The organism is Alcaligenes endophyticus (genome assembly GCF_026344035.1).
GTDB lineage: Bacteria > Pseudomonadota > Gammaproteobacteria > Burkholderiales > Burkholderiaceae_B > Alcaligenes > Alcaligenes endophyticus.
This window is the reverse complement of sequence record NZ_JAPKND010000006.1, coordinates 1-57,671: the sequence shown is the minus strand read 5'-3', so window position 1 is coordinate 57,671 and position 57,671 is coordinate 1. Positions and strand designations below refer to the sequence as shown.

Below are 57,671 nucleotides of genomic sequence, written 5' to 3'. Positions count from 1 at the left end.
AAAGAGGGGTCGTGTTTCCAGTAAGCGGCTGTTTGGGTGGGGCGCTGATGGAACTCGTCGCGGTTGGCGGCAACGATAAGAGGCCAGTCAGGATGATTATTAAGGGAGAAATAGGCGATGCACATGTGCCTATTTTAATGGGCGTAACGAAATAGAGCTAGCCTTGTCGATACGCCCAGAGGGAACTAAAACGTGTAGGAAACCCCGATGAATAAAGCCGGAAAGACGCGCAGTTTGTGGGCATCGTCTTCAAAGTCGTTTTTCTGACGCTGAACTTCTTCGTCGGCGTTAAAACCAGCGGCGGTAATTTTATTACGTAAGTCTTGGTTGACGTTTAGGGATACTTTAGGTTTGCCAAAATACACCCCTGCATCGGCGATAAAGCCCCAGCCTGCGCGACGATTAGGGCCAATGTTGTGTCCCCAGCCCAAGCCTAGGTACGGGGCCACTGAGGGAAATTTAGCTTCAGCATTGGCGCTATCATTGCCATCGAAGGGGATGTCTTTGGCATTACCAATGTTGATGGTGCCGGTGCTGCTGGGACGGGCATGGGCTTTAATTTTGGTGTTTCTGACCCCTAGACCGGCGGTGAGGCGGAAACCATTATCAAAGGGGAAGTAATCGAGGTAGGCAGTACCTACGTCGTTGTGTAGCTTGCCACGGTAGTCAAAATCAGTAGAGCTGCCATTGCGAGAGTAAGAGCCTATGGTGGTGAAGTCGCCACGTAAGGTGAGGTTAGGGCTTAGGCTGTGAGCATAACCCACGCCTACTCCTAGAAAACCAGCCTTGCCGTAAATGGATTGTGCCTGAGCGCCAGCGGCAGCACATGATAGGGCGGCTCCTAAAGCCAAAATACGTAGAGATAGCTTCATTCGTGATACACCTGTGAGAAAGGAAGTAACGACTATTTGCTCCAGCCGCGAAAGCAGGAATGGAACGGAATAAGAATGAATTGTTTTGACGTAATTGGCGATATTTTGTTTCTTTTGGGTTTAAAAAAATGCCGCTTAAAGCGGCATGAGGTAGCTAGTCAGGCTAGACAGCGTTAAAGCATGGCTAGACTATTCGTTTTCTCGACCAAATCGCGGATACGTACGGCATCACCGATGCGGGAGTAGCGGCCGCTAGAGTTGAGTAAAACGATGGCCACGTCTCTATCTTCGATTTTGGTCAACATCACTAGGCACTCACCCGCCTCGTTAGTAAATCCCGTTTTAGACACAAGAATGTCCCAATTACTATTCTTAACAAGACGGTTTGTATTATTGAACATGAGTTCACGGCCATTGCCTACCTGAACAGAGTATTGATCATGGGTAGTGTATTGGTGTATAAGCGGCTGCTTTTTTGTTGCCACTAATAGTTTGACTAGGTCGCGGGGGTTAGAAACGTTGTCGCTGGATAGGCCAGTAGGCTCGACAAAAGTAGTTTGGCGCATTCCTAGAGCGCGTGCTTTATCGTTCATGGCGCGTACAAACGCGGCTAGGCCACCTGGGTAATGGCGCCCTAACGCGTTGGCGGCACGATTTTCTGAGGACATTAAGGCCAAGTGGAGCATATCGGCGCGGCTAAGGCGTGAACCCACGCGTAGACGCGAGCTAGAAAACTTGAGGCGATCTACATCGGCATCTGTAATTTCTAGCATTTCGTTCATGTCTTGCCCTGCCTCGGTAACGATTAAGGCAGTCATGAGTTTGGTGATAGAGGCGATAGGTCGTGCTTCTTGGCTTTTTTTCTCGTACAGCACGGTAGCGCTTTCTAAGTCTTGCACGTAAGCAATTTCAGAGCGTAGGGCGGCGTGCTGAATAATCGCGTTTTGCTTGATGGGGTTGGTGAGATCGGCGGTGATGTTGCTGGGGTAACTGATAGGTTGTAGGTTTTTTTTATAAACCAGATGGGGCGCATTAAAACTGGTTTCAGGCGATAATGCTTGCAGGTTCAGTAAGGCCAGATCTTGCGCCTGAATGCTGCCCGCCCAAGGTAGAGCGAAAAGCATGCAAAAGGCGCGTGCCATGAGAGTATTTTTTTTCACTTTGCGCATGGTTTTAGTGCATTACAGAGTAGGTTTAGAGATCTGTTTGAGTACTAGATACTACCAGAAAAAATCTATTTATATTAGTGGCTTACAGCTTTAACTTGAAAAAAAGTTTAAGTTTTACCAGCGACATTTTAATTGTCTGTGTATATACACAGTGGTTTTGCTGTTTTAAGCTTAAAGGAAGTAAAAAAAGGAGAAAAACGTGCATCAGAGAGGATTCTTATGGGCGCTAGTCCTAACCGCGCTGATGACGGTTTTTTCACCCGCACAGGCACAAGAAAAGATCTGGGTACAAGCAGTTGCCGGGCCTGCTTTATATGAGCAAGGGCAAGCGCGTACATTGGTTTTTCAGGCTACGCGCGAGCAAGCGGTAAAAGGAGTGATTAGCCGGGTGCAGCTTAGCCTGCACTACGCTGGCGCCGCGATTGTAAAAAGTCGTCTTTGTCACTTGCTTAGTGGCACTTGTGTGGGGTTACAAGGCGGGACACTGAATAGCGCTGCCTTTGCGGGGTTAGCGGCAGATTCGGCCTTTTCATTAGACTACCAGTTATGGTCTTGGGCCGGCCCCAAGTATCCATTGCATGTGCAAACGCGCCTACAGGTTCAGTACCAATAACCCGTGTGCGTTGTAGGGCTACATGGATAAAGCCCTAAAGAAATTGTGGTTAAAGCCGATATATAGGGTTACGCCTACTTTTATCGGACTTGCTATGAACCCCTCGACGCTGATTGGTATTGTTGCCAGCGTGTTGCTATTTGCCGTTATTTTATTTTTCACTGCTGAAAATCCAGCGCTTTTTCTAGATTGGCCTAGTTTGGCGATCGTGCTTTTTGGTACGTTGGCGGCTACCTTTATTAGTTATCCCTTAAGTGAAGTGGTGCGAATTTTTGGCTTAATCGGCACGGTACTGCGTAATGAGCGCATGTACACGCAGCAAGATATGGATGAGCTGATTAATATTTCCCGTTTATGGATGATGGGCGATATACGCGCGGTAGAAAATGCCCTAGAAAAAGTGGCGAATCCGTTTCTGCGCACGGGGGTGCAGTTAGTGATTGATATGACGCCCGAAGAGGACATACAAGAACTGTTGCAGTGGCGTATTTCGCGTATGCGGGCGCGCGAGCATGCAGAAGCACAACTGTTTCGCTTAATGGCCAGCTTTGCGCCTGCCTTTGGTATGGTGGGCACGCTGATTGGCTTGGTTAACTTGATGTTTTTATTGGGCGATGGCGATATTACGGCTATTGGTCAACAGATGGCTTTAGCGCTGATGACAACGTTCTATGGGGTGTTGTTAGCCAACCTGGTGTTCAAGCCGGTGGCGGTGAAATTGGAGCGTCGTACTGAGCAACGCGTCGTGCTGATGAATATGGTGTTGCAAGGGGTGTCGATGATGAGCCAGCGTCGTGGCCCCGCTTTAATGCGTGAAACTCTGAACTCTTTCATGGCCCAGTATCAAGACGAAATTAATGCGCGCAATCAGCCCAGTCATGGCAATGCCGATGCTGTCCATAAATAGTTACGGGGGCTACCATGAGTGAAGAAACATTGGGCGATTTGGCCGAGCGTCAAAAGAAGGTGCAAGCTGAGTTGGAGCAAATACGCCAAGGTAAATTGCTGCAGCAGCGTCGGCCTTATCGTATGCGTCCCTGGGAGGTGTCCGAACCAGCGCCAGCCCAAGAGGAGGAGTCGTGGCTGACGACCTACCTAGATATGATGACCTTGCTGTTAGTGCTAATGATTGTGATGCTAGCTTTTGCTGGTAAGCGTGCAGCAGAAAGTGGGGCAGCGCAAGGCGGGGGGGCGGCACATATTGCGGTACAAGGTGGCAGCGGCGTGTTTCCGGCGGGGGCGGGGCTGTTTCCTTTAGACGGCAACGGAAAACCAGACAATAACGGCTTGGACGATGGTTTAGCCTTTGGGGATTTGGGTGACGATATTGATGTTTTGGTGAATGACCAAAGTATTAGTTTTCGCATCAATAGTGAGATTCTTTTTGGCTCCGGGCAAGCCGACTTAAGCCGCGAGGGGCTGCAATTGATGAGCAAGCTTGCTACGGTGATGACTCAGCTTGGGTATCAGGTGGCCGTGGAAGGGCACACCGATTCGGTGCCGATACGAAGCCATCGGTTTCCGTCTAACTGGGAGCTATCAGGCGCTAGGGCTGGCAGTGTGGTGCGCTATTTGCAAGCAAATGGGGTAGGTGCCGACAAACTGCGGGCGGTGGGCTATGCTGATACCCGCCCTTTAGCCTCTAATGATAGCGCCGAGGGGCGGGCAAGTAATCGCCGCGTAGAATTAGTGATGGAAAGACCGGTAGCGCAGGATGCCTCTAGTGCTCCTGTTGCTATTGATGAGGTGCCTTAAGCAAACTACCCCCATGTGAATCGACACATGGGGAGGCTGTGCTTAGTCTAACTTGCGTATGGTGGCGGGTAGGCCGGCAAAGTTAAAGAGCGCACCACGACGGCGAAAGGGGCTGATTAGCAGGGTAGCAATAACAGGTACTATGGCTGCTAGCAGAAAGGACTCAAGCAGGTAGCTCATGCTAGGGTCGTTAGGGCTAGGGAAGATCATCAGGCCTGCTACCAGCCCTAATACTGTGCTGACGGTGGCCGTGAAGCCGTCAAAGCGGCGGCTGTATAAGCCATAGAAAACCGGGAAGGCGGCGGCCGAACATAATAGGTCGGCGAGCAAGAATAAGTATAAAACGCTATAGCCTTGAGACGAGACGAGTAATACGGGAATCGCACACAGCCAAAGTAGTATGCGTGACAAACGTATCATGGCCTGGGGGCCGGTATTGGGGAGCAAGCGGCCTAAGTCAACCGCAATAAGGCTGGCTACCGCACTAATAACGGTGTCGGCGCTGCTCATGACCAAGGCTAAGCCAAAGGGAATCATGAGCACGACAAACCATACGGGTACGTGCGGCAAAATGACATTAAACAAGGCTACAGAGCTGTCGCCTGTGTCTCCTTGGGCGACAAAAGCCAAGCCAAATAAGCCCATTAGAAAGATAAATGGCGCTACAAATAAGCCCCCTAACAAGAAGCCATTACGCATGGCTTTATTGTTTTGGGCCGAGTAAATTCGCTGCCAGTTTCCTTGGTGAAATAGGCCCGTTAGGAGTATGGCGACAAAGAAAGTAAGGCCAGCTTTAATGCCTGTGGGGTCATCCAGTTTGAGGAGTTGAGGCGCTTTGATCTCTACCGCCGCTAGCATGGAGGCTGGGCCGCCTACGGCTTTCCAGCCAAATAGGCAGAGCAATACGATCATGGGGAAGATGATCAGCATTTGCACTTTATCGGTGAAAATCGAGGCCCGTAAACCACCGTAGCCGGTGTATATCAAGGTAGCAACAAGCACTACAGCGGCGGTCACCCACAGAGGGATAGGAGCTATTAAGGTGATGAGCTTGGCCATGGCGGTGATTTCAGCCGTCATGGAAATGAACATGTAGAACAGGATGATGACCAGGGTTAGCAGGTACATGGGGCGACCATAGCGTGCGATGACGAATTCGGTCAGGGTGTGGCCCTGGGGCATCAATTCGCGCAGGCGTTTGCCTAGGGGAATCATGGCTAAACGAGGCGACATAGACCCTAAGGAGTAACCTATGATGGCCGATAAACCGCCCCACGTGGCTGCTTGTGCGGGGGAGAATAAAATCCAGGCGCCTAGCGATGATGCCAGCAAGGTCATGATGGTGGCCCAAGCCCCTTGGCTGTTACGGGCGGTAATGAAATCTTCGAGTGAAGACTGAGTTTTGCGGCGCGCATGGGCAATGCCCGCGAGGGCAAAAACAACAGAAAAAGCAATAAGCCAAATAAGCGTGGCGGACGTGCTAAGCATGGTTTTCCCTTGCCTGCATACGCAGGCATATCGCCTAGCAGCTTACGCTAGGCAAATTAATAAAACAGGAAGATGGGCCCAAAATAGAGGTATGGATTTCCTTCCCTTCGCCAGTATGAACTGGAGCAGGTTCAAAGGGTTACTGCAGCAGATGCAGTGTCTCAGCCCGTGTAGGACACCCCTAGGAACTATATAAAGCTTATTGGGCAGCAGCCGGCTTGTCAAATGGTGTGTGCTGCTGGGGGGCAGAAAATATGCTATTGTTCATGTTTGGCACGGGGTGCCCCTTAGGGGCTGAGATAACACCCGTAGAACCTGATCCAGTTCATACTGGCGTAGGGATGTCCGCGGCCGCATCAGGCCCTTTGGCTGTCGACTTTCCTGCGCTTACATTCAAGGGAAAGTCATGTCTGTTCAAATATCAAAAGAAATTACCGAGCAAGTCGTGCTTATCACGGGCGGTGCGCGTGGGTTGGGTGCTTGCCTGGTACGTGCTTTTGCCGGCCAAGGAGCCAAGGTTGTTATCAACTATTTGAATAGTGAGGCAGCAGCGTTTGCCTTAGCGGCCGAGTTCCCCGAGCAGGCGATTGCTATTCGTGCCGACGTCTGCGACGCTCAAGCCGTTGCCGCTATGTTTGCCCAGGCCGCTAAGCATTTTGAAGCGCCTATTAGCACGGTCGTCAACAATGCTTTGCCTAATTTTCAATTTAATGGCGATGCGCGTCCGCATGCCGATACCCTAACGTGGGAGCACTTACAGCACCAAATGGAGGGTATTGTGCGGGGTGCTTTGAACACCACGCAGGCGGCCTTGCCCGGTATGGAGCAAAGCGGTTTTGGGCGCATTATCAATATTGGCACCAATCTTTTTCAAAACCCCGTGGTGCCTTATCACGATTACACCGCTGCAAAGGCGGCGCTACTGTCCTTTACGCGTACTCTTTCGCATGATTTAGGCCCTAAAGGGGTGACAGTGAATATGATTTCCGGTGGCTTGTTGCGTACCACGGATGCCTCGGCCGCTACCCCTGAGGCGGTGTTTGATTTAATTGCTCAAAGCACTCCTTTGCGGCGTGTCACTAGCCCGGCCGAGTTTGCCGATGCGGCTTTGTTTTTTGCCTCGCCTTGGTCGCGCGCGGTAACGGGTCAAAACTTAGTTGTAGACGGTGGATTGGTGAAAAACTAATGCGACAACTACATTTTAATTTGTTTATTATGGGCTGCGGCCATCATAGGGCCGCTTGGCGCCAGGCGAATTCGCCAGTGGAGCAACTGGGTGATGTGCGCTATTACGAAAAGCTGGCGCAGATTGCTGAGCGTGGCAAATTAGATGCCATTTTCTTTGCTGATGGGCAAACCAATGACAAAGTGAGCGATGGGCCGCGCTGGTTTCTAGAGCCTTTAAGCATGATGTCCGCTTTAGCACGTGCTACTGAGCGCATAGGCTTAATTAGTACGGTTTCCAGTACTTTTTTTAATCCTTTTCATGCTGCGCGTGTGCTCAGTTCGCTAGACCATATTTCGGGTGGCCGTATGGGCTGGAATGTGGTGACGTCTATGTTTGATGCCGAGGCGCGTAATTATAGTTATCCGGCAATGCCCGATCATGCTTGGCGTTATGGCCGTGCTGAGGAGTTTGTGGATACGGCCTTGCGTTTATACGATTCCTGGACGGATGAGGCTCTGTTACTAGACAGAGCGGGTGCGTATGCCGACCCCGATCAGGTGCGAGCGATTATGCACCACGGAGAGCATTTTCTGGTTGATGGCCCACTGACCTTACCGCGTTCCCCGCAGGGGCATCCGGTGTTGTTTCAGGCGGGTGCTTCCGACCAAGGACGCGATTTAGCCGCACGCAAAGCGGAGGCTATTTATGCGGTGGCCTTTGATTTGCCGGCGGCCCAAGCTTATTATCGCGACATTAAGCGTCGTGTGCGTGAAGCGGGGCGTACCGACCCGGTGCCGATTATGCCTGGTTTAGTGACGTATGTTGCGTCCACCGAAGCCGAGGCCAGACGTAAAAAAGCCGATTTAGATGGCTTATTGCCCACCGATTCTTCCTTGCGCCAACTTAGTACGTTTATTGGTCAGGATTGTTCTGATTGGGAGCTAGACGCACCGGTGCCTGCTTTGCCTGCGTTGGAAGCCTTTACGGGGCCCAAAGGGCGGTACGGCACAATCTTACGCATTATCGAGACTCAACAGCCCACCTTACGTTCCTTATTGGGTTCGTTAGCGGCGGGCGGTGGGCACTGCACCATGATTGGCACGCCAGTGGCGATTGCCGACGAAATTGAACGTTGGTGGCGCAACGAGGGGGCCGATGGGTTTAACTTAATGCCGCCTTCTTTACCCGATGGGGTGGAAGATTTTATTGAGCAGGTGATTCCTATTTTGCAAGAGCGAGGCATTTTTAGGCGTGAGTACACAGGTACCACCTTGCGCGAGCATTTAGGTTTAAAACGTCCGGCTAGTGTTTTAGGCTAGTTCTTTGCTATCCTTATTGTTTTAACTACGGCCTATTTTTAGGCCGTTTTTATGAGCGTACAGCATGAAAACAATAGTGATTACCGGGGCTTCATCGGGTTTTGGCGCTGCGCTAGCACGGCAGTTGGTCGAGCAGGGCGATACGGTGTTGGGGTTGGCGCGCCGCCAAGACAAGCTGGCTGAGTTGGCGCAAGAGCTAGGCGCGCGCTTTGTGCCGTATGCGGTAGATTTAACTGATAAAGCAGCCCTTGAGACAACCTTAACCACCATTAAGCAGGCGCACCCACAGATTGACGTGTTGGTGAATAATGCCGGCTTGGCCTTGGGTGTAGCCCCTGCACAGCAGGCTAGCCTAGAGCAGTGGGAAACCATGATTAACACGAATGTTACGGCTTTGGTACGCATTACGCATGCCTTATTGCCTGACATGGTGGCACGTAATCAAGGGCAAGTGATTAATATTGGCTCTACAGCAGGGGAGTACCCGTACCCAGGTGGGAACGTGTACGGAGGCACCAAGGCGTTTGTGCATCAGTTTGGGCTTAATTTACGAGCCGATTTAACGGGTACGGCAGTGCGTGTGTCGACCGTGGCACCAGGCTTATGCGGGGGTACAGATTTTTCTAAAGTACGTTTAGGGGATGCTGACAAAGCGGCAGCGGTGTATGCCAATGTGCAGGCTCTTAGCCCTGAGGATGTGGCGGGCACAATTTGCTGGATTATTAACGCCCCCGCGCACATGAATGTGAACTATGTTGAGTTGATGCCAGTGGCGCAAAGCTTTGCAGGGTTAAGCGTGCATCGTAACGCCGTATAAGCAAGTCTGGTGTCCGCCAGCAGCGCACCAGAATTGCTAGATCACTACAATAACGGCAGTACAAGATGGGTGATACCCATCTTAGCTATCTATAAAAATGCAATTAACGGAAAAGATATGATAATTGCGTTAAGCTAGGTTTAGCAGGTTGGTGGGGTAGTCCTGAGGATACTTCATGTGTAAAAGGTAAACTTGGGGGCGAAAAAAAGGGGCTTATGAGTAGCCCCTTTAGTTTTGTGGCTGTCTTTTAGACTTTTTCAATCCGAGCGGGTAGCCCTTGACGCACGACAGCGCCTGATACCCAGTCTATCCAGACGTTTTCATGGCCTGTTTGTAAACTAGGATCGCGCAAACCTAAGTCATTCAGGTTCACCCCAGCAGATAAGGCGTTTTTATGCGCGGTAGCGACACCATCGATGATATGCGCATTGGCGCCTAATTCAGTGTGTCCAAAGCCATACTCGATAGCAATCGCCCCTTCTTTGATACCAGGGCGCACCAGTGCCATGCCGACCACACTACCGCCCGGAGTACTGATCCGTATTTCATCGCCGTTCACAATGCCTAAACGTGCGGCATCATTTTTGTTAATGGAAATAGGATTGTGCGGATGCACTTGACGTAACCTGTCCATGGCAATAGACATAGAGCTCATCAAGTTGGACTTATAGGAGCAGGCTAAGAATGGCCATTCTTGTTCGGGGTATTGGGCACGCATGGCTGTGCCATCCGCTAAGCGAGTAGGGTACCAAGTTGGGCAACCACTGGCGCGCTCCCCGGTCATGGAGTGGCGAACTTTGGCCAGATCTTCGTTCCACACTTGCAAGGCGGGAACATACTTGTGTTTTAAGCGCTCGCCTTCCCAGGCATCTTGAACCCTATCAAAACGTCCACCGCGGGTGAGTACCATGGCGACTTTTGCTACTTCCTCGGGTTTTAAGCGGGCATGTAGTGTCGCTTGTAACTTGTCTACCCCGGTAATGACCAAGTCGTCTGGGATGGCGTCGGCGACAGGTCTGCCTAAACCATAAGCAATATTGGCAATACCACGTAAATAAAAATCCTCGGCATTCATGAGGTCGTATGTTTGCCCCTGCTTGTCTTTTAAAGCGTCTTTGCCAAATCCGGGTAAGTTAAGGGCTAGGGCCACCGCAAACAAAAAGCTTTCTAGGTTGATATCTTGTCCGTCAGCGGTTTTTGCTACCTTGGACTTCACGACAGGCCAACGCACGGTGGATGATTTAGCAATCACATCGGCCCAAGGCGCAGAGATACCCCAGCTTTCGTAGGTGACGGTGTCGGGCACGATGTAGTCGGCGTAGACGTTGGTTTCGTTGAAGAAGGGATTAATCGAAATAGATAATGGGATCTTGGTGGGATCTTTGATTTTATCTACTACGGTGTGACGGTATCCTGCTATGGCGTAGACAGGATTACTCATGTGGTTAATCCAAACTTTGCACGAGTAAGGATAGCCATTCGCACCCGAGGTGACCATTTCGCTACTGAGGTTACCCACCATAGGGTACCAAGGTGCCGGGGCGGGATATGGGGACTGTCCTTGCTCTACGCGGCGTTTGTATTCGCTGGTTTTTTCATAGGCAAAACGATTGCGTGATAGGGGGATACCTTTGGGCGTTACCTTGCCCTCAAATTGCGCAAAGTTATACCGTGGGCCAGATCCAAAGGGGCCGAACGGGCCGGCGTCAAGGACCAGGCCGCCTTGTACATTCAAGTTGCCCACCAAGGTGTTGAGCATGGCAATGGCATAGGCGGTGTAGAAACCTGCGCCGCTCATGGTGCCACCATGCGCATCGGCTACAGCGCGAGTGCCATGACTAGTAAATTCGCGGGCTAGCTCTATGATGGTGTCCGCGCTGACACCGCAGTGCTGAGCGTACTCTTCTATGGTTTGTGCTTGGGCTTGTTCACGCAGCTTATGTAAAGCGCTGACGACAGGCAACGAACCATTGATGGTATCGACGTTGGTTTGTACAAAAATCTCTGCACTATCGATCGCAGTATGCGGGTGTAGTTGCCCCTGTGCATCGGCTACCACAAATGCTTCCGCTTGTTCTTCGCTTTCCCAGCCTAGGTCTTTGCCGCGCAAGAACTGACCGTAACGGGGGTGTTCGGGGTCGTTGATGAGTAGGTGAGTGGCGTTACACCAAGAGGCTTGTTCATCATTGACATCGGCATGCGGTTTACTTAAGTATTCAGCGTTGTAGGCTTGATTTTCGAGCATCCAGCGCAGCATGCCCATGACTAGAGCTAAATCGGTGCCCGGCAAGACGCTTTGCCAGCGGTTACCACTTCCTGAGGCAATGCTGGAGGAGGTGGGCAACACGGGAGACACAACAACATAGCGGAAGGTATTTTCGGGCCGTGCGCGGGCTTCGGCTAGTTCGCGCCCCTGACGTTGAAAGGGGTTGCCGGATTGCGCGGGAGCGGCACCAATAAATAGGCCGAATGACGCATTGGTCCAGTCTGGTTTGCCGTGAGGCATGGTTTTCGTGTCGTTTAAGGCGGCGCCGGTGCCTACGCGGAAACTTTGACCACAATAAGAACCATGGTTGCTGAAGTTAATGGTGCCGAAGGACTGTTCAGCAAAGCGACGGATGAGCCCGGTACGACCTTCGTTGGAGGCGTCGGTAAACACTAATTGGTTGGACAGGGGGCCGTATTCGGGATTGGCTTCATCGATCAGGGTTTGGTTGTCGTAAATGGCACGCAAGCCATCGACATGGCCTTCGCCAAATAGATCCCCACCTTCGGTGACTTCGCTGATTAGTTGTTCGAAGCTGATGCTTTCCCATTGCCCCGAACCACGTGGCCCGACGCGTTTTAAGGGATGGACGATGCGGAAGGGGTTTTGATGCTGAGCCAGCATGGATGCACCCCGGGCACAGGCACTGGCGCGTCCTTCGAGGCCGTTTTCACCACCCAGCATGGCGTAGACTTCGCGCACGCTGGTGTTCATATCGGCCGGCTGTGTGGTTGCTAATGGATGATACGGGTTGCCGGCCACGCGTAAAATAGTGTTGTTTTCGGTATCGACGCGCACACGCACGCCGCATTGTGTCCAGCAGCCCAAGCAACTGGAGGGGCTAACAATTTGCCCTACTTGGGTATCCAGTGCTTTGGTGATGGGGTTGATACGGAACTCGGGCTGCAAGGAATTACCACGGGTAGCGTGCTCGGTACTTACGCCGGCGCTGCCTTGGGTTAAGCCTTTGGCTGCCTTCACTAAGGTGTCGCTATAACCCGCGGCAAATAGGGCTGCACCACCGGCAGCAACACCGCCACGAGTGAGCAGCTGACGTCGGGAAAGTTTGATGTTGTCGTCTTTACTCATGACTATGCCTATACAAGAGATGCGTTACTGAAAGAGCGGCGGGTTTGCCAATACCCAGCGGGGAAAAAAGTAAGTAGGCTGGTTACGACGGCGATGAAGGCGATAACTAAACCTAACACGCCTAGCATACCCATTAAGCCGTCGCCACCAAGGGGCATGCTATATAGGTACAGCCCAGCACCATACTTAGGAACCCCTTGCACGGCCATGAAAATAATCCAACGGAAGACCCACGCTGCGCTTAATAAGACTACGGCGGCGATAAAGCTGTAAAGTTTGTTGTGGAGCAAACGTGCGGGGCTTAGCAACATCAACATAATAAGGATGCCACCCGCTACTGAGGCTAAGAAACTGAGCTGCCACGCAGGGTAAGTGCTGAACAGTTCAACTGCTGCGGTGAATGAACGGTTGGCGTTAACCATGCCGTTGACGACCCACAGGCATGCACTAAGACACAATGCCCAACCCATGCTTAAGCCCCACTTACGCACCACAGACATGGGTAGAGCATCGAGCCCACCGGGTAAGAAACGTGCAATGAGCAGTAGTGCGCCAATGCTGGCAAGACCTGCGCTAAGGGCAAAGTTAATGGGCAGGAATACGGTATTCCATAAGGGGCGTGAACGTAGCACCATGACTTCTGCACCGGTATACACCAAGATAGAGATGGCAGAAAGCACTAAGGCAAGGCTGAGCAAACGCCATAATTGACGCTTCTGTAGCCACCATGCCAGTGCGTTAGCGACTGATAGCAAGGTGAATAGTGGTAGAAGTACAGCACCCAATGACATCCACGACCATGGAGTAAAGTGCGCGTAAAAATGCCAGAAACGGGCCGGTTGATGGAGGTCGGCCAGTAGCGATACGGGGGCCGCTAAGCTACTACAAAGCAATACTGCCATTAAGGCAGTTTCTAGTGCACGCCATTGTGGTTTGTTGGCCAGCGCGCAATGGGCAATCCAGAAACTGCTGGCGGCGGCGATACCCACTAAAAAGAAATACTGCACGGCCCAAGGAAGCCAAGCTACTTCGTAAGCGGGGGTTAATAGTTCAACTATCATGGTTTAGGCCTCCACTAAATGAGCGTTCATGCGTAGCCCGGGCTGACCTTCTACGCCATCGACGAATTCGTCGGGTAAACCTAAGTAGTACACGTGCGGGACGGTGTTCATGTCTGGTTTCAAGACTTTTATGTCGCCGGCATGTTCTTTCATCAGTTGTGAAATAGTGCTGTTGGGGTCATTCAGGTCGCCAATAATGCGTGCGCCGCCGACACAGCTTTCTACACAGGCAGGAAGCAGGCCAACTTCTAAGCGGTGCTCGCAGAAGGTGCATTTATCGGCCGTTTGGGTTTCGTGATTAATAAAGCGAGCGTCGTAGGGACAGGCTTGTACGCAGTAGGCACAACCTACGCAGCGCTCGTTATCGACCAATACGACGCCATCTTCACGCTGGAAAGTAGCTTGTACGGGGCATACGGGTACGCAGGGGGGATTGTCGCAATGGTTGCATAAGCGAGGTAGGCTTAGCATGGCGGGTTGGTCTTGGGCGTCAAGCACTTCATATTGCAGTACTGTGGTGCGAAATTGACCTATAGGCGGCGCATTTTCAATGGAGCAACTGACGGTACAGGCCTGGCAACCAATGCATTTACGCAAATCGACAAACATGCCATACCGTTTGCCGGCTTCGCCTGGGCGCCGACGAGGCTGTTCGTTGAGTGCAGCCTGCACAGGCTGAATGGGGATGATGGTGGCGGTGGCGCTTAAGCCCAGCAATTCTTTAAGAAAGCGCCGTTTACCTTGCCGGGGAGCCTCTTTTTCCATACGTTAAACCTCGTGTTGACCAGCGTGTGTTTCGCTAAATAATTATTTGTTATAAGAATATGCTGATTAGCCGAAAGATGCCTTGATGCAGGTCAAGCTGTTTCCATTGAAAGTGAAAATTATAGGTTTAAAGTATTTTTGTGACTCAAGCGTAACGGGCAGCTGTGTATAGGTAAAAAGAAAGTTGGGTGAGCGTTTAGAAAATACGTGCCATTAGCAATGGTAAAATTGAACGGTTTGGAAGCCAGTCCTGTGTAGGGAGCTAGGTTTTCTGCTGTGATGTGTGGGGTGCAAGGTACTATGCTGGTTAAAAGCCAAAACCGTGATGATTATCAAGATGTGCCACGCCAGATTGGCGCAATGGCGCGCACTTTTCCTGCTTCGTATTTAAACGACTGGCATGCTCATCCTCGTGTGCAGTTAGCGTATGCCAATTCTGGATCGATGGAGATACGAACGCATAGGGGAGTATGGATTATTTCCCCACAGCGTGCGTTTTGGATTCCACCTGGTGTTGAACATCAAATGCGCACGCACGGTGTGGTGCAGTTGCACACACTTTATATTCATCCCCAGCACCTATGCCCGTCGTTGCCGCAGCAGGAGGCTGTCATTGGCGTGTCGCCTTTATTGCGGGAGCTATTGCTACGAGCCACCGAGCTGCCGATTGAGTACGATGAAAGCGGGGTAGAGGGGAAGGTCATGGATTTAATCATGGCCGAATTGCAGTGGCAGGATGTTATGCCGCTTTCGCTGCCGGTGGTGCAAGACGCACGCCTGCAACGTTTACAGCAGGAAATCTGCGCCGAGTTCGGCGATCAACGCAGCATGCAAGAGTGGGCGGCAGCCTTGCATATGTCGCCTAAAACCTTGTACCGGTTGGTGATGAAAGAGACTGGAACGCGTTTTAATGACTGGCGCCAGTCGTTACTTATTTATCAGGCTTTGCCGCGCTTGCTGAGGGGTGAAAAGATCACTACCGTGGCGTTAGATTTAGGCTATTCGTCGGCGGCAGGATTTACGCGTATGTTTAAGCGGGTCATGGGAGTGACCCCCAGTGACTATGTCAATCCCAAAGTGTAGGTCGTTAGCCAAGGATTAAGTGATGGGGTAGTAGCGGAACTTGTGTTACATAATTTTGTTGTTTAGAAGGTTCAAGTTTTGTTTATCGATGTGTTATTGCCCTGCTGTTTACGTCAATTTGTTGCATTGGTTTTTTTCTGATTGTCTCATATTACACACTTTAGACTGCCTTAATCTCTAGATTCCGTGCTGGAAAACAAGTTTTCTATAGATGTAATATTTGGTTGTCGATGTGTTGTGGTGATGGTTTATTTAAGTCATATATCGAAATGTTGCTAATGCCCTTGTTTTTAAAGGGTATTTTTTCGACAAAAATAAAATAATTTCGTTTATATTGTTATCAATTAATAAAAATTAGCAGTATGTAAAAAGCGATAACAGGCTTGTGGTTTGGCTAGTAATAAGCAGTGTATGTAGTGCAGAAATCTTTTTGGTTCCATGTGCGTAACACGAGTTTTACCTCCAACTATGAGTAAAAAAACGATCGATAGTGCCGCCTCAGAACAGATTGGTTTGATCGCCTTAATTGCGATTGTCGTCAGTTCAATGATAGGTAGCGGAGTGGATAGCTTGCCACAAAATATGGCCCTTACCTCTTCGGTAGGGCCGGTTGCTTTGGCATGGATAATTTGTGGCTTTGGCATGTTTTTTATTGCCCGTATTTTTATTAGCCTGTCAGATTTACGTCCCGATTTACAAGCCGGAATTTACATGTATGCACGAGAGGGGTTTGGTCCCTTAATGGCATTTATTGTGGCTTGGGGTTATTGGCTCATGACTATTTTCAGCAATGTGGCGTTCGCTGTCATGGTGATGGACACCTTGAACTACTTCATGCCAGGGCATTTTCAAGGCGGCAATAACTTGGCCTCGATTGTGGGGGCCTCTATTCTGATTTGGGGCTTCCACACTTTGGTGTTGTCGGGCGCCAAGCTAGCAGGGGTGATCAACCTAATTGGCACCGTGGCCAAGATGATTCCTCTGGTTTTTTTTGTTGCTGTCGTGACCTATATGTTGGACTACGCCAATATCACTAGCGATGTATGGGGGCGCCAAGAGAGCGTTGTGGAAAAACCGTTAGGGTCGGTGTTTGCGCAAACTCTTGCGCCTTTATTTGTAGCACTATGGTGTTTTATTGGTATTGAGGGCGCAGTGGCCTTATCGGGTCGAGCGAAGAATAAGGCCGACGTAGGGCGCGCTACCTTAATCGGTTTCATCATTTCTTTAGTGATTTGCATTGCAGTGTCTGTGTTGCCGTTTGGCGTGCTGTCACAAGCTGAACTAAGCGAGCTGAATAATCCCTCAACGGCCGGTGTCATGGCCCATGTTGCCGGTAAAAAAGGGGAGTTGCTGATCACAGTGGGCGTGTTGGTGTCCATATTGAGTAGCTGGCTTGCCTGGACCATGATTTGTGCAGAGATTCCTATGATCGCGGCTGAAAATGGCACTTTCCCTAAATTGTTCGCTACGAAAAACAGTAAAGGAGCCGCGTCGTCAGCATTGTGGGTAAGCAGCGGCATGATGCAATTAGTCATTTTGCTGGTGTATTTTTCTCATGACGCATGGCTTACTTTGCTGGCCATTTCTGCCATTACGGTATTACCTGCTTATTTCTTGTCGTCTTTGTATTTAAGCAAAATTTGTTTGAACGGCGAATATGAGCAGCGGCAAGCGAAGGGCAAAACAATCGCTTTGGTCAGTAGTTTGATTGGCGCCTTGTTTTGTATCTTTATGGCTTATGCCAGTGAAATTCAGTATCTGGCGATGACGCCTTTACTGATTACTGCCGGTTTGCCGCTGTATTTTCGCGCGAAAGAACAGGGTGGATTAGCCTGGGCTCATTTTACTAAGCATGAGTACTTGGTTTTAGGCTGTCTCTTGCTTATCGATATCGCTGTGATTGTTCTTTATGTCAAGGGAGTGATTACGTTTTAACGCGCAAGATTATAGGACGTGATTGCTAAGAGTTAGCAACTAGGGCCCGAATTTTCGGGCGTATATAGATCTTCCAAAAGGGCTGTAGCAATGAAATTTAATCATAACGCTTTGTTTGTGTTGTCGGATGCGGTTATCGACAATGCGCCAGCGCTGGAAAGCATTCATGCTATTGAAGACGCTGTTATGGATAGAGGTTTTGATGTGCATGTTGCGCAAGACATCCATGCTGCTTTGATATATGTGAAGAAAAGTCCTAGTTTCAGCTCAGTGGCTCTAGCCTGGGATGCGGAACATCCGGAGGCCTGCCAACAGTTAGTGAGTCTGATACGCGAACGTAATGCCAGTGTGCCTATTTTCTTGTTGTCTGAAGGGGACGTTTCGGCACGAATACCGATTACTGTGCTGCAAGCGGTGAGTGAGTACGTGCACTTGTATTCTGAAACGCCCGAGTTCACGGCGAATAGACTGTATACCGCGGCCTATCGTTATGCTGACAAGCTTTTGCCGCCTTATTTCAAAACCTTGAAAGATTTTACGGAAGACGGAGATTATTACTGGGATTGTCCGGGGCATATGGGGGGTATGGCCTATATGAAACATCCAGTCGGCATTGAGTTCATCAATTTTTTTGGTGAAAACATCATGCGGGCCGATATTGGTGTTGCTACTGCTGAGATGGGGGACTATCTTGTTCATGCTGGACCACCGAAAAAGTCTGAGGATTTGGCAGCCAAACTATTTGGCGCTGATTGGACTTTTTATGGCGTAGCGGGTTCCTCAGGCTCTAATCGCATTGTCGCTCAAGGAGCAGCTGCGGCGGATGAGATTGCTATTGTGGATAGGAACTGTCATAAATCCTTGAATCATGGTTTGACCTTGTCGCAAGCTAGGCCGGTGTACCTTACCCCTAGCCGTAATGGGTATGGGCTGATTGGTCCTATTCCGGCCCATCGTTTACAGAAACACAGCATTCAACAGCTTATTCATAGCAGTGCCCTGACGGCTGGCGCCGTTAGTCCTGAGCCTACGTACGCCGTGGTCACCAACTGCACTTATGATGGGTTTTGTTATAACGTGCAAGATGTGGTGAAAAGCTTAGGGCAAAGTGTGCCACGTATTCACTTTGATGAGGCATGGTATGCCTATGCTAAGTTTCATCCTTTGTATAAAGACCGCTTTGCGATGGATGTGGATGAGTCTATACCTAACCGACCGACCATATTCGCGGTGCAATCTACGCATAAAATGTTGCCTGCCTTATCGATGGCTTCGATGATACATGTCAAAAAAAGTGAACGTGCCCCGTTAGACTATGACGATTTTAACGATGCCTTCATGATGCATGGCACCACTTCACCCTTTTATCCCATTATTGCCTCGATAGATGTGGCCGTTGCCATGATGCAAGGGGAGGCGGGGCGCTCTTTGGTGCAAGAGTCTGTTGAGGAAGCGGTTGCTTTTCGCCAAGCCGTGGTGAATGTGAAGCATGCGTTGGCTGAAGAAGAGGGTGCTGGCTCGTGGTTTTTTGATGTGCTTCAGCCTACTGAGGTCAGCGATAGCCAAGGAAAAAGCTATCCTTTCCACCAAGCACCTATGTCTTTGCTCAGTCAGAACCCTGATGTCTGGCGTTTAGGAGAGGATGAGGCATGGCACGGTTTTGCCAAGGAAGACTTAGCGGGCACCGACTGTATGCTGGATCCCGTGAAGGTGTCGATTACTTGTCCAGGTATTACAGCCGCTGGGCAATACGAAAAAATGGGTATTCCTGGTTATGTGGTGACCAAGTTTCTGGACGATAGAAGAATTGAAATTGCGCGTACCGGCGATTACACCTTATTGATCCTGTTTTCCGTGGGTATCACTAAGGGTAAGTGGGGCACCTTAATTGAAAGCTTGTTGGAATTTAAGCGCTTATACGATACCGATGCTTTAGTGTCGGAGGCAATCCCTTCATTAACAGTGGCGACTTCGGCCTACGAGAATATGACGTTAAAGGAGCTGTGCACACGGATGCATAGTTCTATGCAAGAGCTAGATCTCATGACGCATATCCACGAGGCGGTCAGTACTACGCCCGAGGCTGTGTTGACTCCTGCCCAAGCTTATCAAAAGGTCGTGCGTTATAAAACAGAGAAGGTCAAAGTGAATGACTTTGCGGGGCGGGTTTCAGCGGCGATGTTAGTGCCTTATCCACCCGGTATTCCTGTCTTGATGCCGGGTGAGCGTTTGCCTAGTGATGACACGGGGATTATTGGTTATCTGAATGCCTTGCAGGAGTTCGATAAACGTTTTCCGGGCTTTGAGCACGAGATACAAGGGGTGAAAATCGACCAGAATGGCGATTATTGGGTACGTGCCATTGTCGAGGAGGAGCGGGATCCACAAGCACATCCACAGCATATCACTTTCAAAAAGCCTGAAGTATCCGTTATTAAAAAGGGACGTCAGTAATCTAGGGGAATTGACTGGGCAGGCCAAGGCTTGGGGGGGTGTGCTGTGAAGCATGCTATGTCGCTTGGCCTGCTGATGGGTTGTATTGACTAATAAGGCACTCAAAATGACTGATCAAGCTCAAGTAACGCCAGATACACAGAATGCAGCGGGTGGGGATAACTCAGGTGGTGCAAAGCTTGGGTTATTAGCTTTGGTGGCAATTGTGGTGGGCTCCATGTTGGGGGGTGGGGTCTACAGTTTGCCGCAAAACACGGCGGCCTCTTCAGGCCTAGGCCCTGTATTGATTGCTTGGTGTATCGCCGGGGTAGGGGTGTTTTTCATCGCCACGGTATTTCGTCTTTTATCTGATATGCGCCCTGACTTACAAGCGGGTGTCTATATGTACGCACAACAGGGGTTCGGTTCTTTTATTGGTTTTAATGTGGCTTGGGGTTATTGGCTCATGACGTGCTTTGGCAATGTGGCTTTTGCCGTCATTGTCATGGACGCTTTAAATGAGTTTTTTCCAGGTACGTTTACTGATGGGAATAATCTGACGTCGATTATTTGTGGCTCGGTGTTGATATGGGGCTATAACTATTTGGTTTTGTCCGGCACGAAAGTGGCGGGGTTTGTTAATACCGTCGGAACTATTGCTAAGCTGGTTCCCCTAGCGGCCTTTGTGTTGATACTGGGAGTGATGATTAATTATTCGCAGTTGTTAACGAACGTGTGGGGGAATGCCCCAGCAATTACGACTGTAGTGGGTGGGCATACCGAGCCTATGTCGATCATGGCGCAAGTGATGGCCCCGTTAACGGTCACTCTATGGGCGTTTATTGGGGTAGAGGGAGCGGTGGTGTTGTCTGGGCGCGCACGACAACGCAGTGATGTCAGTAAAGCGACATTGATAGGTTTTCTATTGGCTCTGGTTTTTTATGTGCTGCTGTCTGTGTTGCCGTTCGGGGCAATGACTCAAGCAGAGCTGTCCGTGGTTGCTAATCCTTCCACTGCAGGTGTATTGCAGCATGTGGTAGGCGCTCCGTGGGGAAGCTGGCTGATGAATGTAGGCCTAATTGTATCGGTATTAGCGGGCTGGTTGGCATGGACGATGTTGTGCGCTGAAATTCCTATGGCGGCCGGCCAGAATGGCGCTTTTCCTAAAGCGTTCGCGCGCACAAATAGTAATCATGCTGCCAGTGTTTCGTTATGGGTAAGTAGTGCCGTTATGCAGGCTGCCATGGCCTTGGTGTATTTTTCTAGCAATGCTTGGAACACTATGTACAACATTAGTGCCTTAATGGTGGTTCCAGCGTATATTGCTACCGCTTTATATATGGTAAAGCTTTGTTTGACGCATGAGTATGATAGGTATGCGCATAAGGGGCGAGGTTTTGCCTTATTGAGCGGCATTTTAGGGGCATTGTTTTGCATCCTAATTTTCTATGCCAGTAATATTAACTACGTTGTGCTAGTGCCTATTTTATTAACGATTGGTCTACCCGTTTTTATTTGGACACGTAAGGAAAGTGGTGATAACAAGGCTATTTTTGAGCCTAAGGAAATCATTTATTTAGCGGTTTTGCTGATTGCGGATGCCTTGGTGGTGTGGATGTTCATGGCGGGTAAGATAAGCGTGTAAAAGTAGGAAAAGGCCCGTAGCCTTGAGGGGTAAAATGCCCTGGATGATATTCGTTACCCGGGGCATTTTTTGTTTGCTTACGCTTGTGGTTTAGAAGGACGAGGTGACACTGAGGAAGTAAACACGTCCTGGTTGGTTATAGGTATAGGCGCCCGCGCCGGTGATAAAGTTTGGGGTACCCATGTTGACGCCGATAGCGTTACCCCGACGGAAAATACGCTTATCAAATACGTTATCAATCCCTACATTAAAACGTAGGTGCTTACTATATTGGTACTGGGTGCTTAGATCCAAAATGGCGTAGGGAGACATTTTGTCGGTGGCTTGGCCTTCTAGGGGTTTGCCGTTGTAGTCGTACTTAGGGGGCTTTTGCTCACCGTACAGCGTGGCTTTAACGCGTGCCGACCATTGTGGGTTGATGGTCCAGTCAAGGATGCTGTTAATGGTGTATTTGGGAATGGTAGATAAGGCTTCACCTGTGGTTTTGTTTTTTGACTCTATCATGTAGGTCAGGTTAGTTTGCCAATTCCATGCGGCAGAAATAGGTAGGGTGAAGCTGCCTTCCAAACCTTGAATCACGGCTTTAGGCACATTTTCCCATTGGAAAATATTTTGTGTTTCGCCCGCAGCAATAAAAGAGCCAATAATATCGTGGCCTGCTTCTACTTTATCGCGGTAATCGTTATGAAAGTAGGTCAGGCTGCCTGCTAAACCGTCATCGTTCAGATATTCAATGCCGAGTTCTTTATTAATACTGGTTTCGGCTTTAAGGTTGCTATTGCCTTGTAAGAAGCAGGCTGTGCCTTGGCCACCCCAGCAGCCAATACCACGGCTATATAGGGTGTAGCCGTCGTTGCCTTGGTATAAATTAGGCGCTTTGTAAGCGCGCGCAATGCCGCCTTTTACTGTCCAGTTATCCCCTAAAAAATGAGAGATATTTAACGATGGGCTCCAGTTATTACCATATTGGTTGTGGTGGTCAAACCGCAGGCCCGGAGTGATGGTAGTGGCGTCACCTGCATAAATATTGCTTTCAGCAAAAAGGGAATAAATATCCGCTTTGAGCTTGGAGGTATACGCTCGCGGAGCTCCAGGTAATCGTGGGCCTGGAGGGTTGCGTTCGCCCAAGTTAGAGGCTGGGTCATTGAGTTTTTGCTGACTCCATTCTATGCCGAACGTGGCGGCTTGTTCGAGAGAGCCTAAGGTGAAGGTGCGGGTTACTTCAGTATGAGCGGTGAGGCTTTTTAAGTCGATATCGTTAAAGCCACCACTAAAGCGTCCTTCGGTGCCACCTGCCATGCCTTCGTCTAGGCGCGTGTTGCGTGTGCTTTCATATTGCAGGTAGCTAAGGGAGTTGGTTTTGTCATTCCAGTCGCCGTGGTGTGTGAGCGAATAACTTTGTCTATAGGTAATGTTGGTTTCGTTACCTAATTGGTCTTTAACGGGGTCCCAATTGTTATTGGTATTCTGTGTATCGCCGGCGTAAATATTGCCTTGACGACTATAGGCGGCTTCCAGGTCTAGAGCGTGCCCTGGGGTGAGTTGCCAGCGTAGTAAGGCATTGATATCTTTGTTTTTTACGCCTTCACGACCAGCAGGAAAGGTGCCTAGGTTGCTGCCCCCTCGCGGGGTGGCATGATTTTTATTGATGTCGTAGTCATCAGGTTGAGTGTGGTTATAGTTACCGTATACCCGAAAGCTGAGGTTTTCAGCCAAGGGGCCGCTAAGATTGATGTTGGCCCGACGGCTGGCGCCATCCACACTGTGCTCAGGTAAATTGCCGTATAAATGTAAGGATCCGCTGAGCTTTTCTGAGGTAGGGCGAGTAATAATATTTACGACACCGCCGGCTGCCCCATTACCATAACGTGCAGCGGCAGGGCCGCGTAATACCTCGATGCGCTCAATTTGCTCGGCAGGCACCCAGTTGGTATCACCGCGAGTGTCACGCTCACCACGCCAACCAAAACGCACGGCAGACCTAGAGTTAACGGGCTTGCCATCCACCAGGATGAGGGTGTTTTCAGGGCCCATGCCACGGATATCAATTTGACGATTGTTGCCTCGCTGGCCGCTGGTTGAGTTACCCGTTAAGTTAACTCCGGGCATGGTGCGAATGATCTCCGAGGCGTCGTTCGCCGGTGAGGACTTTTGTATGTCTTCGGCGGTAATAGTGGAAGCGCCTAAGGTCTGTTTCAACTCTTGTTCGGCGGTGATGACGATTCTGTCGAGTTCTTGAACGGCGTCAGCATGGCTTACTGTGCTTACTGTAGCCAAATAAATGGACGTCAAGGTAGCGACGGTAAAGGAAGGGTAGGGACGGGCTGTACTTGCAGGGGGAACCGCCTTTGAGCTAAGAAAAGACATGGTCGTGGACTCGCATTAAATAAAACTTGTTATCGATTGTATATTGAGAATCAATCTCAGTTGATTTTTGTTGTGTGTAAAACACAGGTCATTTCATTTGAGACGGTGTGGCGAGTGACGAGGCAAGTAGGTGAGGCTGCGTATGGACGTAAAAAAAGCCCCGAAGGGCTTTTCAGTACAGAACTGTTGAACAGCTTAGTTGTGGTGGAAGCCTTTGCCGTCTAGATCATCTAGGGGCTTAGCTACAGGGTACTTGTCAAAGTAATCTAGGCAACGTTGCATATCTTCGATAAGCAAGCTGGCTAGGTCCATGCTGACGCCGTGGCGTACCAAAATGCGCTGTACAACAAGGTCTTGGCGGTTAGCAGGCATGGAGTACGCGGGTACTTGCCAGCCGCGGCTACGCAGGCGGTCGGCCAAGTCGTAGAGGGTGAAATTGTGCTCTTGGCCTTCTTTAAGTTTCCAGCTTAGAGCTGGGATACCGGTTTCTGGATTGCCGTCAAACAGCAATTCAAAGGGGCCTAAATTAGCAATTTCTTTGGAAAGATACTGTGCTGTGTGATAGCAGGCGTTTTGAACTTTGGTGTAACCTTCGCGGCCCAGACGCAGTAGGTTGTAGTACTGAGCCACAATTTGGCCACCCGGACGAGAGAAGTTCAACGCGAAGGTGGGCATGTTGCCACCCAAGTAGTTGACGTTGAAAATCAGCTCTTCAGGTAGGGCGCTCGCGTCACGCCAGATGACCCAACCCACCCCTAGCGGAGCTAAACCAAACTTATGACCAGAGGTGTTGATGGACTTCACTCGTGGTAGGCGGAAATCCCACTCTAGGTCAGGTGCGCAAAAGGGGGCCAAAAAGCCACCGCTAGCGCCGTCTACGTGAATCGGGATATCTAACCCTTTTTCTGCTTGCAGACGATCTAGCGCGTCGCTAATTTCTTTCACCGGCTCGTAGTTACACGTAAAGGTGACGCCCAATGTGGGCACCACGCCAATGGTGTTTTCATCCACGTACTTGAGCACTTCTTCTGGCGTTAAGGTTAAACGATCGCCTTCCATAGGTACTTCACGCAACTCGACGTCAAAGTAGCGCGCAAATTTATGCCAACAAATTTGTACAGGTCCGCAGACTAAGTTGGGTTTGTCGGTGGATTTTCCTTCGGCTTGGCGACGTTTGCGCCAGCTCCATTTCAGTGCTAAGCCGCCCAGCATAGCGGCTTCGGAAGAGCCAGTAGTGGAACATCCCATGGTGTTAGCAGCGTCGGGAGAATTCCACAAGTCAGCGATAATGTGAACACAACGGTTCTCCATTTCAGCCGTTTGAGGATACTCATCCTTATCGATCATGTTTTTATCGATACACTCATCCATCAACTGACGGATTTCCGGCTCTACCCAGGTTTGGCAAAAGGTGGCCAAGTTTTGCCGCGAGTTGCCATCCAGCATGAGCTCATCATGTACAGCTTGATAAATATGCCGAGGATCTTGCTCTGTTTCGGGCATTTTGTACTTTGGCATGACTACTGACAGGTCAGCTGAAGCATAAACGTCGTCAAGTAGACGCTCACGTATTGTGTCTTTCTGATGTAAAGGCATGGTCTTCCTTCTAGCATTTTCAGTGAATATACGGGACGTACCTATCCAGCTGTGTAAGGCTTGCTGGGGTATGGCGAATCCGAATAAAAGCCAATTCGTCCATACGCAAAAACCATTTTACGAGAGTTTTTATGTTTTCACTAATGTTTACTTTTTTTGTGTGTAAGAAGGTTTTTGATTGGCTTGTTTTGTGAGCTAAGTGGTTGGTAATAAACGGATAATATTCAGTCTCGGGTTATTTTTTATTTTCGACATAAAGAAATAAATTGTAATGTTTGATAAGGTGATGGCACGTTTTTCATAGGGTATGGGAAAAAATGACTTTTATAGCCGAATGCCATTTGTGCGGGTTTGCTCTAGGGTAGAAAAAGTGTCGTCAAGTTGTTGGTACAACCAATCTTGGAAAGCAGCCATTTTGGGTAAATTAGCCTTAGATTGTAGAAATAATAATTGGTGAAAGACCGTGGTGGGCTCATAGGTGCCTAAGGGCATAATTAGGCGTCCGCTGTTGATTTCTTGTTCCACTAATAAGCGACTTTCTAGTGTCACGCCTAAACCGTCTGCGGCAGCGCTAATTGACATAAATGAACGGTCGAAACGTGGGCCACGCTTCAAATCGATGGGAACGTTGGGGTGTGCGTGTTGCCAATCACGCCAGAGAATTAAATTCACCTCAGAGTGTATCAGTGTTTGGTGGACGAGATCCTCTGGGTTATGGATGGGGTGTGGGCCACTTTGTAAACTGGGTGCACATAGGACGGCTAAAGGTTCTTTAGGAAAGGGCTTAAGTACTACTCCCGACTCGGGAAAAACGGTGCCATAACGAATGGCAAAGTCAGCCTCCTCCGCCACTAGGCTGACGTTGGTGACAGAAGCATTAAGCCGTACATCAATATCTGGGTATTGCGCGCTAAAGCGTGCCAGTCGGGGCATGAGCCATTGAGTGGCCAAGCTTGGTACACAATGAATAGTCAGTATGTCGCTTTTTCCATGGCGCACGATGTTACGCGTGGCTGAGTCTATTTGCCCTAAGGCTTGGGTAATTGCTTCGGCATAACGCCGTCCTGCATCGGTCAAGATGACGCCACGATGTACGCGGTGAAATAAGGTGATTTGCAGTCGCTCTTCGAGATCTCGAATTTGATGGCTAATGGCTGAAGGCGTCAAATAAAGCTCTGCAGCCGCCTCGGCAAAGGAGCCCAACCGTGAGGCGGACTCAAAGGCTTGGATGGCTTTTAAAGGAGGAAGTTGTCGCATATGAGGTGAATAGAATTCATCTAAAGGCTGGTTTTATTCGCTTGAGCTAACTATACCGAATTTCTAGAATAAATTACCAATAACAAGGCAACACCGCTTACGAAACAGTGGTTTTATTCTGGAGGAACTATGCAGGCATTGTTGGACGGGAAGGTGGCACTGATTACTGGGGCCGCTTCGTTGAACGGGATAGGCCGCAAGACAGCGCAGCTTTTTGCAGCGCATGGCGCGACGGTAATTATTTGCGATTTAGATGAAGCTGCGTCAATTGCTGCCGCGGCGTCGCTGGGTGATGGTCACCTAGGTTTGGCTGCTGATGTCACGAATAAGCAAGATTGCGAACGGGTTGTGAAGGCTATTCTAGATCGTTACGGACGCCTTGATGTTTTGGTGAACAATGCGGGTATTACGCAGCCTGTGAAATTTTTGGGCATTACCGAAGAAGACTATACACGGATCACCGATGTGTCTTTAAAAGGTACCTTGTTGATGAGTCAAGCCGCTATTCCTGCGATGCAGCAACAAGGGGCGGGCTCGATTATTTGTATGTCTTCGGTATCGGCACAACGGGGTGGCGGCATTTTTGGCGGACCACATTACTCAGCCGCTAAGGCGGGTGTGTTGGGGTTAGCTAAAGCGATGGCGCGAGAGTTCGGTGTCGATGGGATACGAGTCAATAGCATTACGCCTGGATTGATACAAACGGATATTACAGCAGGCCGTTTGAGCGACGAAATGCGTGCCGAAATCTTAAAAGGTATTCCTCTAAATCGCTTAGGTGATGCAAAAGACGTGGGCAATGCGTGTGTGTTTTTGGCCAGCGATCTTTCGGCTTATCTAACGGGCATTACGTTAGATGTGAACGGCGGCATGCTAATACATTAAGGAGTATTGAAATGAATACCGAGCAATTACAAAAGCTTGCGCACCGCGCTTATAAAATTCGCCGTTATGCTTTGCAAATGGGTGAGGTGCAAGGGCAGGGCTATGTGGGGCAAGCACTGGGCTGGGCCGATGTCTTGGCGACGGCATATTGCCATGCCATGAATGTGACCCCCGAGAATCCAAAGTGTGAAACACGCGATCGCTTCTTATTGTCTCATGGACATTACGCCATTGCTTTATATGCCGCGTTAATTGAAGTGGGTGTACTGCGCGAAGAAGATATAGAGACATATGGTTCAGACGATAGTCAATTACCTATGTCGGGCATGTCCATGTATACCCCTGGGATGGAGATCTCGGGTGGCTCCCTAGGGCAGGGCTTGGCTATTGGCGTAGGGATGGCGCTAGCATTACGTCAGAAGGGGGGAGGACAGTATGTCTATAACTCTATGTCAGACGGAGAGTTGGACGAAGGCGCTACTTGGGAAGCAGCCTTATCCGCCGCGCACTATGGTCTAGATAATTTGATTTGTCTGATTGATGTGAATAATCAGCAGGCCGATGACAACTCTAACCGTGTGTTGGCGTTTGAACCTTTATCTGATAAGTGGGAATCCTTCGGCTGGCATGTACAACGTGTAGACGGTAATGATTTAGCTGCCGTTGTGCAGGCGTTTGATGTGGCTCGTGCGGCGACTTGCGGCAGACCTAAAGTGATTATTTTCGATACCTTGATGGGTAAAGGCGTGCCATTTCTAGAGCAGCGCGATAAAACGCACTTTATTCGTGTTGAGCCCGAAGAGTGGGAGCAAGCGATTGCTATTTTGGATGCCGCTAATATAAAGGAGAATTAAGGTGAATACTGCCGCAGAAAAAAAAGTACGTTTACGCACATCAGCGATGATTGCTTCTATCGCTGCAGAGGGGCAGCGTGTTGAGTCGGCTCCTTTTGGTCATGCTCTAGTCGAATTGGCTCAGCAGCGAGCAGACGTGGTGGGAATGACTGCTGACCTAGCAAAATACACAGATTTGCATATTTTTGCGCGTGCTTACCCAGAAAGGTTTTATCAAATGGGTATGGCAGAGCAGTTGTTGATGGGCGCGGCGGGCGGGATGGCCAAAGAGGGCTTAATGCCTTTTGTGACCACCTATGCTGTGTTTGGTACGCGACGAGCTTATGACTTTGTGCATCAAGTCATTGCTGAAGATAATTTAAACGTAAAATTATGTTGTGCGCTACCTGGGCTGACAACGGGTTACGGCCCTAGCCACCAAGCTACCGATGATATTGCGATGATGCGCGCTATTCCCAATTTAACGATTGTGGACCCTTGCGATGCTTTAGATATACGTCAGGCAGTGCCTGCTATCGCAGCCCATAATGGCCCGGTATATATGCGCCTGTTACGAGGCCAAGTGCCGTTGGTGCTTGAGGAATATGATTACCAGTTTGAGCTAGGTAAAGCAAAACTGCTACGTGATGGCACCGAGGTCGTCATTATTTCTAGTGGAATTTTGACCATGCGTGCTTTAGAGAGTGCAAAAGCACTGGCTAAAGATGGTATAAGCGTGGCTGTTTTGCATGTGCCCACTATTAAGCCTCTGGATGAGGAAGCCATTTTGCAGGCAGCGTCACGTTCGGGACGTTTGGTTGTAGTGGCGGAAAACCACTCCACTATTGGTGGTTTGAGTGATGCAGTATGCGCTTTATTGATGGAAAAACGTGTTTTCCCGACGTTAAAGCGGATTGCTTTGCCTGACGCCTTTTTGGATGCGGGGGCACTGCCTACTTTACATGATCGTTACGGTATTTCAACAGAGTCTATTTGTGAAAATATAAAATCTTGGCTATAGCCAACTTAAATGGCACGCGCTGTTGTGTGCCATTTATCTTCATCCCGTGGGAGACAAACGATGAAAAAAACAGTTTTAGCTTTATTCTCAGCCTTCGCTATGACTGCCGTTACAGCGGCGTTTGCGCAGCAAACTTTACAACTGTCGCATAATGCTGCGCCGGGTAATCCGAAAGCGGATGCTTCGTTGTTGTTCGCGAAGTTAGTGGAAGAGAAAACCGATGGCCGCGTTAAAGTGGCAGTAGGTGGGTCGGCGCAATATGGCGATGATACCGAGTCCCTTACTAATATGCGCTTAGGTACGTTGGCATTTAGCGCTAACTCTCAAGGGCCAGTATCAGGTGTGGTGCCTGAGTTTTCAGTGATTGGCCTGCCTTTCATGTTTCGTGACCTTAACCATGCGTACTCTGTCGTAGATGGTCCAGCAGGTGAGCAGTTAAAAGCCTTGGCGCGAGCCAAAGGTTTGGAAGTGTTGGCATTCTGGGATAATGGAATTCGCCATACCAGTAATAGCAAACGTCCTATTAATGCCCCAGCCGATTTAGCGGGCATGAAAATCCGCACGCCGGCAGATCCCATCACATTGGATATTTTCACCGCTTTAGGTGCGAATCCTATGTCTTTGGCTTTCTCTGAGCTTTATGTTGCTTTGCAGCAAGGTGTGGTAGACGGACAAGAGAACCCGTTGATGAACATTCACTCATCCAAACTGCATGAGGTACAAAAGTACATTACGCTGACGGGCCACAAATATGAAACCACTCCATTTCTGGCCAGCAAAATTGTCTTTGATAGCTTATCACCTGCTGATCAACAGGCGGTAAAAGAGGCTGCCAAAGAGGCGGGCGAATACAATCGCCAGCGCTCACAGGATGCCGATAAAGAGCTTATACAGGTGCTGAAGGATGCGGGCGTAGAGATTAATGAGATTGATCGTGAACAGTTTGCTGCACAAACAACGAGCGTTTACGACAAATGGCGTAAGGCTCATCCTGAAATGGTAGAGCTGGTTATCTCGGAGGCACAAAAACAATGAGATCTAGCGACTCCTCGTTACTAACGAAAGTCGCTGTTCATATTGATCGTGCCGTTCTTATCACGTCAACACTAGTAGCGACAGTGTCGCTACTAGTGTTGTTCGTGGCACTCAGTTTGGAAGTGATCGTTCGTTATATCACCAATAGCAGCTTAGGCTGGACGACTGAATTACCCAATATCTTTTTCCCCTGGCTGGTGATGGGCGGGATCGTTCTTGCTGCTCAGAAAGGGCAACATATTTCGGTTACCGCTTTATTAGGTTTTTTATCACCGGGTGTTACACGCTGCTTATTTATTGTGTTGCAGCTTATCTTGTTAGTGGTGTTTGCTTATTTGACGGTAGTGGGCGAAAAAGTTATCGCCATCACCGGCTCTGAGGTGTATCCCATGACCAAAGTGTCAGCAAAGTGGGCTTATTACTCTTTGGTGATGGGGTTTGGGGGAATTGCCTGCACTGCAGTGACCACCATACTGCGCTTGCTTACCGCCAAAGACCCTTTGTCTGTACGAGCTCGCGTTATTGAGGATGACGTATGACTGGACTCATGCTGTTAATTTTTGCGGGCTTGTTGATTCTTGCATTACCCGTCGGCTACGCCTTGATTATTAGTTCAGGGATTGCGGTGATCACGGTGGGTGGTAGCCCTAGTGTGGTTGCCATTGTGAAACTGTTTCAACCTACACAAAGCTTTCCTTTATTAGCGATTCCCTTTTTTATATTGTCCGGCAATATCATGATGGGCGGCGTGTTAGGGAAAAAGCTGATTGAATTTGCTACGGCGATAGTCGGGCGCTTTCACGGTGGCCTAGGTCAAGTTGGCGTAGTGGGTTCCACTATTTTTGGTGGCGTATCTGGCTCAGCTGTAGCAGAAGCCTCAGCCTTAGGGACCATGTTGATTCCTTGGCAGAAAAAGGAAGGCTATCCGCCTGCTTTTGGTGCAGCCAGTATTGCGGCGGCCTCCACGATTGCTGGGCTTATTCCTCCTTCCATTGCTTTGATTTTGTATGCCACTGTTTCCAGTCAGTCCATCGCGGCCTTGTTTTTAGCCGGTGTGCTGCCTGGTCTAATGCTTTGTACTGGCTTTATGCTGGTGTGCTATTTCAGCGGTCGGTTACGTAATTTCCCCCGCTTAAGCGAGGTGCTGACGGTAAGGCGAGTGCTGAAAATAAGTATTGCCGCCTTACCAGCGTTAGTGATGCCCATTTTTATCGTGGTGTTGCTGCGTGCTGGGATCGCAACGCCTACCGAGGTTAGCGTTGTAGCGGTAGCCTATGGTTTGTTGGTGAGTGGTTTGCTGTATCGTGATTTAACGATGCAGCGTATCTATCAGGCTCTGGTCGGCACCTGTGTTACGACGGGCGTGGTGATGTTGGTGATTATGGCTTCAAACTTGGTTGGCTATGTTTTGGTCGTAGAAAACGTCCCAGCAACCGTTGCCCAGTGGGTGATGGAAACATTGAAGTCGCCCGTGTTGGTTATCGTGATGATGAACTTCATCATGTTGTTCGTGGGTATGTTTTTAGATTTACCCGCCGCGATTTTATTGTTGGCGCCTACCTTTGTGGCGATGGGTAATAGCATTGGAATGGACCCGGTACAGTTAGGTGTGATGATGACGATCAACTTGAGCATTGGGTTGTTTACACCGCCGGTGGGGACCACGCTGTTTATTACTGCCGCCATTTCCCGCGAGCCAGTGGGGCGTATAGTGAAAGAGCTGCTGCCTTTTTATGCTGTGGCGGTCACGGTTCTCCTGTTGTTCTCGTACGTACCAGCTTTAACCGTTTATTAAATCAATTTTTTATTTTCTTACCGCCAAGTGTGTTGAGTACCCTTGGCGGTAGAGTTGTGCGCGGAGAAAATGTATGAGCGTAGTAACGTTTGTGGGTCTCGGAGCAATGGGATTCCCCATGGCGCAAAATTTGCTGCAAGCAGGCATGCAAGTGTGCGGGGTAGACTTGTCAGATCAGGCACTTGAACGCTTTGCAGCGGCAGGCGGCAGTGTGGCTAAGTCGGTAGCAGAAGTGCAGCTTGAGAGTGATTTTTTAATCTTGATGGTTATTAATATTGATCAAGCTAAGCAAGTCCTTATGCAGGAGCAGGTTCTAGCAAGGTTAAAACAAGGCTGTACGGTGGTGTTGATGGCAACGTGTCCTAGCCCTGATGTAGCCGCTCTAGGTCAGTATTTGGCTGAACGGGGCATCGCTTTTTTAGATGCTCCAGTATCCGGCGGGGTGGAAGGGGCGAAGGCAGCAAGCCTTACTATTATGGCGGCCGGTGATCGTGCTACCTACGATAAAGCGGTACCCATATTACAACATATGGGGCAACGCTTATTCCACGTAGGGGAGCAGGCGGGGCAGGGCGCGATGGTGAAGACGGTGAATCAGCTTTTATGTGGCGTACATATTGCGGTTTTAGCCGAGGCATTGGCGTTGGCGGCCAAGGTGGGTGTGGATTTGAGCGTGGTACTAGAGATCATGAGTGGTTCCTCTGCCTCGAGCTGGATGCTGCGCGACAGAGGCCCACGTATGATACAAGATGACCCAGAAGTGACTAGCGCCGTCGATATTTTTGTTAAGGATCTAGGCATAGTGCTGCAAACCGGCACCCAAGTGCGCGCCGCTCTACCTATCGCCGCCACCGCCCAACAAATGTTCCTTGCTGCCTCTGGCAGCGGTTTGGCCTTGGCCGACGATAGTCAGGTGATTCAAAGTTATTATGCGTTAAGTGGGGGAAAGGAGAGTAAATAGTTGGTGGTAGAGGGGCTTGCCACTTATTTACCAAAGCGCCGGATTTAGCCTCTTCTTGCGAGCGGGAGTCCGGCTACCTCCATTCGAGTACGTAATATGCGTCCGTTGGTTGAGTCGGTAATATAAAGTTCGGTATTGTCCGGCCCCCCAAAAGCCAAGTTAGTCAGAGACGTCCCTGCATCACCCCGCAAAATAAGTTCAGGTTCAGCGCGCTTGTTAAGTACCCATACATAGCCTAAACCAGGATTGGCTATTAACAGCCGGCCTTGTTGGTCTACTGCCAGGCCATCCGGGCCGCTAGGGCCGTAAGAAGTGAAAAACTGCCCAACTTTGGAAACGCTGCCATCTTTAAGCAGAGGTACTCGCCAAACACAATTGCCGCGTGTTACGGCTACGTATAAAACCTGTTCATCGGCACACAGTGCCACGCCATTAGGGCTGGGAATATTACTTAACAGCAAATCAAGGTGGCCATCGGGACGCAAGCGGTATAGGCGCCCAGTTGGGTCATGTAGGCCGGTTTGACCTTGATCGGTGAAATATATATTGCCCGTTGAGTCTAAAATTAGGTCGTTTACGCCTTTGAAGCGTTCACTATTTCGTCTTTCGAGCAAAGGGGTGATGGAGCCATTACGAATATCCAGCTTTATCAATCCATTTTTGTAATCGGTGATCAGTAAGGTTGTGTCGTCTAAGAACTTCATGCCATTTGGTTCGCCATCGTACTCAGCGACTAAAGACCATATTCCTTGCGGATTAATACAAAAAATTCGGCCCCAGGGAATATCAGTCACATAAAGATTGTGTGCTTTATCAAAGACGGGGCCTTCAAGAAACGAGTCTACGATGGCTCCGCCTCGATTAGCCTCGGCCCAAGCGCTACGCTCGCGCCTACGAAACTGTTCTGGCATGACGCTGAAACACTCAAGTTCGCGTATTTGTGGGGGGAAGGGGTATAACATGAAGAGAGCAAGCCGCAACAAGAGAGTGGATAGGGGCACGCACCGAGTGGATGCGTGCAGTGTCGAAGATTAAGACTGTAGATGGACTAAAGGGGAGGTTATGATCAGCAGCATTTAATCTAGCTTAATATTACCTACTTCAATTACTTGTGCCCATTTTTTGTCCTGTTCCTCTAAAAACTGCGAGAACTCATTCGGGGTTGAGGCTACGGATTGGGCACCTAGGTCTGATAGACGTTTCTTTATGTTTTCACCATTCACCACCTCCACAATGGCGGCATGCAGGGTTTCTTTCACTTGCTCGGGCGTTCCGGCAGGTACAAACATGCCGTTCCATTCATAGGCCTCATAGCCTGGGATAACGGTCTCACTTACTGTCTCCACTTCGGGTAGTAAAGCAGAACGTTCTGGTGAAGAGACCGCTAGGACGCGAAGCTTGCCTGGTGACACTAGAGGGGCGCTGGCTGCTACAGTGGCGAACATAAAATCAACTTGTCCGCCTAATACATCGACAATTGCCGGCCCGCCGCTTTTATAAGGGATATGCTCCATTTCCAGATCAAGCTCTTGGCGGAATAGTTCTGAGGCAAGCCGTTGTACGGTTCCACTTCCTCCCGATGCAAAGTTAAGCTTGCCTGGGTTGGCCTTGGCATCTGCGATAAGATCGTTGACGTCTTTATAAGGGGAGTCATCTCTGACGATCAAGGCATTGGCAGCTAAGAGTACGAGTGAGAGTGGTTCAAGTGCCTTATTGTCGAATGGAAGCTTAGCAAACAAATGCGGGTTAATGGAATAGGGCGTCGCATCGTACAAGATAGTGTATCCGTCGGGTTTGGCGCGCGCTACGTTATTGGCTCCAATCGTGCCACTGGCGCCAGGCCGGTTTTCCACAATTACGTTAGTAGCTAGTTTATCCCCTAGTTCATTAGCTATGAGTCGAGCTACCGTATCGGCAGCACCACCCGGTGAGTAAGGCACGACGATAGTGATAGGCCGCTCAGGGAACGCGGCTTGTGTAACGCTACTGTACGACAGGAATAGGGCAGTAAAAGTCGTCAATAAAGTTCGTGTTTTCATTGGTATCTCCAGTTTATGGTTTTAAGCGACGTGTATGCTAGTAGCTATTAGCGGTGAGCTCTTGATTCAACACGGTAAGGATATTCTTAGCAGCAGCAATACCCATATTTTCATAGGCGGCATTCGTCACGCCTGCGATATGCGGGCTAAGCACGATGGCTGCTTGTTGATGGAAAGGATGTTGCTGGGGCATAGGTTCAGTTTCGAAACTATCTAAACCCGCGCCGCTAACATGTTTGCTGTTGATCGCTTCTAGTAATGCCGCCTCATCGATCAAACCACCTCTAGCTGTGTTGATGATGATGACCCCGGGCTTGCACTGCGCCAGCGTTGTTTTATTAAGCAAATGATGGGTGCTCTCGGTAAGCGGACAGTGAAATGAAATGATGTCTGCTTTTTTCCATAAGGCCTCAAGAGACACTTGCTGTATGTAAGAAGGTAGGTTCTTGGCATACGGGTCGAATCCAATGATCGGCATATCCATGGCGTGAGCCATTTTCGCAAAACGAACCCCGATAGCCCCAAGCCCAACTAGCCCGATAGTCAAGCCGCTGAGCTCCAGGTTCTTGTGGGTTGCTTTGTCCCAATGGCCCTGGTGCATGCGATGATTAAGATACGGAACTGACTTGGCGCATGCCATCAATAACGCTAACGTATGTTCAGCCACGGATGTCGCATTGACTCCAGATGCGGCAACTACCGCAATCCCCAGCGTTTTGGCGGCTTCTTTATCGATGGTATCGGTACCGCTGCCGTGCTTGGAAATCACCTTTAGTGCAGGTGCCGCTGCCATGGCGGCGGCGTTGACCCCGCTATAGCGAACGATGATCGCTACGGGATTATGCTGTTTGCATAACTCCACAATACTCTCTTGGGTGGGCGTTTTTCCCGTATAGATGATGTCATAGTTAGCCAGTAGAGCGCAGGCTTGTTGTGCTAGGTCTGCGCCGGTAACGAGGACCTTGCCTTGTTTCACAATGTCTCTCCGGCTTGGAGCACTCCAGCAGCTTGTAGCGCCGCGGGTAGCCACGTAGCGGTGGTGTCGCCAAGGGCAATCGCTTGCATGCGAGCCGCCTCATCTGCTTCTTTTTTCGCCGCTAAAGGAAGTAGGGAGGGTGCTTTGGAGCGTTCAATCACTACCACACCATCAGCATCGGCAACGATTAAGTCACCGGGATAGACAGTGGCGCCGCCCGCTGAGATGGGGTGATTGATCCGTCCAGGGACGCATTTGGTCGGGCCAGCAGGGTTAAAGCCTGCGCTGAAGACAGGGAAATCTAGGGCAAGAATGTCAAGCCGATCCCGAATCGCACCATCGACCACTACTCCAGCCAAACCTTTTTGCTTACAAGCACTTAACATTAACGTCCCCATCAGCGCGGCAGTTTGGTCTCCTTTTCCATCGATGACGAGAATGTCGCCAGGGCGGGCGAGGGCGATGGCAGCGTGAATCATGAGATTGTCACCTGGGCGGACTTCTACAGTAAACGCTGGGCCTGCTAGTTTCATGTTTTGGTGCACTGGTGCGATGCGAGCGTGCATGGTGCCTCGGCGCCCAGCCACGTCAGCTAAGATGGCAGCCTGATATTTTGATGCTTGTTCAATAACGTCGACGCTGACACGCTCAATGTCACGGATAACTTCGGAAGCTTGGGTCATTAAAGGCTCTCAAGAGAAAGTGATAGTACAGCCCCCTGTTGGGTGGGGGCAGGCTAGTTGCTAGGAGATGGATAATGACGCTATTTTTAAATAATGTTCCGTATAGTACAATTGCCTTTCATTAGACGAGACATGTAGCAAGGAGTGGAACAGTGCCTGAGGAGTTTATAGAGAATTCAGACGATGGGGCGGTTATTTCTGTACGAAGAGCCATGAAAATCTTGCAGGCTTTTGGCTTGACGGATTCCCATTTGTCATTGGCTGAGCTGAGCCGCCGGACGGGTTATCACCGTTCAACCGTCTTACGCATAGCCCGAACCCTGGCTTTGGATGACTATTTAGCCCAGCGCCCTGATGGAACATGGCGTCTTGCCCGGGCGGCAGGGTGGCTTGGAGCATGTTATCAAGCCACTTTTAGTGTGCATGAGGCGGTGGAGCCTCTGTTACGGGAGTTGTCGGACGTGACGGGGGAAAGTGCCACTTTTTATGTGCGTGAAGGCGCTCAACGGATCTGCGTGGCGAGAATGGAGGGAGCTAGGTCAATACGACATCATGTACGCGTGGGGGCTGCATTGCCATTGCATCTAGGAGGACCAGGACGTGTGATTCTGGCTTTTTCTGGTGAGGCGGGCGAGCCGTATGAAAGTATTCGACGCAATGGCTACATGATCTCTCTAGGCGAACGCGATCCAGAAGTGTCGAGTATTTCCGCGCCCGTTTATACGGTGAACTGGAAGTTGCTGGGCGCAGTCTGTATATCAGGGCCTTTGTCGCGTTTGAACGAAGAGCTTTTGAAGCATCATAAGGAGGTCGTCTTAAGTGCAGCGTCACGCTTGTCACGCGCGATGATGGGGGCACAACAAGCATCTCTGTCATAAGTCAAATTTGTTCATTGGGTGAAATGCGTTCCGGCGAGCGGTCGGTTGTTGTGCATAATGAAACGTCGAATTAGAGTACTCCCCATTGCATCATGTTAATTAATGAGGAGACAAACACATGTTCAACTTTATGCATTCTCGCCGGACTTTGCTGGGAGTAGCGCTGTCTGCGGTGGTGGCGTTTACTGGTTCAATAGCCTTCGCTGCTGACAACTTTCCGAGTAAGCCAATCCGAGTCATTGTTCCTTTTCCTGCGGGGGCGGGTACGGATATTATTACGCGTACGGTTACCCAGCATCTGAATGAAAAGAATGGTTGGAGCTTTGTGGTGGAGAACCGTGCCGGAGCAGGGGGCAGTGTAGGAGTGGATGCTGCTGCTAAGGCAAAACCTGACGGCTATACCTTAGTAATGGGTCAAACCAGCAACATGGCCGTCAATCCAAGCTTGTATACCCATCTTAGTTATGACCCCATAGAGGGCTTTGACCCGGTTGTTTTGGTGGCCTCCTCGCCTATCGTGGTGGCAGTATCGGCTGAGTCACGATTTAATAACCTAGCGGAATTAGCTCAAGAGGCCCGAGAGAAGCCCGGTCAAGTCACTATGGGCTTTCCTGGTAGCGGTACGGTGTCGCATTTAACGGGAGGCATGATTCAGAATGCAATGGGCGTAGAAATGCAGAATATTCCTTATAAAGGCGCCGGTCAGGCCATCGTCGATCTGATAGGGGGAAGGATTGATATTTACTTAGGGAGTGTGTCAGCTTTAGTGAGTCATGAGCGTCGTGGCTCGATCAAGATTTTGGGCATTACTTCGGCCTCCCGTTCCACCGAGTTGCCTAATACTCCCACGCTAGCTGAGTCAGGCTATGAGAACTTTGATGCGGTAACTTGGTTTGGTTTTTTGGCTCCTAAGGGCACCCCTAGAGCGATCGTTGAAACACTTAACTTAGAGTTTAATAAGGCTCTGCAACATCCCGACGTCATAGAAAAACTTCAGGTTGAAGGGGGGGATATTCTGGGTGGTACGCCTGAGCAATTTGCACAATTGCTCAAAGAGGAGCTGCCTCGTTGGGCTCAGGTGGTAAAAGACTCTGGTGTCACTGTTGACTAATCGTTCCATACAGTTGGTGTAAGTCGCTGTAGCCACTCAGATGCATGCCGTTTGAGTGGTTGTTTTATTTAATTTATTAGACTCATTATGCGAATGATGCACGGTTTCCCTCCTGAACCGGAGGCACAAGTCACCACCGAAAACTGGCGCCTGCCGCCGCAAAGTCGGTGGGGGTTTTGTAATATGAGGCAGTTATTCCCGACGGCAGGTCTAACTAGATCTTCTTGCCCCTCGCACTTATTGGAGCGTCCAAGTGACTTAGCCCAAGTTTTACTATTAAATCGAGTAGGGGTTGAGCGACCTTTAGATACTATATTAAGAGAGGAGAACACCAACGGGTTTATTGTGTTGCATAAAGGAAAAATCGTCATGGAGTGGTATGACGGTTTTTTAAAAAGTAATACGCTGCACACAGTCCAATCTATTAGTAAGTCTATCGCTGCTCTTGTGGCAGGAATTTTAATAGAAAGAAAATGCTTAAGTGACCAGGCTAACGTCATTGACTATATTCCTGAGCTGGCTCACTCGGGTTTTGGAAGCGCGAAGGTTCGTCATTTACTGGATATGACGACGAGTCTGGCTTTTAACGAAGACTTGGCTGATCCCAATGGTGATTCAGTGAAGTTTAGGTCCGCCACAACTGGTACGCCCAAAAGAGAGGATGTGAAGGTTATTGGCCTGAGAAAGGCCTTGCAGCAAATAGGGCATGGCGGGGGAGCGCATGGTGACAGATTTCATTATGTGACCGCGAATACGGATGTGTTGGGATGGGTACTCGAGCGCGCAAGCGGTCGCCCTTATGTTGAGTTAGTTCAAGAGTTGCTTTGGGATCCGTTAGGGGCAGAGCACGAGGCATGCTTATTACTGGATGTTTACGCCGCGCCTAGGGCGGGAGGCGGTATATCCATGACCCTACGGGATCTCGCACGAGTTGGAGAAATGATACGGTGTATGGGGAGTTTTAATAATCATCAGATCGTACCAAAGCGTTGGTTGCAAGATATGCTTGCTAATGGCGATAAAGAAGCGTGGGCTAGAGGGCCACGTTCTGGGGTGATTAAGGGGCCTTACCGTAGCAATTTTTACTTATTAGGGGCTGGCAATGAGCCGTTGCTAGCCGGTATAGGGTCATATGGGCAGTGGTTGTATGTGGATATTGCTAGGGACACTGTCATTGCACGTTTTGCTTCAGAGTCGGTCGGGACGGATCCTATTCGACTAAGCGACTGGCAGAGGATATTTTATAGTATTGCCTGCCAACTGGACAGTAAGGTTAATTTGTAAAATTTGTTTATAAGCCTAAAATATAGGTTAAGGTAGCTAGGCAAAGTAACAGAGTGATCAATGAGATACATCACGATACTTATGCCTAGGTAGACTTGGTCTCATTGTTCCCTAACTTTACGCTCCGCCACAGAGTCAACAGTAGACAATTTAGTTGGCCAGTTGTGCCTCTAGTTGTTGTTGGGCGTTGACACCTGAGGATGGGGTTAGCTGCCGCTGATTGATTTTTGCAATTAACCTTTAGCGCTGTTTTGCTCTAGGCTCGTGAACAATACTTTGGGTGAGTAAATAATGGCTACTGTAAATGGATCTAACGCAAAAAACCAATTAAGTATGCTTGGTTTTTTCGCTATTACTGCATCAATGGTGATGGCTGTTTATGAATACCCCACCTTTGCAACATCCGGTTTTAGCCTGGTGTTCTTCTTGCTGTTGGGTGGATTGTTATGGTTTATACCCTTAGGACTATGTTCCGCCGAGATGGCTACCGTGGAAGGGTGGCAGGAAGGTGGTGTGTTTGCATGGGTGTCTAATACTCTGGGTGAGCGTTGGGGGTTTGCCGCTATTTCATTTGGCTATCTGCAAATTGCCATTGGGTTTATACCCATGCTGTACTTTGTACTAGGGTGCTTGTCTTATATTTTGAAATGGCCAGAGTTGAATACTAATCCGGTATTAAAAACGATTGGTGGTTTGCTTATTTTGTGGTTTCTGGCTTTTACCCAGTTGGGTGGCACAAAATATACGGCAAAAATTGCGAAAATTGGTTTTTTTGCCGGTATTTTGCTTCCCGCCGGTATTTTGGTTGTATTGGCGATTACCTATTTGAACAGCGGCGCCCCATTGCAAATCGAGATGAACGCTGCCAGCTTTTTCCCTGACTTCACTAAGCTGGGTACGTTGGTTGTTTTCGTTGCCTTTATTTTAAGCTATATGGGCGCTGAAGCTTCTGCCACCCATGTCAACGAGATGAAGAACCCCGGTCGTGACTATCCGATGGCCATTTTTTTGCTGATGATTGCAGCGATTGTCTTGAGTTCCATAGGTGGTTTATCCGTGGCGGCGGTTATTCCACACTCTGAGATCAATTTGTCCGCAGGCGTAATGCAAGCTTTTGAGGTCTTGCTGGGCCAATTCGGACCAGGTGTGGAATGGGCATTTCGCATTGTTGCTACGCTGTTGATGCTAGGGGTATTGGCTGAAGTAGCCTCTTGGATAGTAGGCCCTTCGCGCGGTATGTTGGTGACGGCTCAAAAAGGTTTACTGCCTAAAGCGTTAAGTCGTGTGAACAAAAATGGTGTGCCTGTGGCACTGGTTATGTGCCAGTTATTCATCACTACGGTAGCGTTGACGGTATTTACCAATACCGGTGGCGGCAGCAACATGTCGTTCTTGATTGCTATGTCTCTTACTGTGGTTATTTATTTGTGTAGCTATTTCATGCTGTTCTTGGGCTACATACATTTGGTATGTAAACAGCCAGAACAAAAACGCGAATTCTCGGTGCCTGGTGGTAAAACATTCAAAGTGATTGTGGCTTTGTCGGGGCTTATTGTTTCCCTATTTGCTTTCGTGATTTCGTTTGTGCCACCAAGTGGTTTACCTGGTGCAGACGGTGAAGATGTATACGTGATTAGTTTGCTTATTAGCTTTGTGGTGGTAGTGGCGATTCCATTTATTCTGTACGCTATTCACGATAAAACTGCTAATAAAACGAATGTTCAACTAGAACATATTAAGCATCACAGTATTTCAATCGATCATTTTTTCATTCACCCGCGTGCGCGCAGCACACATCACGTCATTGTAGATGGCGTCAATACTACAGATAAATAGTGGCTATTTATTTGACTGAGCAGGTTCAGTAAATATAGACGTTTGCGTGATCGAGGACACCCCATAGTTTGGTGATTTTGCCAAACTATGGGGTGTTTTTTATGGGGGGTGTCGCCTGCTTATGACTCTGTGAGGTGTCGTGAAGGCGTATAGTTAGTCGAGCGCTTTCTTGATTTTTGCAGGCGTAATGGGGAAGTCGTAAAAACGTTTGCCTACAGCATGAGTGATCGCATTACTAATCGCGGCCACGATAGGAATCATGCCAAGCTCAGCCATACCTTTAGGGGGTGAGGTGTCGGATAATGGAGGGAGGTAATCAGCTGTTTGCGTCCACACGGCGACATCTTTTGCGCGGGGTAGGGTGTAGCGATTGAAGTTCCACGTACCATCGCCAGGGCCATCTTCATACAGAGGTAGTTCTTCCATTAAGGCATGGCCTATGCCCATAGCCGTGCCGCCTTGTAATTGTCCTGAGACCAGTTCAGGCACGATGATGGTACCAGGATCCATAAGGGAGTGATGGTTCATCACTTCTACTTGCCCGGTGAAGGTGTTGACATTTAACTCCACGATGCACGAGGCGGGTGTATAGGTAGTTGGACCTGCGCTGCTTCGCTGTGCGGGCGGGTAAGTGGCACTTTTACGTTTAATAAAGTCGTAGCCGGCTGTTGTCATGCGTTTTTTCAACGCTTCTGGAGCACCGTCGCCGTACTTTAGGGCTAAGGCGTCTATGGGTAGATTGCGTAAGCCTACGCCTGGAATATCGAAGTCTGCACGAGCCCATTCCCAGCGGCTGAAAGTATGCACGGCAACTCCTGCGATCAGTCCCATTTCATGGGCCTTTTTAGCCAGCTGTTCGAAAGGGATTGGCTTCATACCTGCACCGCCTAGTCCGTTGGCGCCGATACGTAGGTCGGAAAATTGCACATCAAAGCTAGATATTGGCCCCCCGCCAGCGCCTTGACTCCAGATAGCCCGAGCTGCGGGCCATAAGGAGTATTCGAGCAAAAAGCGGGCAGCTTGACGTGTTGCAAAACCAATGTAGTACACGCTGGAGGATGAGCTCATATCGGGGATGACGGACGGCACCCAGTAAGGGTCTTTTTTAGAAAACTCGTCTTGTAGTTTTTGATCAGCCCAGGCACTAGTCAGCGGCAGTTCGGGGAATTCGGTGACGCCGAACTGAACCTCGTCGGGGGCCTTCCCTAAGGCCTGCCATACCATGACTTGTTGCGCGGTGGTGGCGCCCGTACCGATTTCTTGAGCGCAATGCCGCATGGTCAATTTACCGTTACTGTCGAATTCCAGCACTAATATACTGGGGTCGCCGCTAGAGCCATAGACTTGCTGCACCTGGGCGAAGCCTACGCCATAGCGTTTTCCTGGGTTGGCTGTGTCAAACTGTGCTTTAGCTTGGTCGCGATTGGTCCATAAAGGATGCCTGGCTGCCAAGTCTAACATTTCTATGATACGGGGGTCACCGGCTTGTACGCCGCCTTGCGTATTTTGCCAACCCTCACGTAAGGCGTTGCGACGACGCAGTTCTATGGGGTCGATGGCCAACTCTTGCGCGATTTCGTCTACCATCACTTCGGTGATCGTCATCGATTGCAGTGAACCAAAGCCGCGCATGGAGCCTGCTTCCACCGCTTGCGTCGCCATTGCGACGGTTGCTAAGTCGGATTTAGGGAAATAGTAGACGGACTGAGCTCCTCGGGCTGCAACGTGAGATACCGCGACGGATAGGTTTTCCCGGCCACCGCCGTTGCAATTATAAAAACCTTTCAGTATGTCGAATTGGCCTGTTTTACGATCGGCCGTGATAGTAACGTCCATTTCAATGGAGTGGCGCTTCATACCCAGTTGGAATTGTTCGTACCGGTTGTTGGCGACTCGTACAGGTATGCCCCCGCTGTAGAGGCAGGCTGCAATCGCGTAGTAGGGGAATACAGAGTAGTCCTTAGAACCATAGCCTACGGTAGAGCCCGTTAGCAGGATAATGCGCTCGACCGGCACCTGAGTATTGCCCTTCACCATGGCCGCTGCTGCGCTGGCCACACCTGCTGGCGATTGAGTGGCAGTGATGATGTGCAGGCTGCGAGTTTCTGAGTCGTACCAAGCGGTGCAGTTGTCGGGCTCCATGGCGCATGGGTCGATGGATTGTGAAAAGCCGTGCCGTTCTAGGACGATTTTGTCTGGATTGCTGCGCGCCTGTTTAATATCCTCAGCGATGAGCATGGCGGCCTCCATGGCTTGTTCCGGTATGCTTGGGTCTAAGGTAGAAGCGTGTAAGGAGTCCTCAAAGCCGCTGCCGCGTTTTCTTTTAATGACTTCAGGCACAAATAGCTCGCGATCCGGTGTAAAGGGAGGCCAGATTACCTCGTTGCCGTGGAAAGCACCTTTGATGGAACCATTTTGAAAGGGCGCGAACTCGGGGGTGTCTTGGGGCGTAGCCCCGCCTATGCGCACGAAACGACCGGCGCCGTAGTTGGCAGGGGGTTTAGTACCAGTAAATGCGCCATATTTCACGACGCTGGCATCAAACTGTAGTGTCCGCTTGGCTTCTTGGAAGCGGTCGAAGTCTTGGTAGAACAAAATGGCGACGGGATGGCCTAAAAGCGGGGCCGTTTCCCCTAGGGGTAGCAAGATATGCTCACCATAAAAGCCGGCTCCCATGCTGTTGGGGGCTTCCAAACCCTTGTCGGCTAAGTCTTTTTGCATCACTAGCTTATCTGGCTGCAAGGTATCACCCAGTATCGAAAGATCTATGCCTTCAAAGCGATGCTCTGCATTGCTGGCTTTAAGCATGAATGCATAGCCTTGCTGCTTGGGCCAACCAGGCAAGTCTTCGGAGCGAAAATCAAAGGCAAAATTCTTTTGGCCGGTTACCTTGCGGACAGCGTCCCAGCGGAACTTGGCTTTGCCGTTACTTGCTATCCAATCGGTAGAGCTAGGGCCAGAATTGACCTCCAGCGCCTGCGCTATTGGTAAACGGCCGAGCAGCAGGGTGATACCCCCTACAGTACCTAGTTTGATGAAATCTCGGCGGGAAAAACCATGATTAGTTGCATTCGACATTGCCTACTCCGTTAGAAACTGTGATCCAAACCAACTATCATTTGTTGGCCGCGAACGTTTTGGAAAGCAAAGCCCGTAGCATAGGCTCCGATAGCGTAGAGCGACGTACGCTTGGATAGGCTGTAGGTGTAGCCGGCGCTGTAAATGTTTTGTTGACGTCTAGCCAGACTGTAGGCATTGGTAAACGAACTGCTGGCGCGCGACATGCTCCAGCCTACCATTGCGCTGGACACGGCATTGACGGGAACGGTCGCATTCAGGGTAACGCTGGTGGTTTTGAAGTCTTTGGTATAACCCGAGTTCCAGTTGGTGAAGGCAGGCGAGTCTACATAGGAACCAAAGCCGTTCTGACGACCATTAATATCCTGTCCTACTGCTACGCCAATGAGCACGCTATCCCATGTATAGCCACCCACTGCAATCCATGAATGTACCTTCTTTTCCCACCCCGCTGATTGTAGGCGGTCGTAACCTAAGGCTAGGGTTAAGGGCCCAGAGCTGTAGCCAGTAGCTGCCGTGATAAGTTTTGTATTGTTTCGATTGTCGGAGCTTTGTGGGCCATTGGTGTTAAATGAGTAGCCAATCGCAAAATCTAAGCCATTGAAGTTTGGGGAGTGATAAACAATCGTGTTATCGGCTTTATTAGAACCCGCCGCACTAAATGTATTGGTGATGTCAGAGAGGTTCTCTTCATCGCTAGGGCCTGCTGTATAGCTGGCGTAGTTTTGTACTGCATTACCCATGCGACCGAACTTAACGCTGCCCCAATCTTTACTGGCTAAGCCTAGTATGGTTGTTTTAAGAAGACGATCGCTCGAGGATTGTCCGGTTAAGGAACTAAAGCCGCTTTCAAGCTTAAAGATCGCGCTTAAGCCATCCCCTAAATCTTCGGTGGCTTTTAACCCCCACGAGTTGCTTGACCAGACTCCATTAAATAGGCCGCTGTAACTGGCTTTAATCCCGTTGTCTTTGTTTTTAAAAGACTGGTAGCCGACGCCTGTGTCAATGACACCAATTAGCGTAACAGAGCTGGTTGCATGTGTTAGTGAAGCAGTTCCATAAAGTAGCGCTATAGCGAGTAGTTTTTTTTTCACGAGTCCAGCCCCCCCCCTTTGGCGGAATGTAGTGTTTTATTTAAGGGTACATAGTACGACGTAAATGATGGCTCTGAAAGCAAGCCTTAGCAGGCTTTACGCGCTTGCCCTATGTGTTTGTAGGGGGAGGGGGGTGGCTTGTTAGTAATAAATAACACAAAGCAAATTTTTCTTACAAAAACCTTAGCTTTTCCTAGCTTAAAGGATGGCGACAGGCCTTAGAGGGATGACTACTATTCAGTCATTCATTCAAAGGGGATTAGGTCAGTGAACAAAATACATAAAGTTATATGGAGCCACTCCAAGAGCGCTTTCGTTGTCGTGTCTGATTTAGTTGGTGCTAGGTCGCGCAGCGGTGCCCGCTCAGAGAGATCAGCCACGCCACCCCAAGAGACTGTTCGACAGACTCAGTACACCATCACCGCCTTGGCGGCGAGTATATTGCTAGTTTTTGGTGTGAGCACACCCGTAGCGGCGCAGATTGTTTTAGATTATGGTTTAGGTGATGAATACGTAAGTGCTCAGATAGGCGATTGGGGCAATGCGCTGACGATAAAAAACGATGGAGCAGGGGTTGGCTCTACGACTGTCCGGAATGGGACGTTTAAAGTGCTGCCAGGCGTTAACCCTAGGCCAAACTCAGATCCTTATGCTGCTGTCATGGTGGAAGCAGGTACGGATGAACAGGACTGGGCTTATGTGCAAGATGGTGTGATAGCGGTTGAAGGTGAGAACCTGCATGGCGTGTATGTACAGTCCGGAGCACGTGCTAGTGTAGGGGACACCTCGATTGCGGCGACGGGTGATGGTGTTTCGGGGGTCACCGTGCAAGGCGGCCCTTCGAATGGTAGTTTCAATCTTTCAGGTACGACAGTTGATGTCAGCGGTAGTCAGGCTGCGGGACTCAAATTAAACAGCGGGGGGAACCATATTACAGGCGGCAGCGTCATCAAGGTTGCCGGTGAAAACGCGATAGGCGTTGATGTCGATGGGGGGGAGCTTTATTTTATTTCTCCTGGGGCCGATCGCAATGAAATTGCTGTGACGGGTGTGGCCGGCAGTGATGCAACGGGTATACGTTTTACTAGCGGTAGTGGCTATACCCTGCAGGGCGGCGCGCTGATGAACTTTGATATTGATGTCCAAGGTGACCCTTTAGGGCGCAGCAGCACTGGCATCAATATAGAAGGTGCTACGCTGTTTGCTGATGGTAAACGACATATGTACTTGGGTAATTCGACCGCGGGGGATGAAGCCCACAAGCGAATCACCATTACTGTGCAAGGCGGTACTGACACTCAATCAGAAGCGGTAGGTATCAACACAAGCAGCGATATTTCTGTGGACCTGCGTAATGCCGCCCTGAGCGTTGAAGGGCAGAAGGCAACGGGAATTCAGGTTGATGCTGAGTCCAATCTGAACGTGTCGGATAATGTCAGCATTGCTGTGACTGGCTATGATGTGTACGGCATTAATTTAATGGGCGATAATCAGCTTACCCTTGAGCAGGGAACAACGATTGACGTAGCCGGTACAGGCGAATGGGCTTCTGGAGTTCGTTCGTGGTTAGGCGGAGATCTGTCGCTAAGCGGTGTAACTTTGAATGTAGAGTCTACGGGTCCTGTTTACACCTTTGGAACGGCGCAAGGCGTGGAGGTTCGAGAGAGTAACGTTAATATTAGTGACGGTTCGCAGATTAGTGTCGCCTCTGAATATCTCGCTTATGGTATTAGTTCTCTTGAGAGTGATGTCACGTTGAGTAACGTTACGGTCAGTGCTGTGTCCGACCAAACGGCCCGAACCTTATTCTTCGAACAAGACTTGGTTTCGATTGACAGCTCCGATTTCAAAGCCAAAGGCAAAGACTCCAGAGTGCTGACTGCTCAACAGAGTACGGTAGATGTCACACGAGCCATTATTGCGGCAGAAGATGCTAACTGGGCTACGGGTGTGTACGCAAGCGATTCAACAATGACCTTGTCAGAGGTCAACATTGACGTCAAGGCTGCTTTGGTTGCGACGGGAATCGTGGCAGATTCCGGTTCAGAGCTAAAGCTTAGTGATAGCACCGTCGAGGTGACGGGAGACGGTGGGTCTACGTCTGGCATCTCTAGCTCCACATCCAGCGTCACGGTGGAAAACACGGACCTTACCGTCAATGGTTTGGGAACGGGCTGGAGCTCCAACAATGATACTCACGCACGTATTGTTGATAGTCAGATTAGCATTATCGCTGATGGCAGTGTCGCTGCCGTCAATATTGGCGGGTCACAAGACGTAGTGATTCAGGGCAGTTCCACAACATTGTCTGCCCGCAGTAATGAGGTTGAGAGTCTCGCCACCGCCCTGCAAGTCAATAACGGCGCGTCGGTGCAGGTTGAAAGTGCTAGCCTTGAGGCTACCGTACTGGACGATCGTAGTTACGCAGTAGGGTTAAGCGCGGGGGCAGGTAGCGCGGTAAGCCTCTTGAATGCACAATTGGTGGTTGATGCTGGTCAAGGAGAGGCGCTAGGCGCAGGTGCCGGTAATGTAGGCTCTGAAATCACCTTGGGTAATACCACTGTTATGGTTACAGGCGAAGCGCGAGCGACCGGTTTAAGTTTCTTGGACAGTGCGATAGGCCAGGTAGCTGATTCATTGATTCAGGTTGAGGGTAAAAAAGGAGCGACGGGAGTCTCCGCCTTGGAAGGCAGTGTAACCCTAAACTCCAGCCGTGTTGAAGTAAGTGCTGAACAGCAGGCTTTAGGAGTTTTGGCCGCTGATTCTGTAGTCACTTTGGATGGTGTGAATGTGAAGGTCGATGGCGGAGACGGCACGTACGCGTTGGCTGCGGCGTTTGGCGGTACGCTGAATACATCGGGTGGCACGACGTTAGAGTCATCGGGCGGGGGAGTGGTTCTAGAGTCTGATGTGGAAGGGGCTCAAGTTGCGTTAACTCACACTAAAATCATCTCAGGCGGTCCCACTTTGACGGCGTTCCAAGGTGATGTCGGTGTGATGCGCATGGATTTAGGCGCCGGAGTCGTAGCGACAGAGAACAATGGCGCACTATTATTGGTAGAGCGTGATACCAGTATTCAAACAGGGCGGGTTGAGTTAACTATTAGTGATGGCGCCACTGTATCAGGTAGCATTACCGATGATGCAGGTAGCTTGACCGACCTGACTGCCACTGGCGGCACTTTCGTTGCGCTGAATCAAGCCCAGTATGCCGGGGCTGTGCAGAACGTGCGTGGTATTGAGCTTAGCAATGGCTCAACATTGAGTGGGGGCTCATTTGCCGCACCTAATACCGTGCTAGAGGATGTGCAGATTGATCAGTCTACCTTGGCGGGTAACTGGAACATTGGTGGTACCTTGCATGCCCTTAACGGTGCACGCGTGGCCCCTGGCAACTCTATAGGGGTGATTACGACCAACGCCATCAATTGGGGTAATGGCACCGTCTACGAAGTAGAGGTCAACGCGGCGGGTGAGGCTGATCGTGTTGATGTTACCGGTCCTGGGGCGGCAGATATTAGTCAAACAGCCCTACACGTTATGCAAGAGAACGGTAATGGTGGATATCGGCTCGATCATGACTACACTATTTTAACGGCTGCAGGCGGAATAGCGGGCGAGTTTACTGAAGCTAGCTGGCAAGGTAACGAATTGATTATCATCAAGCCTAGTTATCAGGCCAACTTGGTCACCATGGCGTTGGCGGTGAACAACCAAGCGTTGCAGCAAGCTAATCTTACCGCCAACCAGCGGGCCACTTCTGACGGGGCATTGTCTGTTGCTGGGTTAAATGCAGCCGTCGATGCCGCTTTCTTGTCTGTAAAACCTAGCGCCGCATTCGATCAGTTGTCGGGTGAAATCCATCCTAGTACGCGGGTTGCTTTGATGAGCAATAGTACGTGGTTATCGAATGCTATTTTGGGACGCTTGGGAGATCATTCGGCTGGGTCGGCGCCGTTAACGGATAGCGGCTATCCGCTATGGTTGAGCTACACGCATGGTGACCAAAAAACTAAGGGTGATAGCAATACTGCTGAACGTAAAAACAAGACGAACAGCATTGCGCTGGGTGCCGAGGCATTGCTAGAGTCAGACTGGAGGGTAGGGGGTGCTTTTGCTTATACGGACAGCAAGGTAAAGCTGAATGCTCGCGATTCTAGCGCCGATATCGATAGCTACAGTTTAGCTTTGTACGCGGGGAAGAGCTGGCTTTACCATAGTAATTCCTTGAATTTGAAAGCAGGTGTAGCACATATTTGGCATGATATAGATAGCCGCCGCCATGTAGAGCTAGGGGGGCAGCAGTCTTTGAAAGCTAGTTACGATGCACGTACTACACAGTTGTTCGGTGAGCTAGGCTATAGCATGGCTGTCAGTGATCGCAGTATGGTGGAGCCTTATCTGGGCTTGACCTGGCTGTCGCATCGTAGCGACGGGTTTAGCGAAAGTGGCGGGGCGGCGGCACTGAAAGGTAAGAGTCATACCGATGATGTGACGCTTAGCACAGTGGGTGTGCGTGCGGCTACTTCTGTCGATATGGGGACTACGGCCGTGAAACTGCGTGGTGGGCTGGGGTGGCGACATGCGTTTGGAGACCGTCAGCCCAAGGCAAGCTTGTCCTTTATTCAGGGTAATAGCAGTACCTTTGGTGTTGTTGGTGCCCCTATGATCAAAAATGCTGCTGTCTTTGATCTAGGCGCAGAAGTGCAGGTAGGACGCAATACCTCTATAGGGCTGAGCTACGAAGGGCAGGCCGGCAGCGGTTTTACCGAGCATACGGGCAACCTGAGTTTGAGAACGCGTTTCTAGGTCACTCATGTACGTCTCTTGGCAGTTAGGCTGTCCTTTGCCGGGAGACGCAACATGATTGAAGGTTTTGTCTAAGGGTAAAGCCTTGCTATTGACGATGGAGACGAGAGCTTATGTTTGTTAAGCTGGGTAGTGGAGCTCTTTACTGCACCATTTGCGCTTTGTGCAAGGGGGTATCTACACCTGTAGTGTTGATTTATTAAAAACCTACTTAGCTAACATGGGAAGTGAGGAATCATGCAGCACTCTAGCACGCGACTTAATAGGTACCGCTTGATCACTCAAGCCAAGTTATGTTGGTTGGCTTTGGTGTTGTGTGTTGGGGGGCAGAAAGTGCGAGCTGATATGGTAAGTGAGGTGGATGTGTTGGCGCCTGCAAAGCAAGAGGTTCTTTTGCTTATAACAGGCGCTATTAAGTACACCAATCAAGGCGACCACTCGGCGCATCTAGACGCCGAGCACCTCCAGCACTTGCCTCAACACACTATTCATACTTCTACCGTGGCCACTGATGGGGTCAAGCGTTTCGATGGGGTTCTTGTGCGTCATGTGCTAGATCTGGTGGGTGCTCACGGTACTTACCTAGAAGCACAAGCGCATAATGGCTACACCGTTCATATACCCATGGATGATTTTTTTGACTATGAGGTGCTGATGGCGACACACATGGACGGGAAGCAATTAGAGCTCTCTGATAAGGGGCCCTTATGGATCGTTTATCCACGTGATTCCCATCGAAAGCTACAGGATATCCGTTACGACTATCGCTGGGTGTGGCAGCTAAAACAGCTCACGGTTAAATAAAGCGCAGCAACATGGGACGAGTAAACTCTAAGGTTGTTGGCTATGTTTTACCCATCCTAACCACTGTAGCGCTGGTCGTGTTGCTTACTATTACGCTTATACGTTTGGCAGATATTCAGCGTGAAATGCGTAACAATACTCATGCCAATATTACTTGGGTGGTTTATCAATCACATCTTGAAAGCATGATGTTGGGCAGGGTACTAGAGCAAACCGAGCTGAACGAGGAGCTACTGCCTGACGTGCAGTTTAGGTACCGAATGTTGCTGAGTCGTTTACAACTGCTGAATGAAGGGCTTCAGCTTCAAGCGTTACAAAGCATTGATGGGTATGAGGAGATTCTCGCACATACACAAGCTCTAAAGTCCTTTAAGGGCTTGCTTGATGGCAGCGTGGACAAGGAAATGGTGCGGCGTTTGATCGATGAGCTGCAATCTTTTGATGCCATGTTGTCGCGTATCGCAGGCAAAACCATGGCGGCCCAATGGGAGGCCTCCGGTGAGCAGCTTGATCGATATCGCAATCGGGTCTTATTACTGCTTTTTTTGATGGCAGGTGTTTGGGTATGTAGTGTGTTTATTGTGGTGCAATTGCTCTATGCGCTACGCAAAACGCGAGAAATTGAACATGCTAAACGGCGCGAATTGGAGCTTAGTAAGCGCCTGGAGCATGAGCGTAAAATCAGCGACCTTTATCGTAGTTTCGGTGAGATGGTGTCGCATCAATTCCGCAATCCCTTGGCGGTGATTGATGCCAGCATGCAGCGGCTGGTGCGCGCCGGCAGCCGCATGGGGGGCGATGAAATCGCACGTCGGGCAGAGAAAGTGCGAGCGGCAACAAAGCGCCTGACCGACTTAATCGACTCTATCTTGAATGCGGATCGCTTCCTGGAACAGGTGCAAGCTAGGATAAGAACTTATTCACTGGTGGACTTGGCGCAACAAGCGATTGCTGAACAACGCATGCTTACGCCTCTGCGGCGCATTTATCTGATTAACGAGGCGGGCACGGAGGTGCTGGTGCGCTGTGATCCCGTTCTAACGGCGCAAATACTGGAGAATTTTCTGAGTAATGCAGTGAAGTACTCGGACAGCAATACTGAGATCAGCGTTATTTTACGCCGTAAGGGCGAGTGGGTGCAGTGTTTAGTGTGTGACCAAGGGCGGGGCATTTCCAATGAGGATATGGAGCATATTTTTAAACGCTACTTTCGAGCCTGGGATGCTTCTAGCGTAGTTGGAACAGGTATCGGCCTACATATCGCCTCGGAGTTGGCCTCTTTACAAGAGGGTAAAGTAGACGTGTTTTCTGAGCTAGGTGAGGGTTCTATTTTTGTCTTAAGCCTTCAAGTAGCGGATCAGGTTTGGAAGCAGAAAAGTGATGGGGGAGCACAAAGTGAAGGCCTCTAATGAACAACTTGGCTTTGTAGGCAATCCACCAAAAGGCATAGGCACTATCTTATGTGTTGAAGATGAGCCGGACTTACGCGAGGTGTTAGTCGAAGAACTTGAGGATGTGGGCTACGTAGTGATTCAAGCGGGGAATGGTAAAGAGGCGTGGGCGCTTCTTGAACACACTTGTCCCGACCTAATCCTGTGTGATATTGCTATGCCTGGCATGGATGGTTATGCGTTACTGCGTGAGATACGTGAAAATCGACCTGACTTGTCTGAGGTGCCGTTTGTGTTTCTCTCTGCACAGGACGGATCCGGACAAATCACCCGAGGCAAATATGCTGGGGCAGACGACTACTTAGTTAAGCCGATCAATTTTGATTTGATGTTGGCCACCATCGCCGCTCGGATTCGACAGATGAGGCGGGTGCAAAGTTTGTCGGCTGGGATACCTGCCAGTCAGTCTTTAGCGCAGACGAGCGATATGGCAGAAAGGCTGTACCAAGGAGTAGTGCGCACGTTAGATATGGTCGGGACCGGCATCATTTTGCTAAACAGCGCGGCTAACGTGATTTTGGCTAATCCAGCCGTACTGCAACTAGAGGCGACTGGGGTTTATCCGGACTTATCGCGCATACTGTGGCCGACTTGCCCTAGTTCGGTATTAAGAAAGCATGCCGTCATTGCAGCTGCGGTGGAGTCCAGCTTACTAGGACAAGAACAGGTAGAGCTCTTGTCTATCGCCCATGCGCAGGGTGAGCGTGATTTGTTAGTGTCGGTGTGTTCGCTTGTGCAGGCGAATGCCATGCCAAGTGATCCGGTGGTGGCCTTATTTGTTTCGGGTGGAAACCGCAATGAAGTTCTTTTCATCCGACATCTAGGCGCTTTATTCCAACTGACTCCAACGGAAGCAAAAATTGCTTCAGCTTTTTCCCAAGGCTTACGATCCAGCGAGATTGCCGCAGCGTTTGATATTTCACTAACCACCGTGGCTTTTCACAAGCGAAATATCTTTCAAAAAACACGCACGAACCGCGAGGCTGATCTGATAGCACTTTTGCTCACCTTGCCTGTTTGTGCGGTTTAATGGAATAGCGTTATATCTGTTTAAACAGGTAAGTCATTACCAACGCTCGGCGATTAAGCATGACCGAGCGTTTTTTTATTTTTTAAGTGGATGACAAGACGGTTTCAGGGAGCAATAACGTTAAGGCATCTACGTTTTTAAAACTCAGACAGTGCCAAAAACTTCCTAGAACCGTCTGAGCGGTTAAAGAATCACGTTTTCTTGAGCCCCAGCTTTCCATTTACTAATGTTAGTAAACGTGATGTTGGCTCTTCTTATCATGGCTTCTTCGGTTGCAAAGCCAATGTGTGGTACAAGAACGGTGTTTGGAGCAGCCAAGATAGGGTAGTCAGCAGGCACTGGTGGTTCCATGTCTACTCTGTCTAGGCCAGCACCGGCGATGGTGCCGTTATGTAGAGCTTGTGCCAAGGCAGCATTATCAACAATGGGGCCTACGGCAGTATTAATTAATACTGCACTGGATTTCATTAACTCCAGTTTTTCTTGGTTAATTAAACCCTTGGTTTCGGCTGTTAACGGCGTGTGAATAGTGACGATATCGCTTTGCTGTAAAAGCTCGTCCAATGTTGTATACACTACGCCTTTTTTGATGAGCTCTGGTTTTTCACTGCGATTGTACGCGATTACTTTACAGCCAAAGGCTAAGGCTAACTCAGCGACAGTGCCGCCGATGTCTCCCGTGCCTACAACACCTACTGTTTTGCCTTTTAGGTCTGTTTGTCGATAGCCTTGTTTGGTACCGCCTTCCCTCACTATTTTCTCTAAAGGCACGACGCTACGCAGCAGGGAGATGATGAGTCCAAAGGTAAGCTCGGCGACGGAGTTAGTGCTGTAACCGGCAGCATTAGAGACCTTAATGCCTTTTTCTTTGCATTTATCTAAATCAATATGATCGTAACCGGTGAAGGCGACAGAAATATATTGCAGCTTTTCTGCGGCTGCTATGACTTCCGCTTTCAGTGGCATATTCGCAAGCACTAACACTTCAGCGTCTTTTACTCTTGATTTAAGCGTCTCAACATCCGATTTGCCATCTTTGTGCACTACTAACTCATGGCCATCGTCAGTTAAGGGTTGCGTTATGGTATTGAATTCTTTATCACTAATTCCCAGAGACTCTAGAACTACAATTTTCATTTTTCCTCCATGTGTGAGTGTATGGGTTGGCTGAGCGAATAGGGTACTCAAGTTAGCGGCAAAAAGCTGTGCTTACTAAAGCACCAGAAAGAGCCAAAGTAAAGGTGTTTGTAAGCTAAGAGTACATTCCACTATAGCGCGGCGGGTATATACTAAAAGTATCTACTGTATATACAAGAATGTAAGGTGTGATTCGTTTCTAACGAGTGCTTATTTTTTGAGTGATTAGACTGAGGCTGATGCCTCGACTATTCCGTTGGCCTGAAGATTGACTATTGGCATGTCGGTGAGAGGGAGATAGGTACTACGTAGGTTATGCATCGGTGGAACCCACCGATGCATTTTTTAATGATTTCTAACTTACCACTGATAGCCGACGCCTACTGCACCGCCATAGTCGCCACGAGAGGTTGAGTTTCCAGACAGCTTGTAAATCCATCTCCCATTTTCTGTAATACCCGAGAAACCGATAGCCATCCCTGATTCTCCACGCCAAGTGCCTCCAGCCATGGACATCATGTTTTTACCTGGTAAATAGGCTTGTGGTAGTGAAGCCGTTGCCATAGCAGCTGCCACACCGGCACTCAACCTATTGTCTAAGCGGTGTACGTCTTGTCGAATATGGCTGACTTGGTTTTGTAGGCCACCGGTTGCCTCTTGTAATTGCCGTACATTGACTGCATCCGTTTCGTTGACGCCTGCAGCGACATTGGCAATACGTTTGCCAGACATATCGATACCCTGTTCGTTAATAATGGGGCCGCCATTATTAATTTGAATTTCGTTAGCTTTTACGGCGTTCACTTTTATATCTTGAGCTACTGCGACTTTTATGTCGGCACCAACAACTTGCCCGGCGTCATTAACCTTATCGGTCTTGGAAATAACGATGTTGTCACCTTGTACAAAGCCGACAGCATTGCCATTGTGAATAGAGCTATTTTGACCGGAGCTGCTGTTGCCTCCCCCTGGCAGTCCAGACCCATTAGAACCGCCTGAACCACCTTCAGCTGGCGCCTCAACGTTCCAATGTAAGCTATCGAGCACCTCTTTTAATGTGGAGTGTTGGCCACCGTTGTAGGCAAAAGAACCTTTCCCATCCAATGGTATAAATGACTCTAGGGGCTGAAGCTGACCATAATTAACCGCATCGGTTGCGCTTATACCTGCGGCTACTTGACTGATGCGCATGCCGCCAGCATGGATCCCGGCCGTAGTCATACTGGGGCCATTAGTAATAATGAGACCAATGCTTCCTAGTTGTACATTTTCCCCTACGGTAAGGCCGGCGCTATTAATTAAGGTGCCTGCGGTTTTTACGCTGCCATCTGTCCCTAGATCAAGATCCTTGTTCAGTTTCACCTCAATTTTCGCTTTGTTATCCGTTCCGGTCTGTTCCAGGGCAATGTTGTCATCGCCAACGAACGTTATTATTCCTTTGGGGCCGATAGTGGAACTATTGTCACCAGAGTCGGTGGCCGTCCAGCCTGAACGGGCGATATCGCTTACGTGCTTGAGCTGGTCTTCTGTTGCGGCTTGGCCGCTGGTGTAGTCATCTGGGTTCCATGTCTTGTTACTTAGGCCCCCAATTCGACCGGTTTCTCCATTGATGTTAACAGGATGGGCACCGCCGACTGTCAGTAGCGTGCTCCCGATAGAGGTGGTGTTTCCTTTTGCATCAGCCACAGTGATTGAACCCGCACCGACCGAGGTCTTGTCCCCTGCTGCGTTGCTGACTGTAGTCCCCCATGCGGTGGTTGAGGTTTTGTTACTGGCACTATCTTGAACAGTAAGACCCTCGTTGTTGAGGGCGGTGTTACCTACTGTAAGGCTGCCGTCTTGGCCTAGATTAAGGTCTTTGCTTAACTCGAAGGCTAGACCATTCGCATTGGGGGTAATGCTGATGTTGTCCCCTTTACTGCTGAAGTCTACTGATGTTCCGGAATTTACGTTTGTGCTTGCTTTACCATTGGCGCTGATGCTCCAGCCATAATTGGCGGTTTTTGAAATCTCCTTGAACTGCGCCATATTAACCGCATCACCATCTTGACTGCCCTTGGCCAGATTAGTGATGGTTTTTTCCGACATATTGATGCCGGCTGCGGTGATACTGGGCCCATCCTTGCCGATAGTAATGCTTTGACCGATATTTAACTGCTGAGCTAACTGGAACGCCATGCCGGTATCACTCAAGGCGATAGCAATGTTGTCATCTTGACTCTTGAAGTCTATC

The 57,671-nt window shown here is 49.7% G+C and carries 43 protein-coding genes and 2 riboswitches (1 of these 45 running past the window's edge); of the genes, 25 read left to right on the top strand and 18 right to left on the bottom strand.

Annotated features, from left to right (window positions below; translation table 11 throughout):
• The 3 genes from OSH01_RS11480 to pbpG all read right to left on the bottom strand — a co-directional run.
• Window positions 1–125 carry the beginning of an NRDE family protein gene (locus OSH01_RS11480; protein ID WP_266124251.1) on the bottom strand. It extends 682 nt beyond the left edge of the window, so the window shows 125 of its 807 coding nt (coding positions 1–125); its start codon is at window positions 123–125; its stop codon lies off the left edge, out of view.
• Window positions 126–185: 60 nt separating this feature from the next.
• On the bottom strand, window positions 186–872 hold the full coding sequence (locus tag OSH01_RS11475; protein WP_266124250.1) for a hypothetical protein: 687 nt from the start codon (window positions 870–872) through the stop codon (window positions 186–188).
• Window positions 873–1,045: 173 nt separating this feature from the next.
• Window positions 1,046–1,996, bottom strand: coding sequence for a D-alanyl-D-alanine endopeptidase (gene pbpG, locus OSH01_RS11470; RefSeq protein ID WP_266124249.1), 951 nt, complete (start codon window positions 1,994–1,996; stop codon window positions 1,046–1,048).
• A gap of 244 nt (window positions 1,997–2,240) precedes the next feature.
• Here pbpG and OSH01_RS11465 point away from each other — a divergent pair, with 244 nt between their 5' ends.
• The 3 genes from OSH01_RS11465 (at window position 2,241) to OSH01_RS11455 (ending at window position 4,409) form a co-directional block, all read left to right on the top strand.
• Entirely contained in the window at window positions 2,241–2,654 is a 414-nt protein-coding gene (locus OSH01_RS11465; protein ID WP_266124248.1) for a hypothetical protein, read from the top strand.
• 94 nt (window positions 2,655–2,748) lie between these two features.
• Window positions 2,749–3,561, top strand: a complete 813-nt coding sequence (locus OSH01_RS11460) for a motility protein A (RefSeq protein ID WP_266124247.1) — start codon at window positions 2,749–2,751, stop codon at window positions 3,559–3,561.
• A gap of 14 nt (window positions 3,562–3,575) precedes the next feature.
• Entirely contained in the window at window positions 3,576–4,409 is an 834-nt protein-coding gene (locus tag OSH01_RS11455; protein ID WP_266124246.1) for an OmpA/MotB family protein, read from the top strand.
• Window positions 4,410–4,451: 42 nt separating this feature from the next.
• On the opposite strand, the gene OSH01_RS11450 is transcribed toward OSH01_RS11455, so the two are convergent.
• Complete coding sequence (locus tag OSH01_RS11450; RefSeq protein ID WP_266124245.1) at window positions 4,452–5,897, bottom strand: sodium:solute symporter family transporter; 1,446 nt, start codon at window positions 5,895–5,897, stop codon at window positions 4,452–4,454.
• 85 nt (window positions 5,898–5,982) lie between these two features.
• Window positions 5,983–6,090: riboswitch (TPP riboswitch) on the bottom strand.
• Window positions 6,091–6,163: 73 nt separating this feature from the next.
• A riboswitch (TPP riboswitch) is annotated at window positions 6,164–6,256 on the top strand.
• A 47-nt stretch (window positions 6,257–6,303) separates the two neighbouring features.
• On the opposite strand from OSH01_RS11450, the gene OSH01_RS11445 reads away from it, so the two are divergent.
• The 3 genes from OSH01_RS11445 to OSH01_RS11435 all read left to right on the top strand — a co-directional run bounded on the left by OSH01_RS11445 (window position 6,304) and on the right by OSH01_RS11435 (window position 9,201).
• Window positions 6,304–7,083, top strand: a complete 780-nt coding sequence (locus tag OSH01_RS11445) for a 3-oxoacyl-ACP reductase (RefSeq protein ID WP_266124244.1) — start codon at window positions 6,304–6,306, stop codon at window positions 7,081–7,083.
• The gene (locus tag OSH01_RS11440) at window positions 7,083–8,384 is read left to right on the top strand and encodes an LLM class flavin-dependent oxidoreductase (protein WP_266124243.1); all 1,302 of its coding nucleotides are present in this window, start codon (window positions 7,083–7,085) and stop codon (window positions 8,382–8,384) included. The genes OSH01_RS11445 and OSH01_RS11440 overlap by 1 nt, the downstream gene beginning before the upstream one ends.
• A gap of 64 nt (window positions 8,385–8,448) precedes the next feature.
• A complete protein-coding gene (locus tag OSH01_RS11435) occupies window positions 8,449–9,201 on the top strand; it encodes an SDR family NAD(P)-dependent oxidoreductase (protein WP_266124242.1) in 753 nt (250 codons plus the stop codon).
• Between the two features lie 247 nt (window positions 9,202–9,448).
• On the opposite strand, the gene OSH01_RS11430 is transcribed toward OSH01_RS11435, so the two are convergent.
• Genes OSH01_RS11430 through dsrO form a run of 3 tightly spaced genes read right to left on the bottom strand, consistent with a single transcriptional unit; the run spans window position 9,449 to window position 14,382 of the window.
• Window positions 9,449–12,556: a molybdopterin dinucleotide binding domain-containing protein gene (locus tag OSH01_RS11430; RefSeq protein ID WP_266124241.1), complete on the bottom strand. Its 3,108-nt coding sequence runs from the start codon at window positions 12,554–12,556 to the stop codon at window positions 9,449–9,451.
• Window positions 12,557–12,564: 8 nt separating this feature from the next.
• The gene (gene nrfD / locus OSH01_RS11425; RefSeq protein ID WP_266124240.1) at window positions 12,565–13,617 is read right to left on the bottom strand and encodes an NrfD/PsrC family molybdoenzyme membrane anchor subunit; all 1,053 of its coding nucleotides are present in this window, start codon (window positions 13,615–13,617) and stop codon (window positions 12,565–12,567) included.
• A gap of 3 nt (window positions 13,618–13,620) precedes the next feature.
• Window positions 13,621–14,382, bottom strand: coding sequence for a sulfate reduction electron transfer complex DsrMKJOP subunit DsrO (gene dsrO, locus OSH01_RS11420; protein ID WP_266124239.1), 762 nt, complete (start codon window positions 14,380–14,382; stop codon window positions 13,621–13,623).
• A gap of 300 nt (window positions 14,383–14,682) precedes the next feature.
• Between dsrO and OSH01_RS11415 the strand changes: the two genes are divergently transcribed.
• The 4 genes from OSH01_RS11415 (at window position 14,683) to OSH01_RS11400 (ending at window position 21,478) form a co-directional block, all read left to right on the top strand.
• Window positions 14,683–15,465, top strand: coding sequence for an AraC family transcriptional regulator (locus OSH01_RS11415; RefSeq protein ID WP_266124238.1), 783 nt, complete (start codon window positions 14,683–14,685; stop codon window positions 15,463–15,465).
• A 468-nt stretch (window positions 15,466–15,933) separates the two neighbouring features.
• A complete protein-coding gene (locus OSH01_RS11410) occupies window positions 15,934–17,400 on the top strand; it encodes a basic amino acid/polyamine antiporter (protein ID WP_266124237.1) in 1,467 nt (488 codons plus the stop codon).
• 90 nt (window positions 17,401–17,490) lie between these two features.
• Window positions 17,491–19,854: an Orn/Lys/Arg family decarboxylase gene (locus OSH01_RS11405; protein WP_266124236.1), complete on the top strand. Its 2,364-nt coding sequence runs from the start codon at window positions 17,491–17,493 to the stop codon at window positions 19,852–19,854.
• A gap of 106 nt (window positions 19,855–19,960) precedes the next feature.
• Window positions 19,961–21,478 carry a basic amino acid/polyamine antiporter gene (locus OSH01_RS11400; protein WP_266124235.1) on the top strand — a complete coding sequence of 506 codons (1,518 nt, stop codon included), beginning with the start codon at window positions 19,961–19,963 and terminating at the stop codon, window positions 21,476–21,478.
• A 90-nt stretch (window positions 21,479–21,568) separates the two neighbouring features.
• On the opposite strand, the gene OSH01_RS11395 is transcribed toward OSH01_RS11400, so the two are convergent.
• The 3 genes from OSH01_RS11395 to gcvA form a co-directional block, all read right to left on the bottom strand.
• On the bottom strand, window positions 21,569–23,845 hold the full coding sequence (locus OSH01_RS11395) for a TonB-dependent siderophore receptor (protein WP_266124234.1): 2,277 nt from the start codon (window positions 23,843–23,845) through the stop codon (window positions 21,569–21,571).
• A 195-nt stretch (window positions 23,846–24,040) separates the two neighbouring features.
• Window positions 24,041–25,441 carry a glutamate decarboxylase gene (locus OSH01_RS11390; protein ID WP_266124233.1) on the bottom strand — a complete coding sequence of 467 codons (1,401 nt, stop codon included), beginning with the start codon at window positions 25,439–25,441 and terminating at the stop codon, window positions 24,041–24,043.
• A 324-nt stretch (window positions 25,442–25,765) separates the two neighbouring features.
• Complete coding sequence (gene gcvA / locus OSH01_RS11385; protein WP_266124232.1) at window positions 25,766–26,698, bottom strand: transcriptional regulator GcvA; 933 nt, start codon at window positions 26,696–26,698, stop codon at window positions 25,766–25,768.
• A 129-nt stretch (window positions 26,699–26,827) separates the two neighbouring features.
• On the opposite strand from gcvA, the gene OSH01_RS11380 reads away from it, so the two are divergent.
• From OSH01_RS11380 to OSH01_RS11350, 7 genes are all read left to right on the top strand, one after another.
• On the top strand, window positions 26,828–27,583 hold the full coding sequence (locus tag OSH01_RS11380) for an SDR family NAD(P)-dependent oxidoreductase (protein ID WP_266124231.1): 756 nt from the start codon (window positions 26,828–26,830) through the stop codon (window positions 27,581–27,583).
• Between the two features lie 11 nt (window positions 27,584–27,594).
• Entirely contained in the window at window positions 27,595–28,437 is an 843-nt protein-coding gene (locus tag OSH01_RS11375; RefSeq protein WP_266124230.1) for a transketolase, read from the top strand.
• 1 nt (window position 28,438) lies between these two features.
• A complete protein-coding gene (locus OSH01_RS11370) occupies window positions 28,439–29,437 on the top strand; it encodes a transketolase family protein (RefSeq protein ID WP_266124229.1) in 999 nt (332 codons plus the stop codon).
• A gap of 60 nt (window positions 29,438–29,497) precedes the next feature.
• Window positions 29,498–30,472 (top strand): TRAP transporter substrate-binding protein, encoded by a 975-nt coding sequence (locus OSH01_RS11365; RefSeq protein ID WP_266124228.1) that lies wholly within the window; start codon window positions 29,498–29,500, stop codon window positions 30,470–30,472.
• Window positions 30,469–31,011: a TRAP transporter small permease gene (locus tag OSH01_RS11360; protein ID WP_266124227.1), complete on the top strand. Its 543-nt coding sequence runs from the start codon at window positions 30,469–30,471 to the stop codon at window positions 31,009–31,011. The genes OSH01_RS11365 and OSH01_RS11360 overlap by 4 nt, the downstream gene beginning before the upstream one ends.
• Window positions 31,008–32,267, top strand: a complete 1,260-nt coding sequence (locus OSH01_RS11355) for a TRAP transporter large permease (protein ID WP_266124226.1) — start codon at window positions 31,008–31,010, stop codon at window positions 32,265–32,267. Before OSH01_RS11360 ends, OSH01_RS11355 begins: the two co-directional genes overlap by 4 nt.
• A gap of 73 nt (window positions 32,268–32,340) precedes the next feature.
• Window positions 32,341–33,228 (top strand): NAD(P)-dependent oxidoreductase, encoded by an 888-nt coding sequence (locus tag OSH01_RS11350; protein ID WP_266124225.1) that lies wholly within the window; start codon window positions 32,341–32,343, stop codon window positions 33,226–33,228.
• Window positions 33,229–33,272: 44 nt separating this feature from the next.
• Here OSH01_RS11350 and OSH01_RS11345 read toward each other — a convergent pair whose 3' ends face one another.
• The 4 genes from OSH01_RS11345 to OSH01_RS11330 all read right to left on the bottom strand — a co-directional run bounded on the left by OSH01_RS11345 (window position 33,273) and on the right by OSH01_RS11330 (window position 36,926).
• Complete coding sequence (locus OSH01_RS11345; RefSeq protein WP_266124224.1) at window positions 33,273–34,190, bottom strand: SMP-30/gluconolactonase/LRE family protein; 918 nt, start codon at window positions 34,188–34,190, stop codon at window positions 33,273–33,275.
• Window positions 34,191–34,304: 114 nt separating this feature from the next.
• Complete coding sequence (locus OSH01_RS11340; RefSeq protein WP_266124223.1) at window positions 34,305–35,267, bottom strand: Bug family tripartite tricarboxylate transporter substrate binding protein; 963 nt, start codon at window positions 35,265–35,267, stop codon at window positions 34,305–34,307.
• 37 nt (window positions 35,268–35,304) lie between these two features.
• Window positions 35,305–36,243 (bottom strand): hydroxyacid dehydrogenase, encoded by a 939-nt coding sequence (locus OSH01_RS11335; protein WP_266124222.1) that lies wholly within the window; start codon window positions 36,241–36,243, stop codon window positions 35,305–35,307.
• Window positions 36,240–36,926: an RraA family protein gene (locus tag OSH01_RS11330; RefSeq protein ID WP_266124221.1), complete on the bottom strand. Its 687-nt coding sequence runs from the start codon at window positions 36,924–36,926 to the stop codon at window positions 36,240–36,242. Before OSH01_RS11330 ends, OSH01_RS11335 begins: the two co-directional genes overlap by 4 nt.
• Before the next feature lie 152 nt (window positions 36,927–37,078).
• Here OSH01_RS11330 and OSH01_RS11325 point away from each other — a divergent pair, with 152 nt between their 5' ends.
• From OSH01_RS11325 to gadC, 4 genes are all read left to right on the top strand, one after another.
• Window positions 37,079–37,804: an IclR family transcriptional regulator gene (locus tag OSH01_RS11325; RefSeq protein ID WP_266124220.1), complete on the top strand. Its 726-nt coding sequence runs from the start codon at window positions 37,079–37,081 to the stop codon at window positions 37,802–37,804.
• Between the two features lie 118 nt (window positions 37,805–37,922).
• Entirely contained in the window at window positions 37,923–38,915 is a 993-nt protein-coding gene (locus tag OSH01_RS11320) for a Bug family tripartite tricarboxylate transporter substrate binding protein (RefSeq protein ID WP_266124219.1), read from the top strand.
• 87 nt (window positions 38,916–39,002) lie between these two features.
• Window positions 39,003–40,199 (top strand): serine hydrolase domain-containing protein, encoded by a 1,197-nt coding sequence (locus OSH01_RS11315; protein ID WP_266124218.1) that lies wholly within the window; start codon window positions 39,003–39,005, stop codon window positions 40,197–40,199.
• Window positions 40,200–40,490: 291 nt separating this feature from the next.
• The gene (gene gadC / locus OSH01_RS11310; RefSeq protein ID WP_266124217.1) at window positions 40,491–42,035 is read left to right on the top strand and encodes a glutamate:gamma-aminobutyrate antiporter; all 1,545 of its coding nucleotides are present in this window, start codon (window positions 40,491–40,493) and stop codon (window positions 42,033–42,035) included.
• Between the two features lie 153 nt (window positions 42,036–42,188).
• Here the strand turns inward: gadC and OSH01_RS11305 are convergent, their stop codons facing one another.
• Both OSH01_RS11305 and OSH01_RS11300 read right to left on the bottom strand, forming a co-directional pair.
• Window positions 42,189–45,113, bottom strand: coding sequence for a xanthine dehydrogenase family protein molybdopterin-binding subunit (locus tag OSH01_RS11305; RefSeq protein ID WP_266124216.1), 2,925 nt, complete (start codon window positions 45,111–45,113; stop codon window positions 42,189–42,191).
• A gap of 11 nt (window positions 45,114–45,124) precedes the next feature.
• Window positions 45,125–46,207: a porin gene (locus OSH01_RS11300; RefSeq protein ID WP_266124215.1), complete on the bottom strand. Its 1,083-nt coding sequence runs from the start codon at window positions 46,205–46,207 to the stop codon at window positions 45,125–45,127.
• A 267-nt stretch (window positions 46,208–46,474) separates the two neighbouring features.
• On the opposite strand from OSH01_RS11300, the gene OSH01_RS11295 reads away from it, so the two are divergent.
• The 4 genes from OSH01_RS11295 to OSH01_RS11280 all read left to right on the top strand — a co-directional run bounded on the left by OSH01_RS11295 (window position 46,475) and on the right by OSH01_RS11280 (window position 54,301).
• Window positions 46,475–51,016, top strand: coding sequence for an autotransporter domain-containing protein (locus OSH01_RS11295; RefSeq protein ID WP_266124214.1), 4,542 nt, complete (start codon window positions 46,475–46,477; stop codon window positions 51,014–51,016).
• A 237-nt stretch (window positions 51,017–51,253) separates the two neighbouring features.
• The gene (locus OSH01_RS11290; RefSeq protein ID WP_266124213.1) at window positions 51,254–51,820 is read left to right on the top strand and encodes a molybdopterin-dependent oxidoreductase; all 567 of its coding nucleotides are present in this window, start codon (window positions 51,254–51,256) and stop codon (window positions 51,818–51,820) included.
• Window positions 51,821–51,831: 11 nt separating this feature from the next.
• Entirely contained in the window at window positions 51,832–53,229 is a 1,398-nt protein-coding gene (locus tag OSH01_RS11285) for an ATP-binding protein (RefSeq protein WP_266124212.1), read from the top strand.
• Window positions 53,216–54,301 carry a response regulator gene (locus tag OSH01_RS11280; protein WP_266124211.1) on the top strand — a complete coding sequence of 362 codons (1,086 nt, stop codon included), beginning with the start codon at window positions 53,216–53,218 and terminating at the stop codon, window positions 54,299–54,301. The genes OSH01_RS11285 and OSH01_RS11280 overlap by 14 nt, the downstream gene beginning before the upstream one ends.
• A 183-nt stretch (window positions 54,302–54,484) precedes the next feature.
• On the opposite strand, the gene OSH01_RS11275 is transcribed toward OSH01_RS11280, so the two are convergent.
• Complete coding sequence (locus OSH01_RS11275) at window positions 54,485–55,438, bottom strand: NAD(P)-dependent oxidoreductase (RefSeq protein ID WP_266124210.1); 954 nt, start codon at window positions 55,436–55,438, stop codon at window positions 54,485–54,487.
• A gap of 360 nt (window positions 55,439–55,798) precedes the next feature.
• Window positions 55,799–57,671, bottom strand: a 1,873-nt coding sequence (locus OSH01_RS11270; RefSeq protein ID WP_266124209.1) for a YadA family autotransporter adhesin, incomplete at its 5' end; no start/stop codon positions are given.

Coding starts and splice junctions, on each gene's coding strand:
- OSH01_RS11340 (WP_266124223.1), bottom strand. CDS start 35,267: ATGAAAACACGAACTTTATTGACGACTTTTACTGCCCTATTCCTGTCG.
- OSH01_RS11320 (WP_266124219.1), top strand. CDS start 37,923: ATGTTCAACTTTATGCATTCTCGCCGGACTTTGCTGGGAGTAGCGCTG.
- nrfD (WP_266124240.1), bottom strand. CDS start 13,617: ATGATAGTTGAACTATTAACCCCCGCTTACGAAGTAGCTTGGCTTCCT.
- OSH01_RS11375 (WP_266124230.1), top strand. CDS start 27,595: ATGAATACCGAGCAATTACAAAAGCTTGCGCACCGCGCTTATAAAATT.
- OSH01_RS11305 (WP_266124216.1), bottom strand. CDS start 45,113: ATGTCGAATGCAACTAATCATGGTTTTTCCCGCCGAGATTTCATCAAA.
- OSH01_RS11390 (WP_266124233.1), bottom strand. CDS start 25,441: ATGCCTTTACATCAGAAAGACACAATACGTGAGCGTCTACTTGACGAC.
- OSH01_RS11440 (WP_266124243.1), top strand. CDS start 7,083: ATGCGACAACTACATTTTAATTTGTTTATTATGGGCTGCGGCCATCAT.
- OSH01_RS11475 (WP_266124250.1), bottom strand. CDS start 872: ATGAAGCTATCTCTACGTATTTTGGCTTTAGGAGCCGCCCTATCATGT.
- OSH01_RS11405 (WP_266124236.1), top strand. CDS start 17,491: ATGAAATTTAATCATAACGCTTTGTTTGTGTTGTCGGATGCGGTTATC.
- OSH01_RS11450 (WP_266124245.1), bottom strand. CDS start 5,897: ATGCTTAGCACGTCCGCCACGCTTATTTGGCTTATTGCTTTTTCTGTT.
- OSH01_RS11350 (WP_266124225.1), top strand. CDS start 32,341: ATGAGCGTAGTAACGTTTGTGGGTCTCGGAGCAATGGGATTCCCCATG.
- gcvA (WP_266124232.1), bottom strand. CDS start 26,698: ATGCGACAACTTCCTCCTTTAAAAGCCATCCAAGCCTTTGAGTCCGCC.
- OSH01_RS11315 (WP_266124218.1), top strand. CDS start 39,003: ATGCGAATGATGCACGGTTTCCCTCCTGAACCGGAGGCACAAGTCACC.
- OSH01_RS11355 (WP_266124226.1), top strand. CDS start 31,008: ATGACTGGACTCATGCTGTTAATTTTTGCGGGCTTGTTGATTCTTGCA.
- pbpG (WP_266124249.1), bottom strand. CDS start 1,996: ATGCTTTTCGCTCTACCTTGGGCGGGCAGCATTCAGGCGCAAGATCTG.
- OSH01_RS11460 (WP_266124247.1), top strand. CDS start 2,749: ATGAACCCCTCGACGCTGATTGGTATTGTTGCCAGCGTGTTGCTATTT.
- OSH01_RS11380 (WP_266124231.1), top strand. CDS start 26,828: ATGCAGGCATTGTTGGACGGGAAGGTGGCACTGATTACTGGGGCCGCT.
- dsrO (WP_266124239.1), bottom strand. CDS start 14,382: ATGGAAAAAGAGGCTCCCCGGCAAGGTAAACGGCGCTTTCTTAAAGAA.
- OSH01_RS11365 (WP_266124228.1), top strand. CDS start 29,498: ATGAAAAAAACAGTTTTAGCTTTATTCTCAGCCTTCGCTATGACTGCC.
- OSH01_RS11430 (WP_266124241.1), bottom strand. CDS start 12,556: ATGAGTAAAGACGACAACATCAAACTTTCCCGACGTCAGCTGCTCACT.
- OSH01_RS11445 (WP_266124244.1), top strand. CDS start 6,304: ATGTCTGTTCAAATATCAAAAGAAATTACCGAGCAAGTCGTGCTTATC.
- OSH01_RS11290 (WP_266124213.1), top strand. CDS start 51,254: ATGCAGCACTCTAGCACGCGACTTAATAGGTACCGCTTGATCACTCAA.
- OSH01_RS11275 (WP_266124210.1), bottom strand. CDS start 55,438: ATGAAAATTGTAGTTCTAGAGTCTCTGGGAATTAGTGATAAAGAATTC.
- OSH01_RS11455 (WP_266124246.1), top strand. CDS start 3,576: ATGAGTGAAGAAACATTGGGCGATTTGGCCGAGCGTCAAAAGAAGGTG.
- OSH01_RS11330 (WP_266124221.1), bottom strand. CDS start 36,926: ATGACCCAAGCTTCCGAAGTTATCCGTGACATTGAGCGTGTCAGCGTC.
- OSH01_RS11395 (WP_266124234.1), bottom strand. CDS start 23,845: ATGTCTTTTCTTAGCTCAAAGGCGGTTCCCCCTGCAAGTACAGCCCGT.
- OSH01_RS11360 (WP_266124227.1), top strand. CDS start 30,469: ATGAGATCTAGCGACTCCTCGTTACTAACGAAAGTCGCTGTTCATATT.
- OSH01_RS11415 (WP_266124238.1), top strand. CDS start 14,683: ATGCTGGTTAAAAGCCAAAACCGTGATGATTATCAAGATGTGCCACGC.
- OSH01_RS11345 (WP_266124224.1), bottom strand. CDS start 34,190: ATGTTATACCCCTTCCCCCCACAAATACGCGAACTTGAGTGTTTCAGC.
- OSH01_RS11285 (WP_266124212.1), top strand. CDS start 51,832: ATGGGACGAGTAAACTCTAAGGTTGTTGGCTATGTTTTACCCATCCTA.
- OSH01_RS11435 (WP_266124242.1), top strand. CDS start 8,449: ATGAAAACAATAGTGATTACCGGGGCTTCATCGGGTTTTGGCGCTGCG.
- OSH01_RS11400 (WP_266124235.1), top strand. CDS start 19,961: ATGACTGATCAAGCTCAAGTAACGCCAGATACACAGAATGCAGCGGGT.
- OSH01_RS11410 (WP_266124237.1), top strand. CDS start 15,934: ATGAGTAAAAAAACGATCGATAGTGCCGCCTCAGAACAGATTGGTTTG.
- gadC (WP_266124217.1), top strand. CDS start 40,491: ATGGCTACTGTAAATGGATCTAACGCAAAAAACCAATTAAGTATGCTT.